The sequence below is a fragment of the Pedobacter sp. Leaf170 genome, from assembly GCF_920984665.1.
In the GTDB taxonomy this organism is placed as follows: domain Bacteria; phylum Bacteroidota; class Bacteroidia; order Sphingobacteriales; family Sphingobacteriaceae; genus Pedobacter.
This window is the reverse complement of sequence record NZ_CAKLBP010000001.1, coordinates 268,200-325,870: the sequence shown is the minus strand read 5'-3', so window position 1 is coordinate 325,870 and position 57,671 is coordinate 268,200. Positions and strand designations below refer to the sequence as shown.

Below are 57,671 nucleotides of genomic sequence, written 5' to 3'. Positions count from 1 at the left end.
TAATTTTAGGGCACGATGTGGCCGGTGTTGTTACTGAAGTTGGTTCTAATGTAAAAAGATTCAAAATAGGTGATGAAGTGTATAGTCGTCCGGCAGATTACAACATTGGAGGTTTTGCAGAATTTATAGCGGTTGATGAAAGTGATGTTGCACTAAAACCAAAAAACATTTCGATGGATGAAGCTGCATCTCTGCCATTAGTTGCACTCACGGTATGGCAAGCTTTTTTTGAGAAAGGAAATTTGAAAAAAGGTCAAAAAGTTTTTATCCAGGCTGGCTCTGGTGGGGTAGGTACAATTGCTATTCAATTGGCTAAACATTTGGGAGCTTTCGTTGCCACTACAACCAGTAAAGGTAATTTTGAACTGGTTAAAAATCTCGGTGCAGATGTTGCAATTGATTACAAGAGCCAGGATTTTGAAAATGAATTGAAAGATTATGATTTGGTACTAAACAGTCAGGATGCAAAAACACTTGAAAAATCAATACGTATTCTAAAGCGTGGTGGTAAAGCGGTTTCTATTTCGGGTCCGCCAGACCCCAGTTTTGCTAAAGAAATGGGCTTGTCATGGTTTTTAAAATTTGTGTTTAATCTTATTAGTAAGAAAGTGCGTAACCAGGCTAAAAAAGCAGGCATCACTTACAATTTTCTTTTTATGAAGGCAAGCGGAAAACAGTTAGCTGAGGTTACTAAATTGGTTGAAGCAGGTGCTTTAAAGCCTGTTTTAGATAAAGTATTTAGGTTTAAGGAACTGAATGATGCGCTGGATTATGTGAATAGTGGTAGGGCTAAAGGAAAAGTGGTGGTTCGGGTGAAATAGTTAGAAAATATTTAAACGTAACAATTAATAAAATATGAGTAATAAGGAATTAGTATTAGAAGCCGTGACAGCAGTATTCAGCAATAGAAATATAGATGCTATCGACCAATATTTTAGCAATAATTATATACAGCATAACCCCTTTATGCCCAATGGTACTGAAGGGTTGAAACAATTAATTCCTACTTTACCGCCCGACTTTAATTACGAGCCAGCTACGATTGCTGAAAGTGGAGATATTGTAATGGTTCATGGGCGGTTCGCTAACTGGTTTGGAAAAAACTACATTGCTGTTGATATTTTTAAAGTAAAAGATGGAAAGTTGGTAGAGCATTGGGATGTAATGCAGGAAGAAGTGCCGGCAGAAAAAAGTGTTAGCGGCAACGCTATGTTCCCGATTGTTTGATAGGCGGTTTATTAAGTTATGTAATCGATTTGATATAGCGAACATGATTAAAAAAATTGATGTGCTTGAGAGATAATAACAAAGGATTGGAAACACAGGCAATTGGTTTGTTATTCAATCCTTTAATTACTTTATAGGTATATTCAGTTTGCAATAGAATCTGTTACCTTTTTAATGCATATATGCAATTAAAAAGGTATAATTCATAAATTCAACTTATCACAAAATAAGAGATAATATTTTATATCCGCTCTCTATATTCTTTTGGCGTAATACCAAGTAATTTCTTAACATACCTTGTAAAAAACGAACGGCTCGAAAATTCCATTTCATCGGCAATTTCGGAGATATTAAAATCTTTGTTTTGAAGTAAAATCAATATCCTTTCTTTAACGTGACGCTGTATCCATTCTGATGCTGTAATGCTTGAATGGATTTTGCAAAGGTGATTGAGATATTTGGGCGTAATGTTCAGCACATTGCTGTAAAACTGTACTTCCCGTTCTGTGAGACAATGTTGCGGCAACAGATTAATAAATTGCTGGTATAGTGTTCCCGTTTGCAAACTGTGGCGGCGTTGCTCGTACTCGTTTGCAAAAGTGTGCCACATTTCCAAAATGAAAATTCGCATTTGTAGATTCAGCATTTCATCGTAAAAGCGGTGCTTCATTTCATTAAAACGCTGGTTCATCCAATTAAAATTATTCAGAATTCGCTCTTTTTCTTCAATAGTTGCAATATTTTTTACTGGAAAAACCCTTGAGTGTAACTGTGCATTGATGCTCCAACCTTGATCTGGAATATTATTAATTAGAAAATCTTTTTCTACCAACAATACACTGGCTTTAAATCCTTTACTGCTCCATATTTGCGATAACCGGCTTTCGGCAAACCAAAACAAAAACTGTCTGGCTTTACAGGTCATTGGCGTTTCATTGAACAAAAATTTGATACTCCCGCGATGGCAGTACAAATGCGTATGATACTGTTTAAGAATGCTTTCAGTAAAAGCCGTAACGCCATTAATTTCAAGAAAAATGATTTTAGGAAGCGTATTTTTCTGCATCGTAAATATTTGTTCTCAAAAATACGTGATATTTGACATTTTCAGCGAGATAAATGTAACAAAACACACTTGTTATCAGGCTAACTTTGTCTTCAAGGATAAGACAATGAGAACATCAAATATTTTTGAAAGACTTTTAGCTGGAGAAACCATTTCTTCCAATGATGCAGAAGCGTACAAAATGCGTGAAGCTTCTTTTGCTACAAAAGCCTTGCTGTTAAAAATGAACAACACTGCAAACCCTGGTGAGGTTAGAAACTTTTTAAGCCAAATTACAGCAACCAAAATTCACGAAAGCGTTACCGTTTTCACGCCGTTTCACATTAATTACGGGAAGCACACCAAAATAGGCAAAAATGTATTCATAAATTTCGATTGTGTATTTCTGGATTTAGGTGGCATAACCATTGATGACAACGTACTGATTGCACCAAAAGTGAGTTTGCTAAGTGAAGGTCATCCCATTAATGCTAATGAAAGACATTCCTTAATTCCAAAGCGCATTCACATCAAAAAAAATGCGTGGATTGGTGCGAATGCTACCATTTTGCAAGACGTAACGATTGGCGAAAATGCCATTGTTGCAGCAGGTTCTGTGGTTTCTAAAGATGTTCCTAATAATGTAATAGTGGGGGGAATTCCGGCAAAAATTATTAAAGAAATTTAATACTTAAAAATGAAAATAGGCCAAATCGCATTTGCAATTATCACATCAACAATAATGTTGTCTTGCAATAAAAATCAAAAACAGATGAAAACAGATAAAAATAAGTTGGCCGAAATTTTCCCTAAAGGTGAAAAAGGTTCAAGCGAAACATTTACCGGAAATGCTTATCCAACAGCTTTGGTAGAAGCAGACAGCGTTTACAATACCATTGTTGGAAATGTATATTTTGAGCCCGGTGCAAGAAGCAATTGGCACAGTCATCCTGCTGGTCAAATTTTAATTATTACCGATGGGGTTGGTTATCATCAAATAGAAGGAAAAAAAATTGAAATCATCAAAAAAGGAAGCATTGTAAAATGTCCGCCAAATGTTCGTCATTGGCACGGTGCAAGCGCTGATGTTGGTTTACAGCAATTATATATCGTTCCAAATATTGAGAAAGGAATTGTAAATTGGGACGAACCTGTTACAGATGCACAGTATTTAATTAATGATAAATAAAATTATGAGAACCCATAAAATCCTAAAAATTGTTTTTATTCTTATGTTTATTTTGAGTATAAATTCTATCAAAGCACAGGAAAAACAGAACCAATCAACAACCAAAGATGAGCTGATGGTTCGAATTTCTGAAATTGAAATTCTACCAGCGTATTTAGAAGAATATAATACTATTTTAAAGGAAGAAGCGGCTGCATCGGTAAAAATTGAACCAGGCGTAATTGCCATTTTTCCGATGTTTATCAAAGAAAATCCAACGCAAATAAGAATTATAGAAATCTACAAAAATAAACATTCGTACCAATCGCATTTAACAACACCACATTTTAAACATTACAAAACCGCCACTTTAAAAATGGTAAAGAATTTAAAACTGATAGATATGAATAGTTTGGATACAGAAATGATGAAGGTGATTTTCAAGAAATTTTCTGGTAAATAATTCTAATACAAAAATCAACGAAAAAATAGATAGAAATAGTCATTGGTACGGTGCAAGCGCTTGGCGGATAGAGTATGTAAAAGTGTAAAGTAGAATTTTTGGCAATTATGGAGGCTTTCCGTAATTGTAAGCCTGATTTTGTTGTTATTCTTCAACTTATTTTTCGCCCAACATGGCTAAAGTTGTTATAAAACTTCGCGTGATTGTTGAGTAAAGCAGTTTTGAAAAAAGCTGCTTTTTGTTGCTGTTATTGCGGTACAATATAGTCGATGGGTAAATTATCCGACATGTTTTTCCAACCCCAATAACCCGAAAAATAAATAGATTGTGGATCTACCAATATTCCATTTGACGAAAACTCACATTGATCTGTAAGTACTTTTATTTGCGAAACCTGTGCATTTTTTGAATTAAGTACATCTTTTACCATCGGATTAAATGAATTTATATAGCCGGCTTCCTCATCAGCTTTTGTGTAAACCACAAACATATTATCTCTACTCGTTATCGCTTTAAAATTTTTACCTGTTTTGTGCACTAACGTATCAATTTGAACCGCTTGAGCATTTAATTTAGGTAACAATACTGGCATTTTTTTTAGGTTAAGCCAATAAGTTAGAGAATCATTTTCTTTGATGTTGATTAAACCTGTTTCTTGTTGTTGCTTAAGCATTAACCTTGCAATATTGGCCTTCAAAACACTATCTGATGGACGTTTAGAATTCTGCTGGTTTACGATTTTGACCAATAAAAAACCTTCTTTCTCCAGCTCTTTCTTAAATAGTGCATTAAAAAAATGTCTGGATGAACCCTTGTATGCTAAAACTCTGTTTTCATTCCACCTTTTTTTGTCTTTATCGGTGCCTGCTAAATCCTCAAAATAAATAGAACCTTTATAAGAAACTCTTCTGCGTTCTTCATCATATTCAAATGATTGCAACAAACAATTTAGTTTGTAACCTAAAGCGTTATTTTCAATTATCAAAAAATCTGATGTGTAAACTGTTAAATTGTTGTTCTTTTGGTTGCGTACGAAATCTAAAACCGATGGGTTTTGTATCTTACAATATTTGGCGTTAGGCGAAACTCCGATAAACAATGCTTTAAATCGTTCTAAATCTTTATCTCTATAAGGATTGGATTTAATATTTACATCAGCTAGTTTAGTTGTAGATTCTAACAATCTAATGTCTACACTAACATCTTCATTTTGCAAGATAACTTTTTTGGTGAGCGATTTATAACCGATGGATTTAAACAGTAAATCGTAGTTTCCTGGCTCTAATTTGAGGTTATACTTTCCATCATTATCTGTAACGGTAGCTATTTTACTTCCACTAACATACACGGATACACCGGCCAAAGGCTCACTTTTTTGATCAACTACTTTACCATTTATACTAAATATTTGTTGTGCAAACGAAAATTGAACGATAACGATAAGCAATAAAAGTGTAGATATAAATCGCATGTGTTAAAAAAGATTGTGAGCGTAATTAATGATAAATTAAAATCCAATATATCGAAAAAATAGTATTTTAGAGTTCATCTAAAAATTATGAAGTCTAAATTCTCGCTATTTGTTCTCTTTTCTTTATTTATTGCTTTGGTTTTTGCTTTTAAAGTAGAAGATGATCCGTTACTGAAACTTTTAAATCAACTGGAAAAATTTACCTCAAATTATGCAAATGAAAAGGTTTATGTTCAGTCTGATAAGCCGTATTATGCAGTTGGAGATGATATTTGGTTAAAAGCATATATCCTAAATACTAAAACTCAGGCACCTTCAAAAATCAGCAAAATATTATATGTAGAATTGATTGATGAAAATAATGAGATAAAAAATCAAATCAAATTAAATGCAAACGAAGGTGTGGCATGGGGAGATTTTAAATTGCCTGACTCGTTGAGGGAAGGAAATTATAGATTGAGAGCATATACTAACTACATGCGTAATTTTTCTTCAGATTTTTTTTATGATAAGGTGATTAAAATAGGCAATAGTTGGTCTAATAACGTATTCATAAACACAGTTTTTGATTTTACTTCTGCCAATAAAGTAAATGCAACCGTTCAATTTAGGGATAAAAACGACCTCCCTTACGCTAATAAAAATGTTTTGTTTGATGTTTTGGTTGATGAAAAATCTTATACGAAGGAACGTTCTAAAACTGATGCAGATGGGAAAGTAACCATTAGTTTTACCTCTCCAGATATTCGAAATAAAATTGCCAAAATCGTATCAACCATTAATTTAAGCGGACAAGAAATTGTAAAAAAAGTAATTCCGGTTAGTTCTTTTTCAAATCTGGCAGATGTACAGTTCTTTCCTGAGGGTGGGTATCTCGTAGAGGATCAACCACAAAAAATTGCCTTTAAGGCAACTGGTTCAAATGGTTTAGGTATTTATGTAAAAGGTAAAATTTTAGATGGGAATGCTGTAATCGGTAATTTTAATACAGATTTTGCCGGAATGGGTAGTTTTTCTACAAATTTAAAATCTGGCAAAAAATATTCAGCAGTAATTAATTTTGGTGATGGCTCTGAAAAAACATTCGACTTGCCCACTGTTAAACCATCAGGCTATACTTTAACGGTTAATAATAATGATGCAAGTAAAATCGCCATAAGGCTTACAGCTAGTTCTGATTTAATTAATACCGATGACGTAAGAATTGTAGGGCAGCAAGACGGCAATCTACGTTTCGCCTTTAATGCCAAACTCAGCAGTCAAACAATAATTAAAAGTATCCCAATTGAGAAATTTACAACAGGAATTGCTCAGATAACGGTTTTTTCTGCTCAGAATGAGCCTATTGCCGAAAGGATGATATTCGTTAAAAACAATGCAAGTGATTTAAAATTACAAGTAAATAAAGACAAAATTTCGCAAAATGCTGGAGCCTCATCAGAAATAAATTTAACAGATAATGATGAAAATTTAACCGGAAGTTTTTCAATTTCAGTAACCAATACTGATGTTGTAAAACCCGATTTGGATAATGAAAGTAATATTTTAACTTCACTTTTATTAACTGGTGATTTAAGTGGTTATGTAGAAAAGCCAAATCATTATTTTTTAAATGCTGATGAACAAACCCGAAAAGAACTTGATAACTTAATGCTTACACAAGGTTGGCGGAGGTATAGTTGGATTGATATTCTTCAGGATAAAGTATTGCCTCTAACTTTTCAGGTCGAAAAATCATCTTATATTTCAGGTTCAGTTGTTAGAGGTAAAAATCCTATTAAAGGTTCAGCAGTGTTTTTGCTATCAAAAAATGGTGGTGATATTGTTAGAGATACCATTACAGATGTGCATGGAAAATTCAAATTTGATAATCTAGCGTTTACAGATAGCACACAGTTTTTGGTGCAGGCCACACCATTAAAAAAAGGTAGTTTTTTGGAGTTGATAATCGATTCGGCTGATAATCAGAAAGTAACTAAAAATAAGAGTATTGCAGATGTTGAAATTAATGTAAACACAAGCTTAATGCAGTACATTAAAGCCAGCGATCGTTATTTTGGTGAACTGACGAGACTCGGTTTGTTAGAGAAATCAATTAAATTAAAAGATGTAGATATTAGATCAAGTAGAATTAAAAAAGCGGTACAATATTCTGCTAATTATAACGGTCCGGGTAATGCAGATCAGGTTTTAACAGCTGATGATTTACCACCATATTACGGCACGCTGAGCCAATCATTAGGAAATATGTTAAGGGGTGTACGAATAATCAGGGGACGTGCTTATCGTTTACCTGGTATGCCAGATTTAGCAAACGATGATGGGAAAGGTTCATTAGATGTATATTACAATGGTACAAGACTTCCAGACGGCAATTTGGATATGATTAATCCAATGGATGTGCAGTGTGTTGAATTATTAACCAGCATTTCAAGAATGGTAATCTATGGCCCTATGAGAGCTCCAGGTATAATAATTATAACTTCTAAACGAGGATTAGGATATTCAGCTAAGCAAGTAAAAGATTTAAGTTTTGACCATTTAACTATAAAGCCAAAAGGAATATACCCTTCAAGAACTTTTTATGTACCGAAATATAATGTTTCCAATACCACTGCCGAAGAAGCTAGAAGCACAATTTATTGGAATCCTAATATTGTTCCAAACAACGAAGGCTTTGCAAAAGTGACATTTAAGAATGCTAATGCTAAAGGAAATTATAGAGTTGTGATAGAAGGATTTAACAAAGTTGGTCAACCTGCAAGAGAAACTTTTAGTTACCGTGTTAGTAACGATTTGTAACGAACTCACTAATTTAGTTAAGTCAGTAGTTTATTAAACAACCATCTACTTTCTGTATAACGGACATCTTTTTAGCAGAAATTCTAATGGTCCACTGTATGAACCATCTGTATTGCTCATAAAGGCCTTATGGCTTTGGTTATAGATATTGGCGTTGTTATCCATATAAATTTGAAGGCTTACACTCACATCATATCTTTGCACCGCACTACTATTTGAGGAACCGTAGCTGGACACACCTTTAACTTTTTCTGCATCGTCTCTCTTTACATTGGTATTGCCATAGCTACTATTTGTGGCTGTTTGGTATCCTTTGGACTGAGTTACCGTCCCATCAATAATATACTCTACCCCTAATAAATCACAAAGTTGTTTCATCGTAAAGCTTGCTATTTTATCTGGCGTAGCACCTGCTGTTATTAAAGTTGCATTTGTGGTACGTGGATCGAGTATGGTGTAGCCAGCTGAATGTTGAGATAATATTCCATAAGTATCTTGCTGTGCTTTTTGGCCAATAGCTAAGGCACCAGGTTGACTATCCATTATAAATGTAAATGGAAGTATTGCAATTTTATTATGATGATCTGCTGGCGTAGCGCTCATTGTAACAGCATCCTGTTGTCTGGTTTGTGCAGATGAGCCGGATGAAGTAAATGTTTCTACTCGTCCGCTTGAATGAGTTATACGAGAAATATCTGACTTATTAATCAAATACTCGGCAGTTTCCCCATTGTATACAAATGTTACTTCTTTATCAGTAACCCTTACAATTTTTCCTTTTAATTCTTCACCATTTGTTTTTTGTATAACATCCGATGTTTGAGCGCTTTGATTTTGAGAAAATCCTAAAGAGGAAATTAGTGCAAGAAGCACAATTATGTACAGTTTTTTCATAGGGAATGAATTTAAAGTTCAAAATACGTAAATAATTTAAATAAACTATTAAAGGTATATTATCATTAACATCAAGCATTAATGTAGATTGAAATTTAGGATTGCTCCCAACTTTTGGTTATTATTACGTGGTGTACAAACCACGATAATCATGTTTATCAAAAAATTTGCATTCTCCCTATTTTTTTGTGTGTTATTTATGTGTGCGAAAGCACAAAATGGACAAGATACAATCAAGAAAAATCTTAAACAGCCTGGTTTTGTTGATAAAATGCAGGATTTAGCTAAAGCATCTGCAAAAACCAGCGCTGAAGAACTTGCTATGGATAAAGCCGCTATCATGCAAATGAGAGTGATAAGTCAAGTTCGGATTACTATTCAAGAAGCCAAAAGTTACCTTGCTACAGGGCTTGATACACTAAGTTTAAGAAAAAAGTTAGAAGATATCCGTGAAGATTATGCCATTGCTGCCCAGGGTGTATTCGTTAACAAAGGCAGTATACAAACCTATCGAAATTTAACAACCACAAAAAAGATTTTACATGAGTTGCTGATTGGGGCAAAAATATCCAAATTGACGCTTGATAACAGGCAACAAACTTTAAGCAAATATCGCCTCAAGTTAGATTCGCTTTTAAATGTTCCGGAGCTGTTTCTTTTTCCTAAAGATTCTGTTTTGCTTTATAGTTATGTGCAAAGCCTTAAAACACTTGCACGAGAAAGTCATCCGGTAGATTCTATGCTCAAATCAGCTGACTTAAAAATCCAAACACAGCTTAATTCCTATAATGTGGCCATTAATCAAATGCTTATAAGTAAAGATGAAGCTGAGCATTTTGAACGTAGCTTAAGTACTGAATATTTGAAAAAAGAATTGCCATACTTGTGGAATGCTGCACTTCACTATGGTACTTTTAATCAAATTCTCGATTTTTCTGTAAGTAAAGGTGGCTTAATATTAAAATTTTATGTTATCAATAATATTGCGAAGCTTATTGTTCTGCCAATACTTATTTTATTTTCTTTTATTTACTTAAACTCGTTAAAAAGGATATATCAATCAAAAAATCTTATCGATAAAACTTACCAGGGCCAGTTGGTAATCCGCTTTCCTTTGCTTTCGGCAATTTTGCTGGTGGTTAGCCTTTATCAATTTGTTTTCATCTCTCCGCCATTCATATTTAATATCATTATCTGGACTATCGCATTCATCTGCCTCAGCATCATACTTAATGGTTTTATTGCCCGGTATTGGTTTGTTTTTTGGATGATAATGGTCGTGTTTTTCTTTATAACAGCTTGTAGCAACTTAATTTTACAGCCTTCGAGAGTTGAAAGATATGGTATGTTAATCTTCTCACTGGTAGGTATTTTGACTGGTTCGGTTGTTATAAATCATCAGAGAAAAACTGAGCTGAAAGAAAAATGGATTATCTATTCTATTGCAGGAATGGTTGTTTTTGAAGTATTATCTGCATCGATGAATTTATATGGCCGCTATAACTTAGGAAAAACCTTTATGATAGTAGGATATTTAAATGTTGTTGTAGCAATATCTTTTCTTTGGGTGGTGCGGTTTATTAACGAAGGACTTTTACTGGCTTATAATGTTTACACCGTTCAGGATAGGAAACTATTTTATTTAAATTTTGGCAAAGTAGGCGATAGGGCACCAATGATATTATACGTGCTGCTGGTTTTTGGTTGGTGTGTTTTGATAGGAAGAAATTTTCCTTTATTCGATTATCTTTCCCGGCCAATACTTGCTTTCTTTTCTAATCAACGTAAAATCGGCGATTATTCATTTAGTATTAATGGTTTAGCCTTATTTCTGTTGATAATGGTCATATCGGTTATTACATCAAAAATTGTTTCATTTTTTGCATCAGATGATCATCTTTCTACAAAGGAAGAAAGCAAAAGTCGAGGTTTAGGCAGTTGGATATTATTGGTTAGAATTTTTATTTTATCTGTTGGACTCTTTCTCGCTATCGCGGCAGCAGGTATCCCCATTGATAAAATTACAATTATTATTGGTGCATTAGGTGTAGGCGTTGGCTTTGGATTGCAAACTTTGGTAAATAACCTGGTTAGCGGATTAATAATTGCCTTTGAAAAACCTGTTAATGTTGGCGATTTGGTAAACGTTGATGGCCAGGGCGGAACAATGAAATCGATAGGTTTTAGAAGTAGTGTAATAACGACTTCAGATGGTGCAGATTTGGTGATGCCAAATGGCGATTTACTAAATTCGCATTTAATGAACTGGACTTTAGCCGGAAACCGTAAACGAAGCAAAATAAGTATTGGCATTGCTGCTACAACTGATTTGCAACGGTGTAAAACATTAATTATTGAGCTACTGGAAGCGGATGAAAGGATACTTAAAAACCCTAGATACGCATTACAATTTGAAGAAATTAAGGGTGGTATAATTGATTTAAACATCTATTTCTGGAGCAGAAGCTTAAAGGATAGCGGTGCGGTTAAAAGCGATGTTATTGAAGAAATACTTAAGGTTTTTGCAGCAAATGATATTGTAATCCCTATTCAGCAACATGATGTATTTGTGCATGATGTTGCGAAGAATGAGCATAAAAAGAAAGACTAATTATGTGACTGTTACCAGTTGTAATGTAGCCTCAGGGAAACTGAAAGTAATAATCATTAATTAAGCTCCTTAAGGAGATGGAAAAATGATTTACAAAAACTGTTCAATATCGCCCTTACCTTCACGAATTACTTCAAAGGCTCCGGTGGTGCAATCAATCACAGTGGATGCTTCATTATCTCCGTAGCCACCATCAATAACTAAATCCACCAAATCCTGGTATTTTTCGTAAATTAATTCAGGGTCGGTAGAGTATTCAACAAGTTCATCATCATCTTTAATTGAGGTAGATAAAATCGGATTACCTAATTCTTTAACAATGCAGCGGGCAATGTTATTATCAGGTACTCGAATACCGACGGTTTTTTTATTAGAGCTTAATAATTTCGGAACATTATTATTCGCATTAAAAATAAATGTAAATGGGCCCGGTAAAGCTTTTTTAACAACTCTGAATGTAGTATTGTCTATTGGTTTAATATAATCGGCAATGTGGCTTAAATCGTGGCAAATGAACGAAAAATTAGCCTTTTCAGGTTTTATCCCGCGTATGCGGCAAATTTTTTCAATTGCTTTTGGATTGGTAATATCGCAACCTAACCCATAAACTGTATCGGTAGGATAGATAATTAAACCGCCCTTCTTTAATACTTCAACAACTTGTTCAATGGCTCTTTCGTTAGGGTTTTCCGGATAAATCTTAATAAGCATAGCGTAAAAATAACAATTTAATAGTGTCAGTTGTTTAATATTCTTAATCTTTGTACAAACAAAACATACGCTAACCCATTTACTATGAGAAAAGCTTTCGTTGCAATTGCTGCATTTTTAGTTGCCCTTACCATTATGCTAGGTCTGTATCACCCATTTCTGTGGTGGACATTCCTTTTCACCGGTCCATTTGTTATTTTAGGTATTTACGATTTGTATCAACCTAAACATAGTATTGTAAGAAACTACCCTGTTTTTGGTCGTTTACGGTATTTTATGGAAGAATTAAGGCCAAAAGTTTATCAGTATTTTGTAGAAAGTGATACAAATGGAACACCTTACAATCGCCTAAATCGTTCATTAATTTATCAACGTGCTAAAACAGATAATGATACCATTCCATTTGGTACGCAATTAAATGTTTACGAAAACGGATATGAATGGCTTAGCCACAGTATTTCTGCAATTTCTCACCACGAATTGAATTTAGATCCCCGTGTTATAGTTGGCGGACCAGATTGTAAAAAAACATATTCTTCGAGTATTTATAACATATCAGCGATGAGTTTTGGTTCTTTAAGTCAGAATGCAATTTTGGCTTTAAATGGTGGTGCAAAGTTGGGTAATTTTGCACACAATACCGGCGAAGGTGGTATCAGCGATTATCATCGCGAACCTGGAGGCGATTTAATTTGGCAAATAGGTACCGGTTATTTTGGCTGTAGAAACAATGACGGTACTTTTAATTATGAAGCTTACGCAGAACGTGCTCAGGCTGATCAGGTAAAAATGACTGAGATTAAACTTTCTCAAGGTGCTAAGCCTGGCCATGGTGGTATGTTGCCTGCAAAAAAAGTTACTCCCGAGGTTGCTCGTATCCGTTTAGTACCGCAAGGAAAGGACATTTTATCGCCTCCGGCACATTCAGCATTTAATACGCCGATAGGTTTGTTAGAGTTTATCAAAAAATTAAGGGAGCTTTCTGGAGGTAAACCGGTTGGTTTTAAACTTTGTATTGGCAGAAGGAGCGAGTTTTATGCCATTTGCAAAGCGATGATTGAGACCAAAATCTATCCTGATTTTATTACGGTTGACGGTGGTGAAGGTGGTACGGGTGCGGCTCCGCAAGAGTTCTCTAATTCTGTTGGTATGCCATTACGTGAAGGTGTTGCCTTTGTTTACGATGTTTTAAATGGTTTCGACCTTAAAAAACATATTAAAATTATAGCTTCGGGTAAGGTAGCTACGGGCTTTGATTTGGTTAAAAACATTGCCTTGGGTGCAGATATGTGTAACACTGCCCGCGGAATGATGTTTGCTTTGGGCTGCATTCAGGCTTTAGAATGTAACAGCAATACTTGCCCAACCGGTGTAGCTACGCAAGACCAAAGTTTAATGAAAGGTCTTGTGGTGGATGATAAAAAAGTAAGGGTTAAGAATTTTCATAATTTAACCGTAGCCAGTGCAGTAGAATTATTAGGTGCTGCAGGTTTGCGTGAGCCACATCAGTTAAGCAGAGCTTATATAAACAGACGTGTGAGTGCCAATTTGATACAAAGTTATTTAGAAAGTTTCCCTTACATACCTGCAGGAAGTTTATTGCAAACGCCTTACCCTACTAGGTTTGAATTGGGTATGGCTTTAAGCAGTTCTGCAAGTTTTGCACCAACTGATTATAAAGTTTCGGCTGTTGATTATTCACATGCCAACCCTTATAACGAATCCATTCAGGATGATGGAAGATTATAAGCTTATTGTTGGATTGCTTTCCTGTAAATACCAATAAACAGCGGAAGTTTCTAACCTAAATAATATTTTCCCGCAGATTTAAGAGATTTACGCAAATTAAATTTTTGCGTAAATCATTTTAATCTGCGGGATTTTTGTTTTCTGTTTCGACTTCTAATTTTGTTAAATTCTCTCTACAAATTCTTCCTTAACTAAACTCCAAAGCATCTTTCTTACTTCTTTAAAATCGTTTAGGTAGTATTTCGCTTCAGATAGGTTGTTGCCTACTTTAACTGTAATGGCCTCTTCGGGCAAGGCTCTAAAAATATCTTCGTCTGTATGGTCGTCGCCCAGTGCCATAACAAAATCAGGATTTTTATTATACAACCAATTCAGTGCAGCTTTGCCTTTGTTTACTTCTATATTTTTAAATTCAATAACCTTATTTCCGGGCATAAGCTGCAAGCCCTTATCTGCAGCTAAAATTTTCATGTGACTAACAATCTCATTCGCTCGTAAATCGCCTAATCCTTCATCCGCTTTGCGGTAATGCCACACTAAGGAGTAGCTTTTTTCTTCTATAAATGAACCCGGTGTTCTATCTGTGTAGGTTTCAAGCAAGGCTTTTATTTCAGCTTTCCATTGGTCGGTTAATAAAGGTAAACAGTTCCATTTATCTCCATGTGTTTTTTGCCACGCACCATGTTCTGCAATTAAATCCACTTTCATGTGTCCAAACCAGCTTTCTAATGTTTCATGTCTACGTCCGCTAATAATTATAACGGTATTGGCATTATCCAATGTAAGGTTTTCTATTAAATCATAAAGTTCATCATCTGGCGATGCATCTTCTATATTTCCGGTAAAATCTACCAGCGTTCCATCGTAATCCAGAAATAAAGCTCTGTTGCTCGCTTTTGCGTATTGTTTGGCGATGATTTCATTTACAGAATTTACCGCATGTTTTGTTTGTAATGATTTTTGTGAGTCTTTCACTTCGTTAAGTCTTAAAATAAAATTATTTACCCAATGTTTAACATTGAATTTTTCTACAACGGCACGCATGGCTTTCATACGTTGTTGTTGCTCTTCAAGGGGCATTTTCAGCGCTACTAAAATGGCTTCGGTTATATCGCCAAGGTTATTTGGGTTAACCAATATGGCATCAGTAAGTTCTTTTGAAGCACCTGCCATTTCGCTTAAAATCAGTACGCCGTCTTCATTGTTCCTGCTGGCAACATATTCTTTACTTACTAAATTCATACCATCACGCATTGGCGTAACCAGGCAAACATCGGCCGATGAATAAAGCGCCGAGAGCACTTCGATTGGGAAGGAGCGATAAAAGTAATTTACAGGAATCCAATCCATAGACCGGTATCTGGCGTTTAAATTTCCTACAAACTGGTCAATTTGTTCTCTTAATTCACTATATTGCGGTACCGAATCCCTGGATGGCACTACAATCATAAATAGTTCAATTTTACCGATAAACTCAGGATGCATTTGCAATAGCAATTCCATAGCTTTTAAACGCTCCAGAATTCCTTTGCTATAATCCAACCTATCAATAGAAAGAATAATTTTCATGTTTTCTTTGCCACTTCTAAAATAGTCGATTTCCATTCTAACGGCTTCAGAAATGGTTAGCGAAGCAAATTTTTCGTAATCTATCCCCATTGGGAAAGCCTCTATAACAATTTGCCTTTCGCTACTATGCAACACGTTCGATGAGGAATTTACCGGCAGCAAGCGAGTGGCCGTGCTTATAAAATGGCGAACATCATCGTAGGTATGAAAACCAATCAAATCTGCCCCAATTAATCCATTTAGTATTTCTTCCCGCCAGGGAATAAGCCTGAATATCTCATAAGATGGAAAGGGAATGTGCTGGAAGAAACCGATGGTTGAATTTGGAAATTTAGCTCTTAAAATTCCTGGTAGTAGAAGTAATTGATAATCCTGAATCCAGATTTTATCTTTTATGCCAAGTACCTGCATGGCACTTTTTGCAAATTTTTCGTTAACCGATTTATAGCAATCCCAATAACTTTGTTCGTAATGTGCGTAGGTAACCAGGTAATGAAACACCGGCCATAACACTTCGTTAGAAAAGCCTTCGTAGTATAAATTAATTTCTTCTTGAGTAAGGAAAACAGGGTAGAGATTTAGCTCGGCCAATTTCTGGATAACTTCCTCTTGTCGTTCCTCAGGCACTTCAATTCCGGGCCAACCAATCCAGATAGAGTTGCCATTTTTGTACACATCGCCAAGTCCGGTAGCAAGGCCGCCCTCACTCGGAATAAACGTGTACTCGTTGTTTTCTTCTATGATTTTAACGGGTAGTCTGTTCGAAATTATAACTGTCTTCATGCTTGTATTTGTTGTATCCACATAAATAAAAGCGCTTAATTCCGTTTTTGTTTCAATTTTCTTGTAAAACAAACATTCAAATGATTTGGCTAAAATTGTATTTTAACGAATATTTTTGTGGTAATTATTCATTTTTATTAAGCTTTTGTAAAGCAAGTTTCTGTTATATTCGGTTGCAGCAGTCCTGCTTTACGTTTTATTTCGCTTCGCTGCATGCTCACTTCAATCAGGTTTGTTTTACGGCATTTTGTGGTTCTTTTTAACATAATCGTTTCGCCATTAAAAACTAAATTTTCTGCATCATCAATAGGAGGATATTTAAAGAGCAGAAGCTTAAACGTAATTAAATAGTATCGAAAACGTAGTTTGTTCATTTGGTGTAGAAGCAACTTCTATACTACCGCGATGCATTTTCATAATGTTTCTACTTATGGTTAAACCAATGCCCGAACCATTTTTTCGGGTAGTGTAAAAAGGCACAAAAATTTTCTCTAAATCATCGGGCTCAATGCCTTTTCCGTTATCGGTAACATCTATGTATAATTTAGTATGTTCTAACCTATAATTAACCGAAATGTGTGGGTTTTCAAGTTCTTCTACAGCGTAAATACTGTTCGTAATCAGGTTTATCAAAACTTGCTCAATCAGTTTTAAATCGAGCTGAATCGTAATTTTAGAGCTTGTTTGTTCTACATCTAACCTAACATTTTTAACTTTTGCAAAAGGCTGCATCAACACTTTTATGTGTTTCAATATTTCGCCTATGGTATGCGATTCGAGATTTGGTGTTGGTAATTCAGCTATAAGGCGGTAATCTTTAACAAAATCAAGTAATCCGGCAGAGCGACGTTTAATGGTTTGCAGTGCCGTTTTCAGATCTTCCATTTCATCCAAATCGAGGTTTTCTTTATCCGTTACCATGCTGTTTATGGTATCAGATAATGAACTAATAGGGGTGATGGAATTTAATATTTCGTGAGATATTACACCTATCAATCTGTTCCATGCTTCAGTTTCCTTCTGTTCAATTTCATCCTTAATGTTTTGAAAACTTATGATGGTATAATCCTTTGCATACAGATTTAGCGGAATAACTTCGGTGGATAATTGAATCAATTTATCTTGAATCTTAAGCTCCAGAAATCTTTTTCCACCACTTGATATTTGTTCAACCTCGTTTGTAAAGTTTGGTAAATGCTGTTTTAAACGATGCCAATACTTATATGCCGGTACGCCTAATAGGTTAGAGGCTGCCTGATTAAAAAAAGCGATTTCTTCGTTATTTTGCGCTGTCGGAGTTTTATTTATCACAATTACACCAACTGGAACCTGCTCCAAAATAGTTTTAATAAGCTGAAACATTGCCTCTTGCTCTAAACGAATCTGTTTATGCACTTGAAGTATCTCCCCAAAAGATTCATATAATTCTGGGAAACTACCTTTTGTGGCTTTATTCTTAAAATTTAAGGTATGGTCGCGGGTTTTAACGGCTAAAATAAAGCGTTTAATATCCGATCGGATTTCATTTATATAGTAATAAAGCGAAATTACCGAACCTAATAAAATTAAGCTTACACCAATAATTGTAAACCATAATTCGGTTGTCGTAATTAAATAAAACAGTAAATAGCCCAGCAAATTAATGATGAGCAAGCGTGATATTAAACGAAAGGTAAAGCGTTTGTAAAACATTTCTTAAGCGTTGTTAGGCTAAAGTTTTAAGGTACATGGCCAAATTTTAAATTTGTAAGGTTTGTGCGGTTTGTGCTTAAAACCTATACTGTTGCCCTATTTATATTCCAAATTTTTCTATTCTTCTGTATAAAGCTGCCCGGGTTAAACCTAGCTCTGCTGCGGCTTTAGAAATATTTCCTTTGTGTTTATCAATGGCTTTTTGTACCATCATCTTCTCCATATCTTCAAGTGCCATTTCATCGGGCAGGTTATTGTTTTGTGCAAACCGCTGCGGGCTAAGCTGTAAATCCTGGTCGGTTATTTCGTTCCCATCGCTCATAATTACAGCACGTTCCAAAACATGTTGCAGTTCTCTAACATTGCCTGGCCAATTGTAATTTAGTAATACTTCTTTTGCTCTGGGGCTTAAACTTCGTGATTCTTTATGATACTTAGTGCTAAATACCTGCATAAAGTGCTCAGAAAGCAATAAAATATCGTTACCGCGTTTTCTTAGCGGCGGTAATAATAATTCAACGGTATTGATTCTAAAAAGTAAATCCTGGCGGAAGGTATTTTTAGCAACCATTTCATTCAAAGGCATATTTGTAGCTGTAATTAAACGAACATTCACTTTACGCTCTTTGCTTTCTCCTAATCGGATAACCGTTCTATTTTGTAGCACGCTTAATAATTTAGCCTGTAAGGGCAAAGTTAAGTTTCCAATCTCATCTAAAAATATTGTTCCGCCATCTGCAAGTTCAAATCTCCCGGGTTTATCTTCTTTTGCATCAGTAAAAGCGCCTTTAGCATAACCGAAAAGTTCGCTTTCAAAAAGGTTTTCGTTTAATGAGCCTAAATCTACATGCATAAAAACCTGATTTTTACGCTGCGAATTTCCATGTATTTCGTAGGCAAATACCTGTTTTCCCGTTCCATTTTCGCCTAATATTAAAACATTTGCGTCTGTTGGTGCAACTTTTAAAAGCGTATTTTGAAGGTTGGTTATTACATCAGCTTTGCCAACAATGTGTTCAAAACCTCTGGCCATATCTTTTTGTAGCGAGGTATGAATTTTTTCGAGCTTTTTAACCTTTCTTGTTGAAGCACGAAGTTTTGATGCTGCAGAAATTGTGGCGAAAAGCTTTTCATTTTCCCAGGGTTTAAGGATAAAATCGGTTGCTCCATTTTTAATGGCTTTAACAGCAAGCTCCACGTTTCCAAAGGCAGTCATTAATATAACAACATAATCTTTATCAATTGATAATATATGTTCCAGCCAATATAAACCTTCTCTGCCATCGCTTGCGCCTTTTTGATAGTTCATATCCAACAGGATAATGTCTACTTCATTTTTACTAAGTAAAACATTAATTTCTTTCGGCGATTTGCAGGTAATTACCTGTTTAACCTGCTGCTTCAAAAATAAACGGGCACTCAGAAGAATGTCGTCGTCGTCATCAATTATTAATACTGTGGCATCTAGCATATTATATTTTTTTATTGCTCTTGGGTATTGCGTATTTGTTTTTTACCTCACCCTATTAAAGTTAGTAGTATTTGTTCTGTTATGCTGTCACTCTCCTTAAAGAGAGGGAAATTTCGGATTGTGATTGATTCAAAGCTATCTTAATAATTTTACTTGTATTTATGTTTAACTTTTGATTTCTGCTCCCCTCCCCCTCTCTTTAAGGAGAGGGGATGAAGGGGTAAGGTATTTTATTTAACCTTCCTCATTTGGCTTATACTATTTACCTCACCCTATTAAAGTTAGTAGTATTTGTTCTGTTGTGTTGTCCCTCTCCTTAAAGAGAGGGAAATTTCGGATTGTGATTGATTCAAAGCTATCTTAATAATTTTATTTGTATTTATGTTTAACTTTAAATTTCTGCTCCACGCCCCCCTCTCTTCAAGGAGAGGGGATGAAGGGGTGAGGTATAAATTCTTAAACCTAAACCGTCTAAACCACCTCCTTTAAGCAAATTTAATTAAACTGTCCGCTCCCGTACATGAACTGTTCGAAAATGAACATTAATTTTTTTTAATTTGATTTAAAACGTTGTATGTCAGGTATTTAATTATGCTATAGTCTTTTGGCACAAGCTTGGTTATTAGAGAAACCGAACAGCATTACCAAACAATGGATAAGAAAATAGAGAAGAAAAAATTCACCACCAAAAACTTAATCGTAATAGGCGGGGCAATTGCTTTTATAGCAGTAGTTATATACGGCTACACCTTGTCATTAAAGAAAACTTACAGTGCCGATGCAGATAAATTAACCATTAGCAAAGTTGAATATGGAGACTTTGAAGATGTAGTTTTATTAAATGCAAGTGTTGTTCCTTTAACATCGGTAATTGTAAGCTCTTCAGAAGGTGGAACAGTTGCCCAGATTTTTACTGAGAATGGCGCTACTGTAGTTAAAGGTACACCCCTTTTAAGAATCGAAAATTCTAATGCAATGATGGGTTACACATCTCAGCAAACTGCAGCCACCGAACAAATTAATCAATTGAGAAAATCGAGGTTAGATTTAGAGCAAAATCAAAGGATTTTAAATCAGGATGTTTTAGACGTCGAGAACAACCTCCGCACTGCAACCCGCCAATATAGGTTAGATAGCGCTTTGTTTTCTAAAAAGGTAATTACTCAGCAAGAATTCAATAAATCGATTCAGGATTATGAATATTATCAAGGTAAACTGAAAATTGTTAGGCAAGCGATAAAGCAAGAGAATCAAAGCCGTAAAATGCAACTTTCACAAATTGACCAATCTATGAGCCAAATGAACGAAAGTTTAGAAATGATAAAAACAAATATCGAAAACATGACAATTAAAGCACCGGTTTCGGGTAAGCTATCTTCTTATGACCCGGTTATCGGTAAATCTTACAATTCTAACGAAATGATTGGAAAGATTGATGTAATGCAAGGCTATAAATTGCAAGCTGGTGTTGATGAATATTACATCAACCGCGTTAAGGAGGGACAAACTGCTACATGCGAATTTAATGGTAAAACTTACAGTTTAACAGTTAGCAAAGTTATACCAGAGGTAACTGCCGGTCAGTTTCAGGTTGAGATGGTGTTTAAAGGTAGTGCTCCAATCGATTTGCGTAGAGGCTTGTCTTTACAAACCAAACTTACATTATCTGATAATAGCAAATCATTACTTCTGGCTCAAGGTCAGTTTTTTCAAAGTACAGGCGGCTCGTGGGTGTTTGTGGTAAACAATGGTAAAGCGACTAAGAAAAATGTTAAAATCGGAAGGAAAAATTACCTTTATTACGAAATATTACAAGGCTTGCAAAAAGGCGATGAGGTTATCACGTCATCTTACGACCAATTTAATCAATATGACCAGGTAGAAATTAATAAATAAAATGATGACTAAAATTTTAATCACAATTGCCATTACCTGCTTATCGTACATGGCAAATGCCCAAAGTGTTTTTAAAAAAGAATCTAATTGGATCGATAATAAAAATGGTGCGAGCTATGAAATGAATATATTCAGTAAATCAGGCGGAAAAACAACTACCAATCTTTCGAAGGCAAATTTAACTTTAGCCGGAGATTTAGCTTTACTCGATAAAGTTAATTTTATTCAGGATGGGAAACTGAAAATGGATGTTCCGTTAAGAGCAGAAACTACTGAAATAGAATTAAAGCCCGGAACTTACACAATTAAAATTTACCATAAAGTATTAGGTGAAAAGGATTTTGAAGTTGAGTTGAAACATGCTCAACAAAATAATATTAAACTAACCATCAAAAAAATTGCCTCATGATAAGAATAGAAAATCTTGAAAAAGTTTATAAAACCGAAGAAGTTGAAACAACTGCACTAAATGGAATCAACCTTCATGTTAAGGAAGGTGAATTTGTTTCGATAATGGGGCCATCTGGTTGTGGAAAATCTACCTTATTAAATGTTATGGGTTTGTTAGATAAACCCGAAAGTGGAAGTTACAAATTTATTGATACCGAGCTTTTAACTTTAAATGATAGAGAACGCTCAAATTTCCGCAAGCGGAATATGGGCTTCGTATTCCAAAATTTTAATTTAATTGATGAATTAACAGTTTTCGAAAACATTGAATTGCCTTTAATCTACAATAAAGTTCCTGCTGCCGAACGCAAAGCTTTGGTTAACGAAATTATCGAAAGAATGAACATTGTTAATCGCAGTGGCCATTTTCCTCAGCAACTTTCTGGCGGACAGCAGCAGCGTGTGGCTGTAGCAAGGGCTTTGGTTACTAAGCCAAAGTTAGTTTTAGCAGATGAGCCAACAGGAAACCTAGATAGTTCTCATGGTAATGAGGTAATGGAATTGCTTTGCGAACTGAATGAAACCGGGACTACAATTGTAATGGTTACACACTCCAGTCACGACGCCAGTTTTTCTAACAGAATCATAAACCTTAAAGATGGCCATGTGATTTCTGAGAAAGTAAACAAAAGCAGAAACGAGGAATTGATATAGAAAATATTTAAAGGTGAAAGGTTTAAGGCGTATGGTTATGCATGAGTGACATTAGCCCTTAACCTTAAAAAAATAGTTTTAGTTAATGATAGGCCAACCGAAATCTTCCCGGATGGGAAGATTCGGATAAGGCGCTTGGAGGTTATAAGTGATACGTTTTACGTAATGCACTTAGAACTTAAAACTTACCACGTAATACTCAAAAGATGTTCAAAATAAATTTAAAAATCGCTTTGCGAAACCTTTGGAAAAACAAAGGGTTTTCTTTGATTAATATCGGAGGACTGGCCATTGGTTTGGCGAGTTGCTTGATTTTGTTGCTATACGTTGCCTACGAATGGAGTTTTGATAAGGGTTTTTCTAACAGTGATAAAACCTATGTAATCTATCAAAATGCTCCGGCCAATGGTAAAATTTACAGTTGGGCCTGGACACCGAATGCCATGGCTGATGAAGTTGCCGCTAAAATTCCTGGCGTTAAATATGCCTCGCATTCTACTTATCCATCAACAAAATTAATTACGGTTGATGATAAAAGGATTAATTCGAGAGTAAATTTTGCTGACCCATCTTTCCTCAAAATATTCGATTATAAGTTTGTTAAAGGCAATCCTGATAAGGCTTTAAAAGGCGTTAACACAATTATTTTGACTGAATCATTTGCGAAAAAACTTTTTGGAAATGAAGACCCGATAAATAAAACAGTTAAGCTTGATAATCAGGATGTTTTGAAGGTTGAGGCTGTAATTGAAGACATCCCCGCAAATAACTCTATAATTTTTGAATGCCTAATGCCATGGGAACTTTTTGTGAAAAGAGAGCCTTGGGCAAAAGATAAAAATTGGGGAAATAACATGTGCTTAACGGTGGCTCAATTAAAAGATAATAGCTTTTTTGATGCTGCAAATTCAAGCATATTGGATGTTTATAAACGTAACCAGCAAGGTAATACAGCTAAGGCATTATTGCATCCTTACACAAAATGGCATCTGTACGATGATTTTCAAAATGGAAAATCTGTTGGTGGCAAAATAGAACAGTTAAAAATATTCCTTCTACTTGCATTTTGTATTTTACTAATTGCCTGCGTAAATTTTATGAACTTATCAACCGCTCGTTCAGAGCGCCGGGCTAAGGAGGTTGGAATAAGAAAAGCTATCGGCTCAACCAGAAAATCTTTAATCGGTCAGTTTTTATTAGAATCAGTTTTTATTACCTTATTATCTGGCGTTTTGGCTTTCATTCTGGTAGAAGTAAGCTTGCCATACTTTAATAATTTATTGAATATTGAGCTTCAAATCAATTACAAAAGCATCACTTTTTGGAGCACACTTTTAGGCTTGATGATTTTTACAGGCTTTATCGCTGGTAGTTATCCAGCTTTGTATTTATCTTCTTTTGAACCCATAAAAGTATTAAAAGGCTTAAAAATTAAGTCAGATTCTTCAGTATCCATTAGAAAGATTTTAGTGGTAATTCAATTTGTTTTTGCAGCCTGTTTAATTGTGTGCACATCAGTTATTTATCAGCAACTTAACTATGTAAAAAACAAACCAATTGGGTATGATAAATCTAATCTGGTTCAAATAGCAGTTAGGGGCAGAGTAAGCGAGAAGAGTAAATTAGAACTGTTAAAGGCGCAACTTTTAAAATCTGGTGCAGCAAGCAATGTAACTACGTTTAGTAAAGACATAACAGAAAGTGGAAACAATACAACTGATGTTTACTGGGATGGCAAAACAAAGGGTGAGTCGATTTTATTCAATAATCGAGGTGTTGGAGATGATTTTATCAAAACAATAGGTACAGAATTAGTTGCAGGCAGAGAGATTTCTTCAACATCAAAAAGTGATAGCAATAAGGTTATGTTTAACGAATCTGCTATTAAAATGATGGGACTTAAAAATCCGATAGGCGCTAAAATTAAATATTGGGGAACAGAGAGAACCATTGTAGCTGTTGTGAAAGATTTTGTAGTAGAAAGTGCCTATCAGAAAGTTTCGCCAATGGTATTTTATCCAAGTTATATGGATGATATCCAGGTCATTCTTGTACGCTTAAATCCGGCACAAAACATAAGTGCTTCAGTAGCAAAAATTGATGAATTGGTTAAGCAAATTGAACCAGAATATCCGGTGCAAAGAAAATTTGTTGACGAGTCTTTTGAAGTAAAATTTCAGGATGAAAAACTTTTAGGTACGCTATCAAACTGGTTTGGTGGTTTTGCAATTTTTATTTCTTGCTTAGGCTTATTAGGCTTGGCGCTATTTATGGCCGAGCAACGTAAAAAAGAAATCAGCATACGCAAGGTTTTGGGCGCTAATACAGCAAGCATATTAACGCTGTTAAACAAAGATTTTATCAAGCTCGTAGCAATTGCAAATTTAATCGCTTTCCCATTAGCTTATATTATCATTAACAAATGGTTATCGGCTTTTGAATATAGAGTGTCAATATCTGTGATACCATTTCTTATTGCAGTTTCCTTATCACTATTTATTGCCATTTTAACAGTCAGCATTCAATCGATAAAAGTTGCAAAAGCCAATCCGGTTGATGCTTTGAAATATGAATAGAGCTGAAAGCTTAAAGCAAAAAGCCTAAGGCTATTTGCAAGGTCTTGATACTTCATACTAACTCCTTGAAACTACAATGTTCAAACTCAATCTTAAAATCGCTTTGCGAAACCTTTGGAAAAACAAGGGCATTACCTTAATAAATGTTGGTGGTTTAGCGATTGCTTTGGCCTCTTTTATTTTGGTGATGATGTATTTTACTTATGAAACCAGTTTTGATAAGTCGAATCCAAATTACAAAAATATTTATGTAGTTGGACGTATTTATCCGGAGTTTAAAACCAACTATACAGCTCCGCCGCTACATAAAGCTTTAAAACAAAATTTCCCGGAGGTTGAAAATGCCGGGATTACCAAAAGTGGTTTTTTTGAGCTGACCTTAAAAAATGGGAAGAACACCGTTTTTGCCAAAAATTTTATGCAGGCAGATTATAATGCAGCTAAAATATTAAACATAAAACCAATGGGTGGATTACAAAAACCATCTGGTGATGTAGAAAGGCTTTCTTATTTAAACGTTGAAAGTATGAAAACGCTATTTCCAGATAAGAAAGATAATAAACCGGAAATGGTTGGTATGGGTGCAAGTAACTCCGGTGTAAGAAGTAAGTTTGATGGTTCGATAATTAGCGATCCACATTCTAATATAACTTTCGATGGCATATCTATTGGAAATGAAATAGGGCAGGGTGAAGATTATGGAATGAATAATTATACAACCTATATTAAGGTAAAACCAGGTACGGATGTTGATAATCTTCAGCAAAAAATTACCAAATTATACAGAGCAGAATTATTAAAAGGAGAATCGGATTTAAAAACAATTGAAGAAATTAAGGCTATTTCCACATTTTTAGATCCTTTGGCTAATTTGCATTTAAAACCTTTTGCCGGAAACGATGCTCCATATAAAATCCTTGTAGCGCTTTCGGTTCTTGGTATCTTAATTTTAGTTATAGCATGTATCAATTTTACCAATTTGAGCATAGCACAGGCTACCAAGCGGGCAAAAGAAGTTGGTGTTAAAAAGGTTATGGGTGCATTTCGTGCCCAGCTTACCACTCAATTTCTTGTAGAAATTTTTATTCAGTGCACCGTAGCAACCACTTTAGCTTTAATTGTTGCCGAACTGCTACTTCCAGTTTTTAATAATCTTTTTCAAGTGCAATTATCTATATGGCGTATTGATAACAATCTATTCTGGCAATTGCCAATGGTATTGTGTTTGATAACGCTTGCAGCCGGCATTTATCCTGCAGTGGTTTTATCTGGCTTTAAACCGGCCTTAGTTTTAAAAGGAAACTTTTCTACAAGTAAACAAAGCTCATGGTTAAGAAATGGCTTATTGATATTTCAGTTTAGCATTGCAGTAATCTTTATTATTGGCTTACTCATTATCAATTCGCAACTTAAATACATGCGTTCTCAGGATTTAGGTTTTTCTGCCAATCAGGTCGTTTACATTAAAAATTTAACGCTTTTTAATAATCCTTCAAAATTCGGTTCGCTAAATTTTGAGTCGGTTAGAGATAAGGTTTTGAAAATTCCGGGAATTAAATCTGCTACAGTGGCAAGCGATATCCCTAACGGTGCCGAAAACGGTACTAATAGCTATACAACTAATGGGCTTAAGGCTAATGTTGATTTTGTGGATGTGGAATTTGACTATTTCGAAACCCTTGATGTTAAACTAAAAGAAGGACGTTTTTTCTCTACTGCTTTTAAAACCGATACCGCAAATTCTGTTGTTATTAATGAGAGTGCTGTGGCTAAATACGGGTTAAAAGACCCGATAGGCAAAACCATTAAAGGATGCAATATAGATTATAAAATTGTAGGTGTAGCAAAAGATTTTAAAGCCCAGGGTTTTGAAACTGCTGTGCAGCCAACTATTTATGCCATTAAAAATCCTTGTGGAAATTACAAAACTCAAATTATGTTGAAAATTGAGGAAAATAAAATGGCTGATGCATTAACCGCTTTGAAAGCACTATGGCCTCAAATTAATCCAAAAGATGGCGAAGATTTTAGATATGAGTTTTTAGATGAGCTTTATGGCAGATTGTTTAAAAAACAGGAGCAACTACAATCCGTGTTTTTTGCTGCGGCTTTGCTTACCATTTTCATTGCCATTTTAGGCTTGTTCGCTTTTGCAAAATACATCACCAATGGTAGAATTAAAGAAATTGCTGTTCGTAAAATTTTAGGTGCAAGCGATATTCAGATTTTCAAATTAATCAATTCATCATTCTTTATAATGGTGATGATTGCCAATATCATATCATGGCCCATAGCTTATGTCCTAACAAAAAAATGGCTGGATACCTTTGCTTATCGAATTGATTTGCCAATTATTCCATTTATAATCAGTGCATTGGCAACAATTTTATTAACAGTAATTACCGTAAGCGTACAAGCCAGAAAAGCCGTAAAAGCTAATCCGGTTAATGCTTTGAAATGTGAATAATTCAAAGTTATAAGTAATACGTTTTAAGTTGTAAGTTTTGATACTTACGACTTAGAACTTACCACGTAAAACTCTTAAAATGTTTAAATTAAATTTAAAAATCGCCCTGCGAAACCTTTGGAAGAATAAAATCTCGTCATTGATTAATGTGATAGGTTTAGCTATTGGTCTTGCAGCCTGCCTTATGTTGTTGCTATACGTTTCTTACGAATGGAATTTTGATAAGCAAGCCAGGAATTACGAGAACGTTTATATGGCTATGACAAATGTTCCTGGAGATAACAATAAAATTAACGCCACATTTAATGGCTCTACAACGGCTCTTGGTCCGCTATTAAAGCAAAATTTGCCTGAGGTTAAATATGTTGTCCGTATGGACTATGGCAAGAAAAGCCTTATCGCTAATGGACAAAACAGCTATAAAAAGAATTCGAAATTCGCTGAGCCAGACATTCTTAAAATGTACGATTACAAGTTTATTGCTGGCGATGCAACCACAGCATTAAATAATCCGCTTTCGGTAATTTTAACAGAAAGCACTGCTAAAACTTTGTTCGGAACAACAGATGTTTTAAATAAATCTGTCCGTTATCAAGATAAAGAAAACTTAATAGTAACTGGTGTAATTAGAGATTTGCCAGAAAACAGTTCCAATCGATTCGATTTTTTAATGCCCTGGTCGTTTTACGAAATTGTAGATGAGAGTGCAAAAAGTTTAAACTGGACTAATTACAGTTTTGTAACGATTGTTACTTTAGCAGCCGATGCAAATGTAGATTTAGTAAATCGTAAAATAGAAGCGCTGGTAAAGGCTAATACCGAACAAAATGGACAATCGCAGCCAAATTTTTTATATCAAGCCAGTAAACTTCATTTATTTGGCAAATTTGAAAACGGTAAAGCAGTTGGTGGAGATATTGAGCAGATTTATCTATTTGTTGGCTTAGCAATTGGAATTTTACTTATTGCCTGCATCAACTTTATGAATATGGCCACAGCCAAATCAGAAAAGCGTGCAAAAGAGGTAGGTATTAAGAAAACCATCGGTGCAAACCGTAGCTCATTAATTTTTCAATTTTTAACAGAATCGATGGTGTTAACTTTGATTGCTGTTATACTCGCAATCGCTTTATTAGAAGTTTGCCTACCGGCATTTAACCACTTGTTAAATATAAATTTAGGAATTTCGTATTTCAACTTGCCAAGTTGGATTGGAATTTTAGGTATTGTAACAGCAACAGGTTTAATTGCAGGAAGTTATCCGGCATTTTATTTATCTTCTTTTAATCCAATTCAAACCCTAAAAAGAAAAATAACTGCAAATGGTTTTTTAAATATAAGCCTAAGGCAAGTGCTGGTTGTTGGGCAATTTTGTTTCGCAATTATCCTGATTATTTCCACATTAGTTATATATCGCCAAATTCAATACATAAAAAATAAACCGGTAGGGTTTGATGTAAATACTTTGGTAGAGATTCCGCAGGATGGTGAATTGAAAACAAAATTCGATTTATTCAAAACTGAGCTTTTAAAATCTGGTGCAGTAACTTCCATGTACCAGTCATCGGTTAGCCTTTCTCATCGTGGTCGCAATTTTATGGATGTAGCCTGGGATGGGATGAACAAACCTGAAAATACAGTAATGTTTAATCAGGTTGCCACAACTTATGATTTCATAAAAACCAATGGTATAAAATTATTGCAAGGCAGAGATTTCTCTAAAAATTTCGCTTCAGATACAAGTGGGTTACTGGTAAGTGCCTCCGCAGTCAAAGTATTTGGTTACAAAAATCCAATCGGGAAAAGAGTGAAGATTTTTGGTGCCAATGCATATATTATTGGGGTTTTTGATGATTACGTTTGGGATTCGCCTTACAAATCAAACAATCCGCAGGTTGTGTTTTTAAATCCTGCGCAAACCGGTACAATTACAATGCGTTTGAACAATCAAAATAGCTTGCAGAGTAATGTAGAAACCATCAATAAGATTACTAAAGTTTTTAATCCGGCTTATCCGGCAGAAATCACCTTTATAAATTCCTTATATCAGGATAAATATAAATCAGAAAAAACTTTGGGCATTCTATCCAATCTCTTCGGCGGACTGGCAATTTTCGTGTCGTGCCTTGGTTTATTTGGCTTGGTTACCTATAGCGCAGAGCAGCGAACAAAAGAGTTTGGCATTAGAAAAGTTTTGGGTGCATCTGTTGCAAATTTAATGCAACTACTATCCTTTTCTTTTATAAAAATGATAATCGTAGCCATTATAATTGCTTCGCCTATCAGTTATTTTGCGATGGGTAAATGGTTAAGCAATTTTGAATTTCATACAGAATTTAGCTGGTGGATTATTCCTGTTTCGGCTGTAACAACTTTAACAATAGCAGTGTTAACAGTCAGCTTTCAGGCATATAAAACAGCAAAAGCTAATCCTGTTAACGCTTTGAAATATGAATAATTCAAAGTTATAAGTAATACGTTTTAAGTTGTAAGTTTTGATACTTACAACTTAGAACTTACCACGTAAAACTAAAAAAAAAATGTTCAAACTTAATTTAAAAATCGCATTGCGAAACCTTTGGAAATATAAAGGTTATACAGCCATTAATATTTTTGGTCTTTCAATAGGCCTGGCTAGTTGTATTCTCATTTTTATTTTTGTTAACTATCAATTAAGCTTTGATAAGGATTATGCCAATGGCGATAGAATTTACCGTGTAGTTTCATCATGGAAATATGCTGATGGTAACGATTTTAAATCAGCAGGCGTACCCTTGCCGCTTGCAGCTGCAATGCGAAACGATTTTTCGCAATTTGAACATGTAGCTGCTATTCAGCAAAGCGGCGGTATAATTAAAGTTAATGCTACGGCAACTAAGTCAGAAATTAAAGATTCTGAAACTCTGTTTTACGCCGAGCCTGAATTTTTTAAAATTTTCAATTATAAATGGCTTGCCGGTGATGCCGGAACAGCGCTCACGAGTCCAAATACGGTTGTTTTATCAGAAAAAACGGCTAAAAAATACTTTGGAGATTGGAAAAAAGCATTGGGTAACAGCATTAATTTTGATGCAACAAAAGATTTTAAAGTAACGGGAGTAATAAAGGATAATCCGCAGAATAGCAGTTTTCCATTGCATGTTGTAATGAGTTATGCAAGTTATAACAATAGAAATATGAAACATTGGGGTTCTGTTTCTTCAAGTTCTGAGTGTTACATTTTGCTTAAAAAGGGCATAAATCCATCAGAGCTGGATAATACGTTAAAACAATTCATTAAAAAATATTACGTAGATAATGGTCCGGGGAAAGAGAGTCATCATTTTCAAGCCTTAAATGACATTCATCATAACGATGACTATGGTAATTTTTCCGGGCTCATCACGCCATATAAACAAATTATTGGTTTAGCGATTATTGGTCTGTTTTTATTAATTACTGCATGCATAAATTTTGTAAACTTGGCTACAGCTCAAGCAATAAGCAGAAGTAAAGAAGTTGGTGTGCGGAAGGTAATGGGTAGCAGACGAAATCAATTAATCTGGCAATTTTTATCAGAAACGGCATTAATAACTGCTATATCCATTTTGTTAGCTTGTGTAATCTCTGAGTTAACCTTGCCAAAAATGGAAAATTTATTTGGTGGGGACGTTAATTTTAACCTTTTTGGCGACCCGTTAATCTTTATATTTTTGATGGCGCTATTGGTTTTGGTTAGCTTTTTAGCAGGTTTGTATCCGGCATTAATCATGTCGGGATTTAGCCCGGCGTTAGCCATAAAAAATAAAGTACTGGCAAATGCAGGTGGCGTAGGATTGCGTAAAACATTGGTAGTGGTACAATTTGCAATTACAGCAGTTTTAATCGTAAGCACCTTAGTTGTGATTAAGCAAATGAGTTATATCCGCAATAAATCGTTAGGCTTTGACACCAATGCAATTGCTTTGATTAATTTGCCTTATGATAGCTTGAGCTTAACAAAACACAATACATTTAAAGAAAGAATTTTAAATATTAACGGCGTTAAAAATTTAAGCTTCAATACAAGCGCACCTTCATCTGGTAATAATAACGAAACTAATTTTTCTTATAACAGCTCTAAAGATGCAGATTTTCAAATTAATGTTAAACCTGCTGATGACGGCTACATAAAAACATTTGGTTTAAGCTTGCTCGCAGGCAGAGGATTGAGTATAAGTGATACAATTAAAGAATATGTAGTAAATGAAACTTTACTCAAGAAATTAAATATCAAAAAACCAGAAGAAGCAATAGGTAAAACCTTAAAACTTTGGGGTAAACCCGGACCAATTGTAGGCGTTGTAAAAGATTTCAATAATTATTCCTTACATGAAGCTATAGCGCCGATTGCAATATTCTCACGCAAAAAAAATTATGAAACGGTTGCCATTAAATTAGAGAAAAATGAAATGGTTGCAACACTTAAAAAAATAGAGCAAGCCTTTAATTCTACCTATCCTGATTATGTTTTCGAAAACAACTTTTTTGATGAAGATTTAAAAGGCTATTATGAAACAGAGCGCATTATGGGTACCCTATTCAAGGTATTTGCAGGCGTTGTAATCTTCATTTCGTTTATTGGTTTGTTTGGATTAATTTCTTTTGTGGCAACACAAAGAACTAAAGAAATTGCTATCAGGAAGGTTTTAGGAGCTTCTAACTTTGAACTGGTTAAAATGCTTAACAGTTCTTTTTTATGGATGGTTCTTATTGCGAATTTGGTTGCATGGCCAGTAGCTTACATTTTTGTTTCTAAATGGTTATCCTCTTTTCAATATAGAACAGATTTAAGTATTTGGCCATTCATCGTGGCGATGCTTGCATCTATATCAATAACAGTATTTACGGTAAGTTTAAGGTCTTATCGGGCTGCAAAAGCCAATACTATCGATGCACTTAAATATGAGTAAAGCTGTGAGCTAAAAGACTAAAGCTTAAAGTGAAAACTTATCTTGATACTTGATACTAAATACTTGATACTGCAAAATGATAGAACTTAAAAACATAGAAAAATATTACGCTAGCAAAGGCATTAAACATTATGTACTTCGCCATGTAAGCACAACTATTAAACAAGGAGAATTTGTATCCATTATGGGTCCGTCTGGTGCCGGTAAATCTACGCTTTTGAATATTCTCGGAATGTTAGAAGAACCAACTTATGGTAGTTACGAGTTTATGCAAGAAGACGTTACGAATTTAAGCGAACGTAAGCGTATTGAGCTTTATCGTAATCACATCGGGTTCGTGTTTCAGGCTTACCATTTAATAGATGAAATGACGGTTTATGAAAATATAGAAGCGCCATTACTTTACAAGAAAATTGGTAGTTCGGAAAGAGCCAGCCGCATCGCTAATTTGCTTGATAAATTTAACATCGTTGCAAAAAAAGATTTGTTCCCAAATCAGCTTTCTGGCGGTCAGCAGCAATTGGTAGGTATTGCCAGGGCATTAGCTGCACAACCATCCATTATTCTTGCCGATGAACCAACCGGTAATTTACAATCTGCACAAGCCGAAGAAATTATGCAGCTTTTTCAAAAATTAAATAGGGAAGAAGGTATAACAATTATTCAGGTTACCCATTCAGAAAAAAATGCTGAATACGGCAGCAGAATATTACACATTGCCGATGGGGTGATTAAAGAAGACATTCCTGTTCTTACTAAATAAATTATTGGTGATAAGTTTTGAGTTAAATTAAATACTTACAACTTAAAACATATAACTTCGTTCATGCAAAAATCTTTTACAGATGGAATGGGGCGTGAGGTTATCATGAATTTTCCGCCAAAGCGGATTATTTCGATTGTACCTTCGCAAACAGAACTATTATTTGATTTAGGGCTTGATTCAGAAATTATCGGATTAACCAAGTTTTGTATTCATCCGATAGAAAAATTTGCAGAACGAACCAAAGTTGGCGGGACAAAAAAACTCAACATCGATTTAATAAAAGATTTAAAGCCCGATTTAATCATCGGGAATAAAGAAGAGAATACGCAAAGCGATATAGAGGAACTTGAAACTTACTTTCCGGTTTGGATGAGCGATATTTTTACCTTGGATGATGCAATGAGTGCCATTAGCGAAATAGGGGCGTTGGTAGATAGAGCACCAGAAGCTTCTTATTTAAATCACTTAATTTCTGCCGGATTTAAAGATTTAAAAGCTTTGGCGCTGCAAAATCGAATTGATAAAAAAGTAGCCTATTTAATTTGGCGAAAGCCTTTTATGGCTGCCGGGAAAAATACTTTTATTGATGATGTGTTGCTTAGCAATGGTATGGTAAATGTTATCAAACAAGAACGATACCCAGAGGTAGGCCTTTCACAACTCGTAGAATTAAATCCTAAGCTTATATTACTCTCTTCTGAGCCTTATCCTTTTAAAGATAAACATATTGCCGAAATACAGAATGAGTTGCCAAATGCTAAAGTAATTTTAGTTGATGGCGAAATGTTCAGTTGGTATGGCAGTAGGTTGGTAAAAGCCGTTCAATACTTTTTCGAATTTCAGAAAGAACTTTATTAATTGTTTGCTAAAATTTCTGCTAAGTTTGCGATATCGAATTAATCAAACCTAAAAATTACCATGAAAAAATTAGTACTAATGTTGTCGCTGTTTGCTACCATACTGTTTGGTTGCACTTCTATGAAAGATTCAAACACCAAAACTCACGTAACCGCAACCGGAACAATACAAAAGCTGGGCATGTCTACCTTCCAATACGGAACACATATTTTAAAAACAGCCGATAAAACTTATGCTTTAAAGAGCACCTTCAGCTTAGATCCTTACTTAGATAAAACAGTTACAATAAAAGGTAAAAAGGTTTCAGGTTATCCATTAGAGGGTGGGCCAGAACTTGTTGATGTAACACTTGTAAAATTATAAAAAATTATTCTTGCTTAGCCTTAGATACTTAGCACTTTTTGGTAAAAATAATTGAGAAAATATTTCAATTATTTTTTGAAAATTGATTCTGATTTCTATCTTTGCAGTCCTTAATAAATCCTAACTGCGGAAGTGGCGTAATTGGTAGCCGCACCAGACTTAGGATCTGGCGCTTCACGGCGTGGGGGTTCGAGTCCCTTCTTCCGCACAATAAGATAAAGGCCGTTTCGATTTAAACATCGGAACGGTTTTGTTTTAAAAAGACATTGTTAAACGAAAAATCGATGTGTTTTTTGGATGAGACGAATATCTCAATACCATTACTCATATCTCATATCTAAACAGAAATGAATATTACACAGGAAAAAACCGGCAACTTAAATGCTGTTGTAAAAATCAAAATTGCACCTGCAGATTACACCGGTAAAGTAGATAAAGCAATTAAAGAACAGGCTAAAAAAGCACAATTACCAGGTTTCCGTAAAGGAATGGTTCCTGCTGCCCACATTAAAAGAATGTATGGTAAAAGCATTTTGGTTGAAGAAGTTAATAACTTATTAAACGATACGCTTTCAAACTACATCGCAGAGCAAAAGCTAGAAATTTTAGGTCAGCCTTTACCAGCACAGAACAACGAAAAAGAATTTAAATGGGATAATACAGATGAATTCGAATTTGATTACGAGTTAGGTTTAGCGCCAGCTTTTGATGTTGAAATTTCATCTAAAGATAAATACACCCTTTATAATGTTAAGGCAGATAACGAAACATTAGAAAGCCGTGTAAAAAATATTCGCCGTAGCTACGGTAAAATGACTAATCCTGAGGTTTCTGAAGAAGATGATGTATTGTATGCAGAATTAGTTCAGTTAGGGAATGATGGTTCTGTTTTTGAAGGTGGAATTTCAAATACTGCAACACTTCGTTTAGATCAGATTGCCGATAAAAAAATCCTTAAAACATTAGTAGGTTTAAAAAAGGATGATGTTGTAACTATCGATATTCAAAAGGCTTTAGGTGATGCTGCTGCAATTGCTAAAGCATTAAATATATCTGAAGAAGATGCTGCCGAGTTGAAATCAAATTTCCAGTTAACTGTTAAAAATGTTAACCGTTTAGAAGAATCTGATTTAAATCAGGAGTTTTTTGATAAATTATTTGGCGAAGGTACTGTAACTGACGAAGCTGGTTTCAGAGCTAAAATTACTGAAGAAGTAGAAGGCATGTTTAAACAAGATGCTGAACGTCAATTATCAAATGATATTTACGAAGATTTGTTAAAGAAACATACTTTTGAATTACCTGATGAGTTTTTACGTCGTTGGTTAAAAGCAACAAACGAGAAATTAACTGATGAAGAACTGGCAGAAGGTTATGATGATTTCGCTAAAAACCTTAAATGGACTTTAATCGAAAACAAAATCATCAAAGATAATAACATCGAAATCAAATACGAAGATGTTGTTGCGGCTGCCAAGGCTAAATTAGATGCTCAATTCAGAATGTACAGCCCGAGTCCGCTTCCTGAAGATCAGTTGGCACAATATGCTGTTCAGTTTTTACAAGATAAAGAAAATGCTAACCGTACATTTGAGGAAGTAAAAGCTTTAAAAACTTTTGATTACATCAAATCGGTAGCAACAATTACAGATAAAGACATCGAATATAACGCGTTTACTGAGCTTAATAAGAAATAGATAGTGGCGTTACGCCATAGGCGTTAAATTGATTGTTCGTTTGCTTATATTTAGCAATGGCTCAATTTAAATTTCAATCGCTCGAAGTTTGGCAGTTATCCATTGAAATAACAGATAAACTGCTTGACATAGCTGACCAATTGTCAGTTGATAAAAAATATAGATTTGCAGAGCAGCTCAATGGGGCTGCTCTTAGCATATCAAACAATATCGCGGAGGGCTCAGGTTCTTCTTCTGCCAAGGAATTTGCTCATTATCTGAATATTGCGCACCGTTCTACATTTGAAAATGCTAACATTTTAGTAGTATTAGAACGAAGAAAAATAATTTCTGACACAGAACTGCTTTATTATCTGGAAGAATTGGATAAATTGGCACGGAAATTAACCAACTTCAGGAAATATTTATTAAAATTATAACTTAGTTTGGCTTATGCATTTAAAACGCTTACCGCCAGACTCCTAACGCAATACATAATCATGAACATAGATTCACAAGAATTCAGAAAATTTGCCGTTAAACATCAGGGAATTGGCGGTTTACACGTAGATAAATTTATTGCACAGGCTAATGTTAACCCTCAAAACATGACGCCCTATATTATAGAAGAACGCCAGTTGAACGTTGCTCAAATGGACGTTTTTTCTAGATTGATGATGGATCGTATTATCTTTTTAGGTGATGCAATTTATGACCAGAACGCGAATATCATTCAGGCGCAGTTGTTGTTTTTACAATCAACCGATGCGGATAGAGATATTCAGATTTATATAAACTCACCTGGTGGTTCAGTATATGCAGGTTTAGGTATTTATGATACCATGCAATACATCCAACCAGATGTTGCAACAATCTGTACAGGTATGGCAGCATCAATGGGTGCTGTACTGCTGGTTGCAGGTGCAAAGGGTAAACGTGCTGCCTTACCACACTCAAGAGTTATGATTCACCAACCTTCAGGTGGCGCTCAAGGCGTTGCATCTGATATGGAAATCAACTTAAGAGAAATGTTAAAACTGAAAAAAGAACTTTACGATATTATTGCTGAGCATTCAGGTCAGTCTTACGACTGGGTAGAAAAAGCTTCAGACCGCGATTACTGGATGACTGCTGATGAAGCTAAAGGATTTGGTATGGTTGATGAAGTATTATCGAGAAACTCTAAAAAAGATGGCGAAACAAAATAAAGAATCCCGTTGCTCATTCTGCCACTCTGGCAAGCATGAAACTTTAATGTTAATTGAGGGCATGGATGCGTTTATCTGCGATAAATGTGTTACCCAGGCCAATCAATTGCTTGCTCAAGAGTTAGGTACAAAAAGTAGCAAAGGTATTCAATCGGCACTTACTTTGTTAAAGCCGTTGGAAATTAAGCAACATCTAGATCAATATGTTATTGGTCAGGATGATGCGAAAAAAGTTTTATCAGTAGCGGTTTACAATCACTATAAACGTTTAAATCAAAAGATTGATAAAGACGAAATTGAGATCGAAAAATCGAACATTATGCTGGTTGGCGAAACCGGAACAGGTAAAACCTTATTGGCTAAAACCATAGCAAAGATTTTGCATGTACCGTTTTGTATTTGCGATGCAACCGTGTTAACCGAAGCTGGTTATGTTGGTGAGGATGTTGAAAGTATTTTAACACGTTTACTACAGGCCGCTGATTATGATGTTGCTGCTGCAGAACGTGGTATAGTTTATATAGATGAGGTTGATAAGGTAGCACGTAAAAGTGATAACCCATCAATAACCCGTGATGTATCTGGAGAAGGCGTACAACAGGCTTTATTAAAGATTTTAGAAGGTACGATTGTGAATGTTCCACCTCAGGGCGGACGTAAGCACCCTGACCAAAAAATGATTCCGGTAAATACCAATAACATTTTATTTATATGTGGCGGTGCTTTTGACGGTATAGAACGTAAAATTGCAAATCGTTTGCGTACGCAAGCTGTAGGTTATAAAGTTAAAAAAGACGATACCATTTTAGACTTAAAAAACCTTTACAAATACATTACGCCACAAGATTTAAAATCGTTTGGTTTAATTCCCGAATTAATCGGGCGTATTCCTGTTCTTTCACATTTAAATCCGCTGGATAAAGAAACCCTTAGAAATATTCTTACAGCGCCTAAAAATGCCTTAACTAAGCAGTATGAAAAGCTTTTTGATTACGAAGATGTTAAGCTGGTTTTTGATGAGGATGTTTTAGATTTCATTGTAGATAAAGCGATGGAATATAAATTGGGCGCTCGTGGTTTGAGGTCGATTTGTGAAGCCATAATGCTAGATGCAATGTTTGACACGCCCACGCAGAAAGATGTAAAGGAGCTGCACATTAACCTCGATTATGCGATAGAGAAATTTGAAAAAGCCGACTTTAAAAAGTTGCAAGCTGCATAAAATTCAAATCCTTCCCGATAATCGGGAGGGATTTTTTTTAATAATATTATTGATGCATTGCGCCATGCGCTTTGCTTAAAACCAGTAAAATATGAACGAAGAAAAAGACGTAAAAAAAGATGAAAAGATTGTAGAGAAATCTAAAAAGATTAAAGAAGTAGAATCTCCTGTAAAAGCAGGTTTAAAATCAAAAGATGAAATTGTGAAGAATTGGTTGCCAAGATATACCGGCAGACCATTGGATCAATTTGGTGATTATATTTTGCTTACCAATTTTAGTAAATATGTAACCATGTTTTCTGAATGGCATGATAATGCACCGATTATGGGTTTGGATAAGCCAATGCAAAGTGTAACCGCAAATGGCATCACCATTATTAACTTTGGTATGGGTAGTCCACTGGCTGCAACAATGATGGACTTGTTAACCGCTATAAAACCGAAAGCAGTTTTGTTTTTAGGTAAGTGTGGTGGCTTAAAAAAGAAAAATCAATTAGGTGATTTAATTTTGCCTATTGCTGCAATTAGGGGAGAAGGTACCTCGAATGATTATTTACCAGCAGAAGTTCCGGCTTTGCCGGCGTTTGCATTGCAAAAGGCAATTTCAACAACAATACGCGACCATGGCAGAGATTACTGGACCGGAACTTGTTACACCACTAACAGACGTGTTTGGGAACATGATAAGGATTTTAAAAGATATTTAAAGACCTTAAGAGCAATGGCTGTTGATATGGAAACTGCAACCATTTTTACAACTGGTTTTGCAAACAAAATTCCAACAGGTGCAATTTTGTTAGTTTCAGATCAGCCAATGATACCAGAAGGTGTTAAAACTGCAGAAAGCGATAGCAGCGTTACAGAAAAATATGTAGAAACGCATTTAAGAATAGGTATCGATTCGCTTAAACAATTGATTAATAATGGCTTGACAGTAAAGCATTTGTTGTTTTAATTTTCTATTGATTGCGAGAAACGAAGCAATATAGTCAAGTATTATTTGTGATTCAAGATCGGTTTACCGGTCTTTTTTTATGCATTATTGTCTGGTAAATAGCCATAAAGGGTTAATTCATCTATAGTATTAATCTGGTAATTACATCCATTATAAAGCAATATAATTCTATCAGCAGTATCGATTATTGATTTGTAATAATGGTCCGTTATAATGAACCCCTTACTTTTTTTCATAAAGTTGATATGGCGCTTCAATTCATCAACTAATAATGGTGCGAGTTGCGAAAATGGTTCATCTAAAAGAATAAACTTACAATCGCTGTAAATAATTATCAATGCTTCTGCAAATCGGTATTCACCACCCGAAAATTCTCTGAATTCTTTGGTTAAATTTTCAGCAATAAAATCTATAGCTAAAATTTCAGCTTTATGTAAAGAGCAAAATACTTCTATGGCTTTGCGTAATGTAATTTTAAGCGGTATAAAATTATCTTGTGGTAAATAAGATAATTTCCCTGATAAATAACCTTTAGGCGCTATCTGGTTGTCTATTTTTAGATATTTAAAATCAGCCTTTAAACTGCCAAATATTATTTTCAATAATGTGGATTTACCACTACCATTTCTCCCTAATAGTCCAATAGTTTCCCCAATTTTGCAATTAATAAATACACCATTTAATATCGCTTTTCCGTTAAACTGGTGGGTAACACTGTCAATAAAAAGTTCCTGCATAGAAGAATTATTATTACTAGAGAAAATAATAGTAAAATATCATAGATTACAATGTTACTTAAAATCCTGCGGAAGCTCAATCCTTGATTTTTATAAAAATATGAATGTTTGGTTAAAAAATAGCGTTCTATTATTATTGAGAACATCCATCCGATGGGTTTCATAATTAATGCCATAACATAAGGTCCAGGATTTTTATAACCATCTATAACGAAAAATAGACCTATAAGTAAGCTTATCAAAATATTCCAATGCATTATAGGTTTATAAACCAGCATAGATTTTTTGAATAGCGTTAGAGACATATTTTAAATATATAGAAAAAACTCAAAAGCATTTAAACAAAAAAAGACCGACAAATTTGTCGGTCTCTTAAATATTCTAATATCCAAATGGAGTAGCTTATCCTAAATAAGATTTTAAAATCTTACTTCTTGAAGTATGACGGAGGCGTTGTAATGCCTTATCTTTAATCTGACGAACACGTTCACGAGTTAAATTAAATTTCTCACCAATTTCTTCTAAAGATAAAGGATGATTAGAACCTAGACCGAAGAATAAAACGATAATTTCTCTTTCTCTCTCTGTTAGGGTAGATAAAGAACGTTTAATTTCTTCTGAAAGTGATTCGTTGATTAAAGAACTATCAGTGTTTGGCTCATGGTTCTCTAATACATCTAATAATGTGTTTTCTTCACCTTGAACAAAGGGTGCATCCATTGATACATGGCGACCAGAGTTACTTAAAGTATCTGAGATTTTATCAACGGTGGTTTCTAAAATATCTGCCAATTCTTCTGGTGAAGGCTCACGCTCATATTCCTGCTCTAATTTGGAGAAAGCTTTGCTGATTTTACTTAAAGAACCAACCTGGTTTAATGGTAAACGCACAATACGGCTTTGTTCTGCAATTGCTTGCAAAATTGATTGACGAATCCACCATACAGCATAAGAGATGAATTTAAAACCTTTAGTTTCATCAAAACGTTTTGCTGCCTTAATTAAACCTAAGTTACCTTCGTTAATTAAATCGCCTAATGTTAAGCCTTGGTTTTGGTATTGCTTTGCAACAGATACCACGAAACGTAAGTTAGTCTTAGTTAATCGCTCTAATGCAGCTTGATCGCCTTCACGAATCTTTCTTGCTAAAATTACCTCTTCCTCTGCTGTTATTAAATCTACTTTACCAATTTCGTGTAAGTATTTATCTAACGATTGACTTTCACGGTTGGTAATGGATTGCGTTATCTTGAGTTGTCTCATTTATACGTTTTGTGTGCTCTTTATTTTATTGAAGTGTGCAAAGTTACGAAATTGTATGCCAATCCGAAAGGATAAAATGCTGAAAATGTTAGTGTTTGCACATGTTTTTTCTAGTTTTACTTATAACAAAAATCATTCCAATTTAGTTTTAATGAATATTTGTCTGATAGTATATTGGATAATTGTTTTGTAATAATTATTTATTGTAATTCAATAAAAATATTTTGATTAATAATAATAATATTTTTATGTTTGTGGTAGAAATTATTGTACAGTTATGACTTTTTTAAAATATCCAGTCTACAAAACTAAGAATAACATTAGTTCAAATTTTTGGAAGCTTATATTCCTGAAAATTTTTGTCAGGGTTTTTGGAATCTTAACTTTTTTGTATTTGCTCAATTTTTTTGCGACAGCAACTTTTGAGCTATTGAAAGATTATTATACAGCAGTAAGTGTAATTTTCTACCTCTCATTTTTTGTCTTTTTAGATAATATGATAAAAGTATCATCATCATTTCTCTTATCCGAAAAGTTGGCTAAGCCTCTGAGATTGCTTAAATGGATTCCATTTTTAATGATGGTGTTTTTAATGTATTCTTCAGTTGTTATAAATCAGAACGAATTGTCAAAAATCAGCTTCGCAACACCAGCGTTTCTATGGAAAAATGTAGCGCCGGTAATAATTATTCCTAATATAAGCTTCATTATGATTACCATTCTAATATTCTTTGTCTCGGCTGTATTGGATAATAACAGCAAACTAAAACAAGAAAACGATTTAACAATATAATTATGAGATACATTAACCCAGTTAGAATTTATAAGTTTCTGCTGGATTTTACTTGGTATAGCTTCATTGTAATAATTGGAGTATTATTATTAATCAATATTTTTTCAATTGCCTTTGATGGAATTGTGAGGAGTAGTGGTTTTATAAAATTGGATGTTCAACAGAAAAATTTGAGCCTATCTAAGTTTAGCGAACTTTTTGATTTTTTGGTTTCAAAGCCAAGTCATTTAGAATTACGTTTAAGTCGATTTAAAATTAGTTTTATAACTCAAACATTTATAATACTTTATATTTCAGCTTCAGTAATTATATCATTTATATCCTTATTTCAGATAAAGCTTCTTAGAGATTTTTTGAAGAAAATATTAAATAGGCAAATATTTACAACAGAGAATACCAATAAATTATATAAGGTGGCATATCTAGAATTGGTAACTATTCCACTATCACTTCTTTTCTCATTTTTAATGGTTTTGGCAACAAAAGATAGTCATGTTCTAAACTCAAATTATGAGTTTGTACCAGATTATGTTGAATGCTTTCAGCCGATTATTCGTGCTTTAGAGTATTTTATTTTTTCCGGAATTTTTGCTTTTGGCCTTAAACTTAAACAAGAAAACGATTTAACTATCTAACTTTACATCAAAACCATCCTATGCCAATTATTATAAATTTAGATGTAATGCTTGCCCGGCGTAAAATGTCGCTTACCGAATTAAGCGAGCGGGTAGGGATTACCATGTCTAATTTATCGATTTTAAAAACCGGCAAAGCGAAGGCCATTCGATTAGAAACTCTTGAATCCATTTGTAAGGTTTTAGATTGTCAGCCTGGAGATATTCTGGAGTTCCGCCCGGAAATTTAACCTAAGAACAATTTACTTAACTAAAATAAACCTGATAAAACGGAAATACTTTTACAAACCTTATAGGTTAAATAGCGAGCGTGCAAAGTAAACCTATAAGGTTTAAGTAAAAGATTGAAGTGATAGCAGGGCTTTCGGAACCGAAGCAGGCAGGAACCTGATTTTCTAATTTATATGATTTTGACATGTTTTGGCTTAATCTAACCATCACGTCATTGCAAGGCTGGAAGCAATCTTTCCATACTAAAATTATTTTTAAATAGATTGCTTCGTGCCTCGCAATGACGGTATTGTGGAAAACACAAAAACCTTCCAGTTTGCACTGAAAGGTTTTATATTTTAATAGGGCTAAGCTTTAAGCCTTAAGCTTTCTACTTTAAGCTTATTATGCTTGCTCAGCCAAAACTTTAGTTACTAAATCAGCAGCTTCTTTTAAAGCGATTGCTGAGTAAACTTTAAGTCCAGACTCATCAATTAATTTTTTAGCCTCTTCTGCGTTTGTACCTTGTAAACGGCAGATAATTGGCACAGGAATATTTCCAATTTCCTGGTAAGCATCGATAACACCTTGCGCAACACGGTCGCAACGAACAATACCACCAAAAATATTAATTAAAATAGCTTTAACGTTCGGGTCTTTTAAAATAATATTGAAAGCCGCTTTTACTGTTTGAGCATTTGCAGTTCCACCTACGTCTAAGAAGTTAGCAGGCTCGCCACCAGCTAATTTAATAATATCCATAGTTGCCATTGCTAAACCAGCACCGTTAACCATACAACCTACGTTACCATCAAGGTTAACAAAGTTTAAGTTACTTGCGCTTGCTTCAACTTCCATTGGGTCTTCTTCAGCAGTATCACGCATTGCTGCATAATCTGCGTGGCGATACAATGCGTTTTCATCAATATCAACCTTCGCATCAACTGCAATAACTTTATCATCAGAAGTTTTTAATACCGGGTTAATTTCGAACATCGAAGAATCCGTAGTATCATAAGCTTTGTAAAGTGCAGTTACAAATTTAACCATCTCTTTAAAAGCAGCACCGCTTAAACCTAAGTTAAAAGCAACTTTACGAGCCTGAAAACCTTGTAAACCAACTTTAGGGTCAATCTCTTCTTTAAAGATTAAGTGTGGCGTGTGCTCAGCAACTTCCTCGATATCCATACCACCTTCGGTACTATACATGATAATGTTGCGACCTTTTGCACGATCCAATAAAACTGAGATGTAATATTCTTTAGTTTCAGAAGCGCCTGGATAATAAACATCCTGAGCAACTAAAATTTTATTCACTTTTTTACCTTCTGGTCCGGTTTGAGGCGTAACCAACTGCATGCCAATAATATCGGTAGCGCGTTGTTTTACTTCTTCAAGGTTTTTGGCTAATTTAACACCACCACCTTTACCGCGACCACCAGCGTGGATTTGCGCTTTAATTACAACCCAATCAGAGTTATAATCGGTTTTTAATTGCTTAGCAGCCTCAACAGCTTGCTCAGGCGTATCGGCAACGATTCCTTCTTGAACGTTAACACCGAAACTTTTTAATATTTGTTTACCCTGGTATTCGTGAATATTCATCTGTTTATATTTTTGTGTTTACCTGTCAGATGGAGCCTTTACCATTAAAATAAATATTTTAATAGTATTCGGGTTCATTTGCTACAAAATTTGCCCAAAGCTACAATTCTAAAGCCTTTAAACAAATAGTATTTGCCGATTTTTTCTAGAAAATGAACGTTTTGTGTTAATCGGGAATTTCAGTCCCGCTTTCGTTACAATCTTTTTGTTAATGTTAGTACAAGCTTAACGAAAACATGCTTACCAAAAAGTATTTTCACTTTATCGGGTTTATTTAACAACGATTGTGGTTCTTTGGGAACTGAGCTTAGCGTTTCTTATAAAATCTTTTTTGCTAATGCTTTAACTTCGGTTTTAAATGCATCTTCAAAAACTGGTTTTGCTGAAACTCCCGTCTTCAAATTGTAAACGAAATATTCAATTTCATCTTTGTCATTAAATTCTTTATCTCCATTTGTGTCTTTTATCAAATCCAATAAAATTAAATTATGATCGCTATCTATCTTCCAGCTATGAACAGAATAGTTTTTTGGAGAAATTTGGGTAAATGCCTTTCCTTCTAAATTTGAAATAAACAGCTTATTTAAATCTTTTGAAGTCAGTTTTTTGTCGCCGTCAGAATCTGAATCGGTAATTTCATAATAAATAAATTGGTTGGAAAGCAAGGAACGATTAAGAGATTGATTTTCATTGTTACCGATTTTAAAATGGTTTATTAATATTTTTTTATGCGTTAATAAATCACTTTTACCAGTAATAACATTGTTGAAAATAATATTCCAATAATTAGCTCCAGTATTTCTACTGTAATCCGTATAATTTCCTTTATTTAACCTTAAAGGATAAATAATAATATCTGTGTTACTGATAATAATCGAAGGACTATGAGGCATTTCGATCTCAACAGTATCATCATTTTTTAAAGGTTCATCAGTAGAAATGTTTCTTTCTTTATTTGAGCAGGCTAATGTTAACAAGGTAATCGCTAACGCAATTCCATAGATTATCTTTATCATATTTATTTATTAATTAAAATGTTTGAAATGAAATTTGATTTTGTTTCTAACTTCCGGCTATAGGCGAACCGAAAATACCGACAGCCATTTCTGCCCAGATTAAAAATAAAGCTAAAAGAATGATGAAGAATAAAATTGTTCTCGTTGTTGTGGTTTTAACTTTTCTAATTACAATTTCTATCGCTAAGCCTGCACCTAATAGTAAAACTCCTGCTGCAATAAAATCCTTTAAATCCCATTGTACTTCACTTGTAAACTGCATGGCGATTAATGGGATACTTAATATTACGGCAACAGCGATTAGAATAATGTAAATTCTGGATGGTGATGGTTTAAAAATTTCTTGATTTTTCATGATATTTAAAATTAATGTGTTGTTGTTAAATGTACTCCCGTCATTGCGAGGCACGAAGCAATCTCTTACTGAAATCGTCATTTAATTTAGATTACTTCGTGCCTCGCAATGACGACAGAGTAGGTCTTTCTACTGATTTACTTTATTCCAAAATATTCAGCTGTTTTCCAATCTGGCAAATTCCAGGAAACCCAGCTTGCCTTTTCATATCGTTCTCTAAAAAAGTTAATCCGTGTATCTAATTTATTCTGGTAAGCTTGCAAACTTTTCGGCGTGGCTATGGTTATGCCGTAATTATCTTTAGCTTCTGTATAGTGCAATTTTGAGCGGTTCTTATCTAAAACAACTAAGGTTTTATCTGATAAATTAAGCAAGTAATCTGCATCCACTGATATTTTATCGCTCTGCGATAAATTGTATTTTGCAATAAAAATATCCCAGTTTATTGCACTAAATGCAAGAAGAAGTACAAACCAGATGTTTCCATTAATCCTCAATAAATAGAAAAAAGTTTTTTGCTTTGCAACTTTTAGATACACTGTTGTTAAACCAATTACGCAAAGAATTGCAAAAACTAAAACCCCGATGCGTTTATGTGTTAAGCCGTAAAATTCAATGTAATGTGCATCTCTAATAAAAACAGAAATAATCAAAACGAAATTTTGAATCATCCAGGCAATTGCCAATACTTTTAGCATTTTGTTTTTTGAGTAAAAATTTAAGTTTCCGCGGAAGAAATAAATAATAATTGCCATTGCCAGTGCAATGCTGAAAATTAATGTGTTGGTTCCATCGTTAAGTTCGGCTGAATAGTTGGTTTCGGCTAAAAGATTTCCACCAAGCCATAACCACCAGATATCAATTCCATTTAAAAAAAGCAGCAACAGATTAAGCGCAGCGAAAGAAATTAATGCAATGATAAATTCAGTTTTTAGCGCTAATTTCTTTGTTAGCAGGTTACCGCTAAAAGTCGAAATTAATTCAAACCAAATGGATTTATATTTGGCACTTTTTCTAATTCTTAATAATTGCTCCTGATATTCAAGTTCTATTTTTTGGAGTGTTTTATCAAAAAATGTAAATATTAGACCTCCGGTTAAAATTAACCCAAAGCAGAAATGCATAAAGCGGCCGAAGCTTAAATCTTTAAATATAAAGCCAAAAATACTTTCAAATGCATTGCCAATACTGTTAAGTGCCGTTTCTGCATAATGGGCGAAAACGCTGTTGGCGGCTGAATATAAGCAAGTGAAGGCGACAACGATTATTACAGGGATAAATACATATTTTACGACTTTAAAAAGAGGCTTGAGATTGAAGTTTCCAATAGATACCTGACTTAAGTTTTTAAGCGCATTAAATGGTACAGTTAGCATTTGCAAAATTGTTGAGAGCATTGCCATAAAAACTGTTCTAAGTTGCTGGCTATGGCCAAAACCAATAAAAACCAACAGGCTAATGTAATAACTGGCTAAAGATAAAGTGGAGTTGTTCACTACAACCAGAATAGCAGCTAAAATGTGTGCAGCGGCATAAACACTAAGTTTTTTACTTTTAATTACTTCTGGATTTAAATAAGTGATTGCTAAAAGGTATGTGCTGTAAATGAGTAGATTTAATGCTAATCTTTCTTGCCAAAACAGGAAGCTAAAAAGCAGACCGCCAAGCAGAGCAGATAATAATAAAAGGTTGGATTTATTTTCCATAGTGATTTTTTAAAAGTGCTTTGAAATTCAAAGTATATGAATAAAAAAAATTGTTTACAGTTTGCGTATCATTTTTTCAAGCGCATCTAAATGTGCTTTAAAAGATTGTTTTCCTAATTCGGTAATAGAGTAGGTGGTACTGGTTTTACGCCCAATAAAACCCTTGTGTACTTTAATAAATTCTGCTTGCTCTAATGTGTTTAAATGCGATGCTAAATTTCCATCAGTTAGTTCTAACATTTGCTTTAAATCGTTAAAACCAATTTCATTGTTAACAACCAGAACAGACATTACGCCAAGCCTAATCCGGCTATCAAAAATCTTGTTTAAATCTGCTATAGGGTTCTTCATTTTATTTGCCTTTCTCGTATTTAAAATACATTAAAAGCCCATAAATAATGTGCAGCACACCGAAGCCAAATGCCCAAAATATTAAACCATAACCAACATAAAACATGCAAATTACACCCAAAATAATTTCGCAAAAGCCTAAATACCGAATATCGCTGTAAGTAAACTTACTGGCGTTAACCAAAGCTAAACCATAAAATATAAGGCAGGTTGGGGCAATAATTATATAGCTGTTTGGATGGTTTAACAATAAAGCGATGATAAATAAACCGCCTGCTGCCAAAGGCACAAATAGATTTATAAGCAATGATTTTGAGGTTTTATCCCAAATTGGCAAATTACTTCTCTGACTCTTTCTGTAGGTAAACAAAACTCCCCCTGCCAATGATACAACCAAAATAATTATTGCAAGCTTTATTAAATTGTATTTTAAATCTATTTCGCCTTGAAAACCTGGAGCATAACCTCGGTAATTAAAAAACTTATCAATTTCATTATATGCAAAATACGACCCGATTAGTGCAATTATTCCTGCAAACACACCAGATAATCCGCTTAAGGATATAAATCTAGATGATCTATCCATCATTTGCCTGATATCTTTTAGTGCATTTAATTGTTCTTCCTGAGTGTTCATTTTGAAAGTGCTTTGTTTTTCAAAGTTAAAGAAGAAAATGATATTTGCAAATTTTATTTCATAAATTATTTTATTGATTCTTCTTTCGTATTGATTGTGCAGATAAAAAGATTGCACATATTTTTTACACGATGACTTATAACGTATAACCTACAACTTATAACGTTAAGACTTATAACTTAAAAATTAGAACTTTTAACTATTTTTACAGCATGCTAAAAGCCACTGGGATTAGAAAATCGTACGGAAATTTACAAATATTAAAGGGTGTAAATTTTGAAGTCGAAAAGGGAGAAATTGTAAGTATTGTTGGTCCTTCGGGTGCTGGTAAAAGTACTCTATTACACATATTAGGTACGCTAGATAAACCTGATGATGGCATAGTTGAGCTGAAGGACACTGTTATCAATAAACTTAGCGGCGAATTACTCAGTGCTTTCAGAAACCAGAATATCGGCTTTGTTTTTCAGTTTCATCATTTGCTGCCAGAATTTAGTGCAATTGAAAATGTATGTATTCCTGCGTTTATCGCTAAAAAAAATAAGAAGCAAGCTGAGGCAAGAGCGCTCGAATTATTGGGTATGTTTGGTTTAAAGGATAGAGCGAATCATAAACCGAATCAGCTTTCGGGCGGAGAGCAGCAGCGGGTTGCAATTGCCAGGGCTTTAATAAATGAGCCTTCAATTATTCTTGCCGATGAACCTTCAGGAAATTTAGATTCAGAAAACGCTAAAGCCTTACACCAGCTTTTTGTTAATTTGAGAGATAACTTTCAGCAAACTTTTGTAATTGTAACCCACAATGAAGATTTAGCCAAAACCAGTGATAGGGTAGTAACTATGAAAGATGGTTTAATCGTATAAAAGATAAAGCTTGCAGGTTATATAAATCTCATTATTCATTGGTTTTAGCCATTTAAACAAAAAATCTAATTTGAAAATATTAATTACCGGCGCTAATCACGCCAAAGCATTAAAACTTTTAAAAGCATTTCCTCAACATTTTGCTTTAATGGCAGATTATGGTGATGTGCCAGGCTTAAGCACAGCACATTATGCATTTAAATCGCTCGGCCAGCTCAATAAAGATAGTATTGCGCATATTTTGTTAAACTTTTGCATTACAGAATCGATTGATACGATTATTCCATTACACGGCTACGAAATAGAACCCTTGGCTAAATCTGCTGTATTGTTTAATGAATATGGAATTGAAGTTTTGGTGCCTGATGTTGAAGATTTAAAAGATTATTTAGATGCTGATGCTAAGCCATTCAAAAACTTTGCGGTTTTTGTAAAGGGAGAATGCATTTTTGCCAGCGGACAAGAAATCTTTATCAAAAAGGAGGATAATTTTAGTGGGGTTTTTGGTTATGATGCTCCAGATAATGATTTAAAACTTTTTACGATATAGATATGGATATCAATCAAATCGTTAAAGATAAGAAACTTGTAATTTTTGAGCTTGATGATGTGCTTTTTCCGGCAAAGGATTATTTGTTGCAGGTTTATTATTTATTTGCGCAGTTTATAGAATATTCTGAACAAAAAAGTGCCCAGAATATTCTGGATTTTATGCGTAAGGAATATGAAACTGCAGGCGCTGAAAATATCTTCCAGAAAACGGCGATAAAGTTTGAGCTGGCAGAAACATACAAACATAACTTTGATTTGCTGCATGAAAATGCAAGGTTACCCTTAAAGCTTTTACTTTACAAAAACATGCTTAATTTTCTTCAGGAACTTGTTGTTGATAGGAAGAAAATTTTCATAGTTACTTCTGGAAATCCTCTGCAGCAACTTAACAAAATCAAACAAACCGAATGGAATGGTTTGGAGAAATACCTGACTGTTTATTTTGCAGAAGAACTTAATCAAGATAAATCTGAAATATTTAATAACATACTTACAGGCAATAATTTATCGCCAAAAGATGCTTTAGTTGTTGGTGCAAATAATTTTGATGAGACGCAATCTAATTTAAGTAATTTGCCGTATATTGTGTCACTAGAAATTTACAAATAGAATATGTTTAGAAAAGTTTATGTGAAAAAGAGTGTTCTATTCTTTATGATTGGAACAGCAGGTTTTTTAACTTCCTGTAAAAAAAACACAGCCACACCAGATGCTACACCATCTACGCCTGTTGCTGAAAAAAATACATTGCAAACACCAACTAACAATCGTGATTTTTTAACCCGCGATTCTATTTTCCTGTATGCAAAACAAACCTATTTTTGGAACGTAGGGATGCCAGATTATGACACTTTTAATCCAAGGAGATATGCTAGTGATAATCAGGTTTTAGCTGCATTAGCTGCATTGCCAAGCACTGGTGGTAAAGATAAATATTCTTTTATTGATGATGGAACTGTAGCTACACAACTAAGTGGTGTTAGCGGAGATTATGGTTTCTCTGCAAATTATGATGCAACCAATTTGTTGCGGGTTAAATCTGTTTATCCTACATCGCCAGCTGCAATTGCAGGTTTAAAAAGAGGTTATCAAATTACAAAGGTAAACGGAAGAACAACATTAAGATCTAGTCAAAGCGATATTGATAATTTAAATGATGGTATTTTTGGCAGTAACCCAAGTATTTCTATGACGGTTGTAAAGCCAGATGGAACCTCTCAAGATTTAGTAATAAACAGAGCAAGTTATAATATTAATCCAATTTTATATTCTAACACCTATACAGTTGGTTCAAAGAAAGTTGGTTACATCGTTTTTAATAGTTTCACAACTAATTCAGTTCCATTGTTGGATGCCGCATTTGCCAAATTTACATCTGATGGGATAACAGAATTAATTGTCGATTTACGCTACAACGGAGGTGGTTCTGTTGCTACATCAGAAGCGTTTACAAATTTAATTGCTCCATCTTCTCAAAATGGTAAGGTTATGTATACCACCTTTTGGACGCAAACCATGCAGGATGGTAACGCCACGATTTTGCAGAATCAAAAGTTTTATGCAAAGGGTAACGATGGCGTAACGCGTTTATATTCCTTCTTCGATTATTCATACAAACCAACAGTTGCAGCAGGAAACCAGGAAGTTTTTGCCAAACGTGGAAGTTTGAATGGTTTAACCAGAGTTTACTTTTTGGTTGCCAGCGGTACAGCATCAGCTAGTGAATTATTAATTAACAACTTGAAACCAGTGATGGATGTGAAGTTAATTGGTAGAAAAACTTACGGTAAACCGGTTGGATTTTTCTCGCTTCGTATTGATAAAAAAGACTTGTACATTCCGCAATTTCAAACCAAAAACCAGGCAAATTTTGGCGATTATTTTGATGGTATGGCAGTAGATAAAGATATTGTTGATGATATAACAAAAGATTTTGGAGATACATCTGAAAAGTTGCTTGCGCAAGCTTTAAATTATTCAGCAACAGGTGCATTCACTTCTTATTTGAAAGATAATACATTAAGTAGCACTTCGGGAGTATCAAGAGCAGTAATTGATAGCAATAACGAGAAGCTCGATCATGAATTTAAAGGCATGGTTGAAACCCGAAAGCTAAAGCTTAAATAAACAACTATTTTAAAGCCGGTATTTTTTAAATATCGGCTTTTTTTATATTCATAATTACATTAAAAGCTTGTTTAGCCTTGTTTTTATTCTAAAATTTTAATATGCTTGCTTAAGATTAATCGTTAAAGAGATATTATGCCAATAGAGACTGTCGAGAAAGAACAAATAGGATACCTGAATATAATAAATGCCAAAGAAGATAATTCCGGAAGCTTGAAAAAGAAACTGGATGAAGCCCAGCGCCTGGGAAATGAATTTAAATCCAAAGCCGTAATTACCTTTAATACAACCATTGGCCCGAAACGTGTTGATACCACTGTTTGGTCTGTAACAGAAAAATATATTCAATTAAAAAATAACATACACATTCCGCTTAAAAGCCTTATCGATATCGATTTTTAATCTTTAAGGATTGAGGAAATAAATCATCCCGCATTTATAACCTTAACCTTAATTGATGAGTACGCTTCATAAAATTGCCTTAACTTTTATTAAATCTATAGGTCCGGTAAATGCCAAAAATTTGCTGGCTTACTGTGGAAGTGCCGAAGCTGTTTTTGCTGCTGGTAAAAAGCAATTGATGCAAATTCCGGGTATTGGTGAAAAAACCGTTGAGGCAATTTTGAATACTGATGCATTAGATAGGGCAGCTGAAGAGCTTATTTTCATAGAAAAACATGGTATTGAGCTTATGTTTTTTTCTGATGAGAATTATCCAAAACGTTTAAAAAACTGTATCGATGCACCAATTTTACTTTATTTTAAGGGTGATGCAGATTTAAACCATCCACGAATAATTAGTATTGTAGGCACACGAAATGCTACCGATTACGGGAAAAATCTTTGTAAGCAGTTGTGCGAAGTTCTTTCTGCTTATGATGTATTAGTTGTTTGTGGATTGGCTTATGGTATTGATGTAGCAGCACATAAAGAATGTATAGTAAATAACATTCCTACGGTTGGCGTTCTTGGCCATGGATTAGATCGCTTATATCCGCAGATACATAAGCCTGTAACACAGAAAATGGTTCTTAATGGGGGTTTGCTTACCGAATATCCGGTCAGAACAAATCCAGATAGACAAAACTTCCCTCAAAGAAACAGAATCATTGCAGGCATTGCTGATGCAACCATCGTGATTGAAGCCTCAATTAAAGGTGGCGCATTAATTACTGCAGAAATAGCAAACTCTTATAATAAGGATGTGTATGCTTTTCCGGGTAGAACAAATGATTTATATTCTGAAGGCTGCAATTTTTTGATTAAAACCAATAGAGCAGGGCTTATAAATAACGCAAACGATTTAATTTATTATTTAGGCTGGGATGATAACACAAAGAAAAAGAAGGCCGAAACCCAAACATCTTTACATATTAACTTAACAGCTCATGAGCAAAAAGTTGTTGATGCTTTGCAAAACAGCCCACTTGCTATCGATGAGTTATCAATCGAGGCCGACATCCAGCAAAGCAAACTGGCCATTATTCTTTTAACTTTAGAAATGCAAGGCATCATTATATCCTTGCCGGGCAAAGTTTATAAGCTTGCTTAGAGGCTTTTTGTAACGCATTTAATTTTTATGGAAGATTTTTTGTAGGAAGTTGTTTTCCTTTGAAAATTTGACTTTTCGTATTAAACCCGGTAGAGCCAGATAGCCCAGAATGAAGCGTAGCGAAATGAGGACTATAGGCGATGACGGGACTAAAGCATCTATGAAAACCGAAGTGTTGATTTTCAAAAAAAAATAACAACAGCTAATAATTTTAAAAACTATAGCTGCCAGAAAAACCAATATCGCATTTTACCCAATAATCAATCTATAATGCCTATGATATTTATAGATTATGAAATTTAATTCTATTAAATCTAAAATTTTAAAATTTTGTTTCAAATAAAATATAGTTTGTAAAATACTTAATGCCTTTGCTTAATTTTGTATCATGTGGTATAATAATATTCTCGAAACTATTGGCAACACGCCTTTAGTAAAACTAAATACAATTACTAAAAACGTTCCTGGTACAATTCTGGCTAAAATAGAAACTACAAATCCGGGTAACTCGATTAAAGACCGTATGGCGGTTAAAATGATTGAAGATGCCGAAAGAAGCGGTAAATTGAAGCCTGGCGGAACAATTATAGAAGGAACTTCTGGTAATACCGGAATGGGTTTGGCTATGGCTGCCATTATTAAAGGTTACAAATGTATTTTTACAACAACTGATAAACAATCGAAAGAAAAAGTTGATGCTTTACGTGCTTTTGGTGCTGAGGTTATTGTTTGCCCAACAAATGTTGAACCAGAAGACCCTCGCTCATATTATTCGGTTTCATCACGCTTAGAGCGTGAAGTGCCAAACTCCTGGAAACCAAATCAGTATGATAATTTAGCAAATTCTGCAGCGCATTACGAGCAAACTGGTCCGGAGATTTGGGAACAAACTGAGGGAAAAATTACGCACTTGGTGGTAGGTGTTGGTACCGGTGGAACGATTTCTGGAACTGGAAAATATTTAAAAGAAAAAAATCCAAATATTCAGATTTGGGGGATTGATACTTATGGTTCGGTTTTTAAAAAATATAAGGAAACCGGCATATTTGACAAGGATGAAATTTATCCTTACATCACCGAAGGTATTGGTGAAGATTTTTTACCTGCCAACGTAAACTTTGATGTAATTGATTTATTTGAAAAAGTAACCGATAAAGATGCAGCTTTAATGACGCGTGATATTGCCCGTAAAGAAGGAATTTTTGTTGGTAATTCGGCTGGTGCAGCAATTGGTGGTTTAATTCAGTTAAAAGATAAATTAAAACCTGAAGATGTTGTTGTGGTTATTTTTCACGACCATGGAAGCCGTTACATGGGCAAAATGTATAATGAAGATTGGTTACGCGAACGTGGTTTTTTACAAGATGAAAAGTTGACTGCAAAATCGATTCTAGCTAAAAAAGAGGCTACCGAAATTGTAACGCTTGATGCAACAAAATCTGTTCTGGAAGCTATAAACACCATTAAATCGATGAACATTTCTCAGATTCCGGTTACTCAGCAAGGCATGATTGTAGGTAAAATTGCGGAAAGCGATATTTTATCAGCTTTGCTTGAAAACCCAGGATTAAAGTCTGCTCCAATTTCTGAAATCATGACATCAACTTTTCCATTCGTTGATTTAAACTCATCAATTGATAAAATTTCATCTTTAATTAATAAAGAAAATTCTGCGGTTTTAGTAGAAGATGAATCGGGTAAGATTGAAATTATAACACAGTATGATATTATAAATGCGATTTCGGGGTAGGGATTTCTAATACGGTCGTTATTGCGAGGCACGAAGCAATCCAAATGCTTTGGGTTTTCAAATAGCGACTGTTAATGAGAGATTGCTTCGTGCCTCGCAATGACGAGAAGCCATAAAAAAACGCCCGAATAAATTCTTATTCGGGCGTTTTTGCGTTACGCTATTTCCACTCTAAACTTTCCACTTTAAACCTTCCACTCTAAACTTTCCACTTTAAACTTTCCACTTTAAACCTTTCACTCTAAACTTTCCACTTTAAACTTTAATGGCTTGGCGCATCAGCATTTACACGCTTAATTTGCGCACCTAAAGCACGTAAACGTGTATCAATGTCTTGATAGCCACGCTCAATCTGCTCAATGTTGTAGATTGTCGATTTACCTTCGGCAGATAAAGCAGCAATTAGCAATGAAACTCCAGCTCTAATGTCAGGAGAAGTCATGCTGATGCCACGAAGTTTATATTTCTTATCTATTCCGTTAACTGTAGCACGATGTGGGTCGCAAAGAATAATTTGAGCACCCATATCAATCAATTTATCCACAAAGAATAAACGGCTTTCGAACATTTTTTGATGGATTAAAACGTTTCCTTTTGCTTGCGTTGCTACAACCAAAACAATGCTCAATAAATCTGGCGTAAAGCCTGGCCATGGAGAATCTGCAATGGTTAAAATTGAGCCATCAATAAAAGTATCAATTTCGTAATGCTTTTGCGATGGTACATATATATCATCACCTCTGCGCTCTAGTTTAATACCTAATTTTTTAAAAACTTCAGGAATCACACCAAGTTCATCATAACAAACGTTTTTGATGGTAATTTCCGATTCCGTCATTGCAGCCATACCAATAAAAGAGCCAATCTCAATCATATCTGGCAACATTCTGTGTTCAGTACCGCCTAAAACTTTAACACCTTCAATGGTTAATAAGTTAGAGCCAATACCCGAAATTTTTGCACCCATGCGATTAAGCATTTTACAAAGTTGTTGTAAATATGGCTCGCAAGCGGCGTTATAAATAGTAGTTGTTCCTTTAGCTAAAACTGCGGCCATTACAATGTTTGCCGTTCCGGTTACCGATGCCTCATCTAACAAAATGTAAGCACCTTGTAAATTTGTTGCATCAACATTAAAAAAGGCTTTTTTACTATCGTAAACAAACTTTGCACCTAATTTTTCGAAACCAATAAAGTGCGTATCCAACCTTCTTCTGCCAATTTTATCGCCACCTGGCTTAGGGATTGCAGCTTTACCAAAACGAGCCAATAACGGACCAACAATCATAATCGAGCCACGTAAACCACCGCCTTTGGCCTTAAAAGTTTCTGATTCGAAGAAATTTAAGTTGATGTTTTTCGCCTCAAAAGTGTAAGTGTCTTTATTAATGCGCTCTACGCTAACGCCTAAATCGCCTAATAATTCAATCAGTTTATTTACATCTTTAATATCCGGAATATTGCTGATGGTTACTTTTTCTTGTGTAAGCAATACAGCCGATAAAATCTGTAATGCCTCGTTCTTGGCGCCTTGTGGAGTAATTTCGCCTTTTAATTTAATTCCGCCTGTTATTTCAAATGCGTTCATATATCTTTTAGTATTTAGTAAAGTATCAGGTATCTAGATTGGGCAGATTAAACTTCCGCCTTTCACCTTCTGCCATTTACCTTTCCTTTAATATTTAGGTTTGTTGTTATTATTGCGTCCGCGGTTATTGTTGTTATTATTATTCTGCCGGTTTTTGCCGTTGTTATTATTATTGTTATTGTTACGGCCTCGGTTATTGTTATTATTATTTTGACGAGGATTTTGAGCTCTAAACTCAACTTTCGCCAAATTA

General features: G+C 34.6%; 49 protein-coding genes and 1 tRNA gene (2 of these 50 cut by a window edge). 33 read left to right on the top strand and 17 right to left on the bottom strand.

Annotated elements, in window-relative coordinates; all coding sequences use genetic code 11:
• Positions 1-821: the 3' portion of an NADP-dependent oxidoreductase gene (locus LUA90_RS01390; RefSeq protein WP_231460064.1), read on the top strand. Its footprint begins 181 nt before the window's first position; the window shows 821 of its 1,002 coding nt (coding positions 182-1,002); its start codon lies off the left edge, out of view; its stop codon occupies positions 819-821.
• A 34-nt stretch (positions 822-855) separates the two neighbouring features.
• The gene (locus LUA90_RS01385; protein ID WP_231460065.1) at positions 856-1,227 is read left to right on the top strand and encodes a nuclear transport factor 2 family protein; all 372 of its coding nucleotides are present in this window, start codon (positions 856-858) and stop codon (positions 1,225-1,227) included.
• Between the two features lie 241 nt (positions 1,228-1,468).
• Here the strand turns inward: LUA90_RS01385 and LUA90_RS01380 are convergent, their stop codons facing one another.
• The gene (locus tag LUA90_RS01380) at positions 1,469-2,293 is read right to left on the bottom strand and encodes a helix-turn-helix domain-containing protein (protein ID WP_231460066.1); all 825 of its coding nucleotides are present in this window, start codon (positions 2,291-2,293) and stop codon (positions 1,469-1,471) included.
• A 106-nt stretch (positions 2,294-2,399) separates the two neighbouring features.
• Here LUA90_RS01380 and LUA90_RS01375 point away from each other — a divergent pair, with 106 nt between their 5' ends.
• The 3 genes from LUA90_RS01375 (at position 2,400) to LUA90_RS01365 (ending at position 3,903) form a co-directional block, all read left to right on the top strand.
• Positions 2,400-2,960, top strand: a complete 561-nt coding sequence (locus tag LUA90_RS01375) for a sugar O-acetyltransferase (RefSeq protein WP_231489840.1) — start codon at positions 2,400-2,402, stop codon at positions 2,958-2,960.
• A gap of 84 nt (positions 2,961-3,044) precedes the next feature.
• Positions 3,045-3,461 (top strand): cupin domain-containing protein, encoded by a 417-nt coding sequence (locus LUA90_RS01370; protein WP_231460068.1) that lies wholly within the window; start codon positions 3,045-3,047, stop codon positions 3,459-3,461.
• A gap of 4 nt (positions 3,462-3,465) precedes the next feature.
• Positions 3,466-3,903, top strand: a complete 438-nt coding sequence (locus LUA90_RS01365) for a putative quinol monooxygenase (RefSeq protein ID WP_231460069.1) — start codon at positions 3,466-3,468, stop codon at positions 3,901-3,903.
• Positions 3,904-4,150: 247 nt separating this feature from the next.
• Here the strand turns inward: LUA90_RS01365 and LUA90_RS01360 are convergent, their stop codons facing one another.
• Positions 4,151-5,374: a carboxypeptidase-like regulatory domain-containing protein gene (locus tag LUA90_RS01360; RefSeq protein WP_231460070.1), complete on the bottom strand. Its 1,224-nt coding sequence runs from the start codon at positions 5,372-5,374 to the stop codon at positions 4,151-4,153.
• A gap of 87 nt (positions 5,375-5,461) precedes the next feature.
• Between LUA90_RS01360 and LUA90_RS01355 the strand changes: the two genes are divergently transcribed.
• Entirely contained in the window at positions 5,462-8,176 is a 2,715-nt protein-coding gene (locus LUA90_RS01355; protein ID WP_231460071.1) for a TonB-dependent receptor, read from the top strand.
• Between the two features lie 45 nt (positions 8,177-8,221).
• On the opposite strand, the gene LUA90_RS01350 is transcribed toward LUA90_RS01355, so the two are convergent.
• Complete coding sequence (locus LUA90_RS01350) at positions 8,222-9,070, bottom strand: hypothetical protein (RefSeq protein WP_231460072.1); 849 nt, start codon at positions 9,068-9,070, stop codon at positions 8,222-8,224.
• 151 nt (positions 9,071-9,221) lie between these two features.
• On the opposite strand from LUA90_RS01350, the gene LUA90_RS01345 reads away from it, so the two are divergent.
• Positions 9,222-11,681 carry a mechanosensitive ion channel family protein gene (locus LUA90_RS01345; protein WP_231460073.1) on the top strand — a complete coding sequence of 820 codons (2,460 nt, stop codon included), beginning with the start codon at positions 9,222-9,224 and terminating at the stop codon, positions 11,679-11,681.
• A gap of 90 nt (positions 11,682-11,771) precedes the next feature.
• On the opposite strand, the gene LUA90_RS01340 is transcribed toward LUA90_RS01345, so the two are convergent.
• Positions 11,772-12,392: an L-threonylcarbamoyladenylate synthase gene (locus LUA90_RS01340; protein WP_231460074.1), complete on the bottom strand. Its 621-nt coding sequence runs from the start codon at positions 12,390-12,392 to the stop codon at positions 11,772-11,774.
• A gap of 84 nt (positions 12,393-12,476) precedes the next feature.
• Here LUA90_RS01340 and LUA90_RS01335 point away from each other — a divergent pair, with 84 nt between their 5' ends.
• Complete coding sequence (locus LUA90_RS01335; RefSeq protein WP_231489839.1) at positions 12,477-14,141, top strand: FMN-binding glutamate synthase family protein; 1,665 nt, start codon at positions 12,477-12,479, stop codon at positions 14,139-14,141.
• 162 nt (positions 14,142-14,303) lie between these two features.
• Here the strand turns inward: LUA90_RS01335 and LUA90_RS01330 are convergent, their stop codons facing one another.
• From LUA90_RS01330 to LUA90_RS01320, 3 genes are all read right to left on the bottom strand, one after another.
• Positions 14,304-16,493 (bottom strand): bifunctional alpha,alpha-trehalose-phosphate synthase (UDP-forming)/trehalose-phosphatase, encoded by a 2,190-nt coding sequence (locus LUA90_RS01330; RefSeq protein WP_231460076.1) that lies wholly within the window; start codon positions 16,491-16,493, stop codon positions 14,304-14,306.
• Positions 16,494-16,826: 333 nt separating this feature from the next.
• On the bottom strand, positions 16,827-18,185 hold the full coding sequence (locus tag LUA90_RS01325) for a PAS domain-containing sensor histidine kinase (protein WP_231460077.1): 1,359 nt from the start codon (positions 18,183-18,185) through the stop codon (positions 16,827-16,829).
• Between the two features lie 100 nt (positions 18,186-18,285).
• Positions 18,286-19,656: a sigma-54 dependent transcriptional regulator gene (locus LUA90_RS01320; protein WP_231460078.1), complete on the bottom strand. Its 1,371-nt coding sequence runs from the start codon at positions 19,654-19,656 to the stop codon at positions 18,286-18,288.
• A gap of 651 nt (positions 19,657-20,307) precedes the next feature.
• Here LUA90_RS01320 and LUA90_RS01315 point away from each other — a divergent pair.
• The 16 genes from LUA90_RS01315 to LUA90_RS01240 all read left to right on the top strand — a co-directional run bounded on the left by LUA90_RS01315 (position 20,308) and on the right by LUA90_RS01240 (position 39,678).
• Positions 20,308-21,552, top strand: coding sequence for an efflux RND transporter periplasmic adaptor subunit (locus LUA90_RS01315; RefSeq protein ID WP_231489838.1), 1,245 nt, complete (start codon positions 20,308-20,310; stop codon positions 21,550-21,552).
• Position 21,553: 1 nt separating this feature from the next.
• The gene (locus tag LUA90_RS01310) at positions 21,554-21,961 is read left to right on the top strand and encodes a hypothetical protein (RefSeq protein ID WP_231460080.1); all 408 of its coding nucleotides are present in this window, start codon (positions 21,554-21,556) and stop codon (positions 21,959-21,961) included.
• Positions 21,958-22,656: an ABC transporter ATP-binding protein gene (locus LUA90_RS01305; RefSeq protein WP_231460081.1), complete on the top strand. Its 699-nt coding sequence runs from the start codon at positions 21,958-21,960 to the stop codon at positions 22,654-22,656. The genes LUA90_RS01310 and LUA90_RS01305 overlap by 4 nt, the downstream gene beginning before the upstream one ends.
• A 206-nt stretch (positions 22,657-22,862) precedes the next feature.
• Positions 22,863-25,232 (top strand): ABC transporter permease, encoded by a 2,370-nt coding sequence (locus LUA90_RS01300; RefSeq protein ID WP_231460082.1) that lies wholly within the window; start codon positions 22,863-22,865, stop codon positions 25,230-25,232.
• A gap of 76 nt (positions 25,233-25,308) precedes the next feature.
• Positions 25,309-27,699: an ABC transporter permease gene (locus LUA90_RS01295; RefSeq protein WP_231460083.1), complete on the top strand. Its 2,391-nt coding sequence runs from the start codon at positions 25,309-25,311 to the stop codon at positions 27,697-27,699.
• A 79-nt stretch (positions 27,700-27,778) separates the two neighbouring features.
• Positions 27,779-30,157, top strand: a complete 2,379-nt coding sequence (locus LUA90_RS01290) for an ABC transporter permease (RefSeq protein ID WP_231489837.1) — start codon at positions 27,779-27,781, stop codon at positions 30,155-30,157.
• A gap of 82 nt (positions 30,158-30,239) precedes the next feature.
• Positions 30,240-32,630, top strand: coding sequence for an ABC transporter permease (locus LUA90_RS01285; protein WP_231489836.1), 2,391 nt, complete (start codon positions 30,240-30,242; stop codon positions 32,628-32,630).
• A gap of 76 nt (positions 32,631-32,706) precedes the next feature.
• A complete protein-coding gene (locus tag LUA90_RS01280; protein ID WP_231460086.1) occupies positions 32,707-33,393 on the top strand; it encodes an ABC transporter ATP-binding protein in 687 nt (228 codons plus the stop codon).
• A 63-nt stretch (positions 33,394-33,456) separates the two neighbouring features.
• Positions 33,457-34,254 carry a helical backbone metal receptor gene (locus LUA90_RS01275; protein WP_231460087.1) on the top strand — a complete coding sequence of 266 codons (798 nt, stop codon included), beginning with the start codon at positions 33,457-33,459 and terminating at the stop codon, positions 34,252-34,254.
• 60 nt (positions 34,255-34,314) lie between these two features.
• Positions 34,315-34,617 (top strand): hypothetical protein, encoded by a 303-nt coding sequence (locus LUA90_RS01270; RefSeq protein ID WP_231460088.1) that lies wholly within the window; start codon positions 34,315-34,317, stop codon positions 34,615-34,617.
• A 126-nt stretch (positions 34,618-34,743) separates the two neighbouring features.
• Positions 34,744-34,825: transfer RNA gene (locus LUA90_RS01265), tRNA-Leu, on the top strand.
• A gap of 139 nt (positions 34,826-34,964) precedes the next feature.
• Positions 34,965-36,314, top strand: a complete 1,350-nt coding sequence (gene tig, locus LUA90_RS01260) for a trigger factor (protein WP_231460089.1) — start codon at positions 34,965-34,967, stop codon at positions 36,312-36,314.
• Positions 36,315-36,370: 56 nt separating this feature from the next.
• A complete protein-coding gene (locus LUA90_RS01255; RefSeq protein WP_231460090.1) occupies positions 36,371-36,733 on the top strand; it encodes a four helix bundle protein in 363 nt (120 codons plus the stop codon).
• 60 nt (positions 36,734-36,793) lie between these two features.
• Positions 36,794-37,501 carry an ATP-dependent Clp endopeptidase proteolytic subunit ClpP gene (gene clpP, locus LUA90_RS01250; RefSeq protein ID WP_231460091.1) on the top strand — a complete coding sequence of 236 codons (708 nt, stop codon included), beginning with the start codon at positions 36,794-36,796 and terminating at the stop codon, positions 37,499-37,501.
• A complete protein-coding gene (gene clpX / locus LUA90_RS01245; RefSeq protein ID WP_370634335.1) occupies positions 37,455-38,723 on the top strand; it encodes an ATP-dependent Clp protease ATP-binding subunit ClpX in 1,269 nt (422 codons plus the stop codon). Before clpP ends, clpX begins: the two co-directional genes overlap by 47 nt.
• Before the next feature lie 91 nt (positions 38,724-38,814).
• Positions 38,815-39,678, top strand: coding sequence for an AMP nucleosidase (locus tag LUA90_RS01240; RefSeq protein WP_231460093.1), 864 nt, complete (start codon positions 38,815-38,817; stop codon positions 39,676-39,678).
• A gap of 77 nt (positions 39,679-39,755) precedes the next feature.
• Here LUA90_RS01240 and LUA90_RS01235 read toward each other — a convergent pair whose 3' ends face one another.
• Together LUA90_RS01235 and LUA90_RS01230 are read right to left on the bottom strand one after the other, a co-directional pair.
• On the bottom strand, positions 39,756-40,415 hold the full coding sequence (locus LUA90_RS01235) for an ATP-binding cassette domain-containing protein (RefSeq protein ID WP_231460094.1): 660 nt from the start codon (positions 40,413-40,415) through the stop codon (positions 39,756-39,758).
• A gap of 402 nt (positions 40,416-40,817) precedes the next feature.
• Positions 40,818-41,678 (bottom strand): RNA polymerase sigma factor RpoD/SigA, encoded by an 861-nt coding sequence (locus LUA90_RS01230; RefSeq protein WP_010601359.1) that lies wholly within the window; start codon positions 41,676-41,678, stop codon positions 40,818-40,820.
• Positions 41,679-42,473: 795 nt separating this feature from the next.
• Between LUA90_RS01230 and LUA90_RS01225 the strand changes: the two genes are divergently transcribed.
• Both LUA90_RS01225 and LUA90_RS01220 read left to right on the top strand, forming a co-directional pair.
• The gene (locus LUA90_RS01225; protein ID WP_231460095.1) at positions 42,474-43,106 is read left to right on the top strand and encodes a DUF2975 domain-containing protein; all 633 of its coding nucleotides are present in this window, start codon (positions 42,474-42,476) and stop codon (positions 43,104-43,106) included.
• Positions 43,107-43,126: 20 nt separating this feature from the next.
• The gene (locus LUA90_RS01220; RefSeq protein ID WP_231460096.1) at positions 43,127-43,336 is read left to right on the top strand and encodes a helix-turn-helix transcriptional regulator; all 210 of its coding nucleotides are present in this window, start codon (positions 43,127-43,129) and stop codon (positions 43,334-43,336) included.
• 385 nt (positions 43,337-43,721) lie between these two features.
• Here the strand turns inward: LUA90_RS01220 and sucC are convergent, their stop codons facing one another.
• The 6 genes from sucC to LUA90_RS01190 form a co-directional block, all read right to left on the bottom strand.
• Positions 43,722-44,921, bottom strand: a complete 1,200-nt coding sequence (gene sucC / locus LUA90_RS01215) for an ADP-forming succinate--CoA ligase subunit beta (protein ID WP_231460097.1) — start codon at positions 44,919-44,921, stop codon at positions 43,722-43,724.
• Between the two features lie 317 nt (positions 44,922-45,238).
• The gene (locus tag LUA90_RS01210; RefSeq protein WP_231460098.1) at positions 45,239-45,937 is read right to left on the bottom strand and encodes a hypothetical protein; all 699 of its coding nucleotides are present in this window, start codon (positions 45,935-45,937) and stop codon (positions 45,239-45,241) included.
• A gap of 46 nt (positions 45,938-45,983) precedes the next feature.
• Positions 45,984-46,292 carry a hypothetical protein gene (locus tag LUA90_RS01205; protein WP_231460099.1) on the bottom strand — a complete coding sequence of 103 codons (309 nt, stop codon included), beginning with the start codon at positions 46,290-46,292 and terminating at the stop codon, positions 45,984-45,986.
• Positions 46,293-46,429: 137 nt separating this feature from the next.
• A complete protein-coding gene (locus tag LUA90_RS01200; RefSeq protein ID WP_231460100.1) occupies positions 46,430-47,998 on the bottom strand; it encodes a DUF4173 domain-containing protein in 1,569 nt (522 codons plus the stop codon).
• A gap of 54 nt (positions 47,999-48,052) precedes the next feature.
• The gene (locus tag LUA90_RS01195; protein WP_231489835.1) at positions 48,053-48,349 is read right to left on the bottom strand and encodes a transcriptional regulator; all 297 of its coding nucleotides are present in this window, start codon (positions 48,347-48,349) and stop codon (positions 48,053-48,055) included.
• Position 48,350: 1 nt separating this feature from the next.
• Positions 48,351-48,986: a hypothetical protein gene (locus LUA90_RS01190; RefSeq protein WP_231460102.1), complete on the bottom strand. Its 636-nt coding sequence runs from the start codon at positions 48,984-48,986 to the stop codon at positions 48,351-48,353.
• 212 nt (positions 48,987-49,198) lie between these two features.
• On the opposite strand from LUA90_RS01190, the gene LUA90_RS01185 reads away from it, so the two are divergent.
• The 7 genes from LUA90_RS01185 to LUA90_RS01155 all read left to right on the top strand — a co-directional run bounded on the left by LUA90_RS01185 (position 49,199) and on the right by LUA90_RS01155 (position 55,830).
• Entirely contained in the window at positions 49,199-49,849 is a 651-nt protein-coding gene (locus tag LUA90_RS01185; RefSeq protein WP_231460103.1) for an ABC transporter ATP-binding protein, read from the top strand.
• A 70-nt stretch (positions 49,850-49,919) separates the two neighbouring features.
• Positions 49,920-50,399 carry a hypothetical protein gene (locus tag LUA90_RS01180; protein WP_231460104.1) on the top strand — a complete coding sequence of 160 codons (480 nt, stop codon included), beginning with the start codon at positions 49,920-49,922 and terminating at the stop codon, positions 50,397-50,399.
• A 2-nt stretch (positions 50,400-50,401) separates the two neighbouring features.
• On the top strand, positions 50,402-51,010 hold the full coding sequence (locus LUA90_RS01175; protein ID WP_231460105.1) for an HAD hydrolase-like protein: 609 nt from the start codon (positions 50,402-50,404) through the stop codon (positions 51,008-51,010).
• A 3-nt stretch (positions 51,011-51,013) separates the two neighbouring features.
• A complete protein-coding gene (locus LUA90_RS01170) occupies positions 51,014-52,528 on the top strand; it encodes a S41 family peptidase (RefSeq protein ID WP_231460106.1) in 1,515 nt (504 codons plus the stop codon).
• A gap of 135 nt (positions 52,529-52,663) precedes the next feature.
• On the top strand, positions 52,664-52,930 hold the full coding sequence (locus tag LUA90_RS01165; protein ID WP_231460107.1) for a hypothetical protein: 267 nt from the start codon (positions 52,664-52,666) through the stop codon (positions 52,928-52,930).
• Positions 52,931-52,985: 55 nt separating this feature from the next.
• Positions 52,986-54,080 carry a DNA-processing protein DprA gene (gene dprA / locus LUA90_RS01160; protein ID WP_231460108.1) on the top strand — a complete coding sequence of 365 codons (1,095 nt, stop codon included), beginning with the start codon at positions 52,986-52,988 and terminating at the stop codon, positions 54,078-54,080.
• A 388-nt stretch (positions 54,081-54,468) separates the two neighbouring features.
• Positions 54,469-55,830, top strand: coding sequence for a pyridoxal-phosphate dependent enzyme (locus tag LUA90_RS01155; RefSeq protein WP_231489834.1), 1,362 nt, complete (start codon positions 54,469-54,471; stop codon positions 55,828-55,830).
• A gap of 262 nt (positions 55,831-56,092) precedes the next feature.
• On the opposite strand, the gene murA is transcribed toward LUA90_RS01155, so the two are convergent.
• Together murA and LUA90_RS01145 are read right to left on the bottom strand one after the other, a co-directional pair.
• The gene (murA, locus tag LUA90_RS01150) at positions 56,093-57,418 is read right to left on the bottom strand and encodes a UDP-N-acetylglucosamine 1-carboxyvinyltransferase (RefSeq protein ID WP_231460110.1); all 1,326 of its coding nucleotides are present in this window, start codon (positions 57,416-57,418) and stop codon (positions 56,093-56,095) included.
• Between the two features lie 87 nt (positions 57,419-57,505).
• A protein-coding gene (locus LUA90_RS01145) for a DUF4290 domain-containing protein (protein ID WP_231489833.1) crosses the window boundary here: on the bottom strand, positions 57,506-57,671 show its 3' end. It continues 527 nt past the right edge of the window; the window shows 166 of its 693 coding nt (coding positions 528-693); its start codon lies off the right edge, out of view — the gene reads right to left on this strand; the stop codon is at positions 57,506-57,508.

Excerpts from the sequence above, each read along its gene's own strand:
- LUA90_RS01365 (WP_231460069.1), top strand. The coding sequence starts at position 3,466 with ATGAGAACCCATAAAATCCTAAAAATTGTTTTTATTCTTATGTTTATT.
- LUA90_RS01155 (WP_231489834.1), top strand. The coding sequence starts at position 54,469 with ATGTGGTATAATAATATTCTCGAAACTATTGGCAACACGCCTTTAGTA.
- LUA90_RS01345 (WP_231460073.1), top strand. The coding sequence starts at position 9,222 with ATGTTTATCAAAAAATTTGCATTCTCCCTATTTTTTTGTGTGTTATTT.
- LUA90_RS01320 (WP_231460078.1), bottom strand. The coding sequence starts at position 19,656 with ATGCTAGATGCCACAGTATTAATAATTGATGACGACGACGACATTCTT.
- LUA90_RS01240 (WP_231460093.1), top strand. The coding sequence starts at position 38,815 with ATGAACGAAGAAAAAGACGTAAAAAAAGATGAAAAGATTGTAGAGAAA.
- dprA (WP_231460108.1), top strand. The coding sequence starts at position 52,986 with ATGAGTACGCTTCATAAAATTGCCTTAACTTTTATTAAATCTATAGGT.
- LUA90_RS01285 (WP_231489836.1), top strand. The coding sequence starts at position 30,240 with ATGTTCAAACTTAATTTAAAAATCGCATTGCGAAACCTTTGGAAATAT.
- LUA90_RS01385 (WP_231460065.1), top strand. The coding sequence starts at position 856 with ATGAGTAATAAGGAATTAGTATTAGAAGCCGTGACAGCAGTATTCAGC.
- LUA90_RS01360 (WP_231460070.1), bottom strand. The coding sequence starts at position 5,374 with ATGCGATTTATATCTACACTTTTATTGCTTATCGTTATCGTTCAATTT.
- LUA90_RS01370 (WP_231460068.1), top strand. The coding sequence starts at position 3,045 with ATGAAAACAGATAAAAATAAGTTGGCCGAAATTTTCCCTAAAGGTGAA.
- LUA90_RS01315 (WP_231489838.1), top strand. The coding sequence starts at position 20,308 with ATGGATAAGAAAATAGAGAAGAAAAAATTCACCACCAAAAACTTAATC.
- LUA90_RS01195 (WP_231489835.1), bottom strand. The coding sequence starts at position 48,349 with ATGAAGAACCCTATAGCAGATTTAAACAAGATTTTTGATAGCCGGATT.
- LUA90_RS01355 (WP_231460071.1), top strand. The coding sequence starts at position 5,462 with ATGAAGTCTAAATTCTCGCTATTTGTTCTCTTTTCTTTATTTATTGCT.
- LUA90_RS01210 (WP_231460098.1), bottom strand. The coding sequence starts at position 45,937 with ATGATAAAGATAATCTATGGAATTGCGTTAGCGATTACCTTGTTAACA.
- sucC (WP_231460097.1), bottom strand. The coding sequence starts at position 44,921 with ATGAATATTCACGAATACCAGGGTAAACAAATATTAAAAAGTTTCGGT.
- LUA90_RS01300 (WP_231460082.1), top strand. The coding sequence starts at position 22,863 with ATGTTCAAAATAAATTTAAAAATCGCTTTGCGAAACCTTTGGAAAAAC.
- murA (WP_231460110.1), bottom strand. The coding sequence starts at position 57,418 with ATGAACGCATTTGAAATAACAGGCGGAATTAAATTAAAAGGCGAAATT.
- LUA90_RS01165 (WP_231460107.1), top strand. The coding sequence starts at position 52,664 with ATGCCAATAGAGACTGTCGAGAAAGAACAAATAGGATACCTGAATATA.
- LUA90_RS01275 (WP_231460087.1), top strand. The coding sequence starts at position 33,457 with ATGCAAAAATCTTTTACAGATGGAATGGGGCGTGAGGTTATCATGAAT.
- LUA90_RS01305 (WP_231460081.1), top strand. The coding sequence starts at position 21,958 with ATGATAAGAATAGAAAATCTTGAAAAAGTTTATAAAACCGAAGAAGTT.
- clpP (WP_231460091.1), top strand. The coding sequence starts at position 36,794 with ATGAACATAGATTCACAAGAATTCAGAAAATTTGCCGTTAAACATCAG.
- LUA90_RS01205 (WP_231460099.1), bottom strand. The coding sequence starts at position 46,292 with ATGAAAAATCAAGAAATTTTTAAACCATCACCATCCAGAATTTACATT.
- LUA90_RS01350 (WP_231460072.1), bottom strand. The coding sequence starts at position 9,070 with ATGAAAAAACTGTACATAATTGTGCTTCTTGCACTAATTTCCTCTTTA.
- LUA90_RS01185 (WP_231460103.1), top strand. The coding sequence starts at position 49,199 with ATGCTAAAAGCCACTGGGATTAGAAAATCGTACGGAAATTTACAAATA.
- tig (WP_231460089.1), top strand. The coding sequence starts at position 34,965 with ATGAATATTACACAGGAAAAAACCGGCAACTTAAATGCTGTTGTAAAA.
- LUA90_RS01225 (WP_231460095.1), top strand. The coding sequence starts at position 42,474 with ATGAGATACATTAACCCAGTTAGAATTTATAAGTTTCTGCTGGATTTT.
- LUA90_RS01235 (WP_231460094.1), bottom strand. The coding sequence starts at position 40,415 with ATGCAGGAACTTTTTATTGACAGTGTTACCCACCAGTTTAACGGAAAA.
- clpX (WP_370634335.1), top strand. The coding sequence starts at position 37,455 with ATGAAGTATTATCGAGAAACTCTAAAAAAGATGGCGAAACAAAATAAA.
- LUA90_RS01270 (WP_231460088.1), top strand. The coding sequence starts at position 34,315 with ATGAAAAAATTAGTACTAATGTTGTCGCTGTTTGCTACCATACTGTTT.
- LUA90_RS01170 (WP_231460106.1), top strand. The coding sequence starts at position 51,014 with ATGTTTAGAAAAGTTTATGTGAAAAAGAGTGTTCTATTCTTTATGATT.
- LUA90_RS01280 (WP_231460086.1), top strand. The coding sequence starts at position 32,707 with ATGATAGAACTTAAAAACATAGAAAAATATTACGCTAGCAAAGGCATT.
- LUA90_RS01200 (WP_231460100.1), bottom strand. The coding sequence starts at position 47,998 with ATGGAAAATAAATCCAACCTTTTATTATTATCTGCTCTGCTTGGCGGT.
- LUA90_RS01340 (WP_231460074.1), bottom strand. The coding sequence starts at position 12,392 with ATGCTTATTAAGATTTATCCGGAAAACCCTAACGAAAGAGCCATTGAA.
- LUA90_RS01380 (WP_231460066.1), bottom strand. The coding sequence starts at position 2,293 with ATGCAGAAAAATACGCTTCCTAAAATCATTTTTCTTGAAATTAATGGC.
- LUA90_RS01375 (WP_231489840.1), top strand. The coding sequence starts at position 2,400 with ATGAGAACATCAAATATTTTTGAAAGACTTTTAGCTGGAGAAACCATT.
- LUA90_RS01190 (WP_231460102.1), bottom strand. The coding sequence starts at position 48,986 with ATGAACACTCAGGAAGAACAATTAAATGCACTAAAAGATATCAGGCAA.
- LUA90_RS01325 (WP_231460077.1), bottom strand. The coding sequence starts at position 18,185 with ATGTTTTACAAACGCTTTACCTTTCGTTTAATATCACGCTTGCTCATC.
- LUA90_RS01330 (WP_231460076.1), bottom strand. The coding sequence starts at position 16,493 with ATGAAGACAGTTATAATTTCGAACAGACTACCCGTTAAAATCATAGAA.
- LUA90_RS01175 (WP_231460105.1), top strand. The coding sequence starts at position 50,402 with ATGGATATCAATCAAATCGTTAAAGATAAGAAACTTGTAATTTTTGAG.
- LUA90_RS01335 (WP_231489839.1), top strand. The coding sequence starts at position 12,477 with ATGAGAAAAGCTTTCGTTGCAATTGCTGCATTTTTAGTTGCCCTTACC.
- LUA90_RS01290 (WP_231489837.1), top strand. The coding sequence starts at position 27,779 with ATGTTTAAATTAAATTTAAAAATCGCCCTGCGAAACCTTTGGAAGAAT.
- LUA90_RS01310 (WP_231460080.1), top strand. The coding sequence starts at position 21,554 with ATGATGACTAAAATTTTAATCACAATTGCCATTACCTGCTTATCGTAC.
- LUA90_RS01220 (WP_231460096.1), top strand. The coding sequence starts at position 43,127 with ATGCCAATTATTATAAATTTAGATGTAATGCTTGCCCGGCGTAAAATG.
- LUA90_RS01230 (WP_010601359.1), bottom strand. The coding sequence starts at position 41,678 with ATGAGACAACTCAAGATAACGCAATCCATTACCAACCGTGAAAGTCAA.
- LUA90_RS01295 (WP_231460083.1), top strand. The coding sequence starts at position 25,309 with ATGTTCAAACTCAATCTTAAAATCGCTTTGCGAAACCTTTGGAAAAAC.
- LUA90_RS01255 (WP_231460090.1), top strand. The coding sequence starts at position 36,371 with ATGGCTCAATTTAAATTTCAATCGCTCGAAGTTTGGCAGTTATCCATT.